Origin of the sequence: Janthinobacterium sp. HH104 (assembly GCF_001758715.1) — a bacterium.
Classification (GTDB): domain Bacteria; phylum Pseudomonadota; class Gammaproteobacteria; order Burkholderiales; family Burkholderiaceae_D; genus Janthinobacterium; species Janthinobacterium aestuarii.
In genome coordinates this window covers 114,049-169,429 of record NZ_LRIB01000047.1, presented here as the reverse complement: position 1 = coordinate 169,429, position 55,381 = coordinate 114,049, and the positions used below count along the sequence as shown (strand labels likewise).

The window sequence follows — 55,381 nt, the reverse complement described above, 5'->3', positions numbered from 1 at the left end:
TTGTCGACCAGGTTGCCCATGCGCTGTTCGTCGCGCTCGACATTGCCCACTTCCTTGCGCTGCGCCACCAGGCGCTGCGACAGGGTCGTCAGCAAGGCGGCGCGGCGCGCCTTCTCCTGCACCAGCAGGGCCTTCTGGTCGCGCTCTTCCTGCGCAATTTCTTCCAGTTCATCCTTGGCGTTCTGCACGTCCGCCTGGTTTTTCTCCACGGCCAGCAAGTTGGCGCGCAAGGCTTCCAGCAGGCGCGCCTGCGCCTGCGAGACATACGCCATCAATTGCAAGTCGCGGTTGATGCGGTTGGGGTTGTCGCCCGACAAGAGCAGCTTGATGCGGTCTTCGTTGCCGGCGACATATTGTTCACGCAGCAACTTTGACAACTGCGTCTTTTGTTTCTCGACGGTGGCCGTCAATTGCTCGTGCTCGTGCCCCAGCGCATTGAGTTTCACGCCCGTCTCGCTTTGTTCCTGCGCCAGGTCGCGCAAGGCGCGGTTGGCGTTGGAAATGGCTTCTTCCGACTCGGCCAGGGTATCGGCCGCGTCATCCTTGGCGCTTTCCGTGCGGCTGATGTCGCGCTTGAGCGCCGTCAGCTTTTGTTGCAATCCAGCACGTTGTGCTTCCGCGGCCGCCTTCTGCTTGCTGCGTTCGGTGGGCTTGGCGCCCTGCGCGGCGCCGCTGGAAAGCAGCAGCGCCAGGCACAGCATGGCACCGGCGCGCCACGCCGGCAGGGGTCGTTCAGCAGAGGGGGCGATGGCTGTGCCGCGGAAGAAAGACGACAAGTTACTTGGCCTTCCCTTGATTCGCCACGGCTGCTTGCGCTGCCGCGATCGCTGCCGGGTCGCCCAGGTAGTAGTGACGGATCGGTTTCAGGTCGGCGTCCAGTTCATACACGAGCGGCTGGCCGTTCGGAATGTTCAGGCCGACGATGTCGCTGTCGCTGATGCCATCTAACATCTTGATCAGCGCGCGCAGGCTGTTGCCATGGGCCGAAATGATGATCTTTTTGCCAGCGCGGATGGCCGGGGCGATTTCCTCATCCCAGGCCGGCATCACGCGCGCCACGGTGTCCTTCAGGCATTCGGTCAGCGGAATCGACGCTTTCGGCAAGCCGGCGTAGCGCGGATCGTTGAACGAAGCGCGGTCATCGTCTTCCGCCAGCGGCGGCGGCGGCGTGTCGTAGCTGCGGCGCCACACGAGGACTTGCTCGTCGCCATACTTGGCGGCCGTCTCGCCCTTGTCCAGGCCTTGCAGGGCGCCATAGTGGCGCTCGTTCAAGCGCCAGTCGTTCTTGATCGGCAGATACATCATGTCCATCTCGTCGAGCGCCAGCCACAGGGTGCGGATGGCGCGCTTCAGGACGGAAGTGTAGGCCACGTCGAACGTAAAACCTTCCTGCTTGAGGATCTGGCCGGCGGCCTTGGCTTCGTTGACGCCCTTTTCCGTCAGATCGACGTCGGTCCAGCCGGTGAAGCGGTTATCGAGGTTCCAGGTGGACTCGCCGTGACGCATGAAAACGATTTTGTACATAGTTCTATCTTCTCAAGGGGTTCAAATCAAAAAAGCAAAACGTAAAAAGACCTCGTCCAGCTTCTATTTTATAATGCGCGGATTGACTTAAACCATTGGACCCTACGTGAAATTCATTATCGACCACATTTTTCTGTTTGCCATCGTCATTATTTCCGGCGGCGCCCTCCTCTGGCCACTGCTGTCGATGCGCGGCAAGCGCGCGACCGTGCTGGAAGTCACGCAACTGATCAACCGTGGCAAGAGCGTCATCGTCGACGTGCGCAGTGCGGAAGAATTCGCCACGGGCCACTTGCCTGAAGCAAAAAATATTCCGCTGCCGGAACTGTCAAAACGCCTGGGCGAGCTGGAAAAATTCAAAACGCGCCCCATTGTAGTGGTTTGCCAGAAAGGTTCGCGTTCGGCAACCGCCGTCGGCCTGCTGGGCAAAGCTGGTTTCGCTGAGGCAACGAGCCTGGAAGGCGGCCTCGACGAATGGAAAAAGCAAGGTTTGCCATTGAAAACCTTGTCGCTGGCGAAGTAAGCCGGCACTTAACTGGAAGGAATCATCATGACTGTCCCCGTAATTGTGTATAGCACCGCCGTGTGCCCGTATTGCGTGCGCGCCGAGCGCCTGCTGGAATCGAAGGGCGTCGCCGTGCAAAAGATCCGCGTCGACCTCGACCCGGAAGAGCGCATCAAGATGATGGAACGCACGGGCCGCCGCACGGTGCCGCAGATCTATGTGGGCGACACGCACGTGGGCGGATTCGACGATTTGTATGCGCTCGATCAAGCTGGCAAGCTCGACCCCTTGTTAAATGGCACGGCAGCCTGATATAAAGCTGGTTCGAGAAATTGCTTGGTTTTTTGTCGTATTGTTTTGATACAATTGCCCTCGCACCTGATCTGGCCGCGCCTATCCGGCGCGGTTTACATACCGCAAGCACCATATTTGAACGGTGTGCCGTTCTTGTCCTTTACAACGAAAGCGTTCCATGTCTGACGAAAACCTGCAACCAGTCTTCCAAATCCAACGCGTCTACCTGAAAGACATGTCGCTGGAACAACCAAATTCCCCAGCTATTTTCCTGGAACAAGAAGCACCAGCGATCGAAGTCGCTCTGGACGTGGGCGCTGCGCCTCTGGCCGACGGCATCTTCGAAGCCACCGTGACCATCACCGTCACCGCCAAAGTCGGCGATAAAGTCGCTTTCCTGGTTGAAGGCAAGCAAGCTGGTATCTTCGAAGCACGCAACATTCCTGCCGATCAACTCGATCCGCTGCTGGGAATCGGCTGCCCGAACATCATCTACCCTTACCTGCGCGCCAACATCGCCGACGTGATCACCCGTGCCGGCTTCCCGCCAGTGCACCTGGCCGAGATCAACTTCGAAGTGTTCTACCAACAACGTCTGCAAGCTATTGCTGACGCCGCTGCAGCTGCCCCGGCAGCCGACGCGACGACGCACTAAGCTTCAAGCAAGACCCCGCCAGCCGTCAAGGCTGGCCTGACACGGCGGCCTGGCCGCCGTGTTTCGTTAAGGTTCAAAATATCATGTTGAAAAGTGCGCTCTTGAGCAAGTTCCGCTGGATAGCCGGCGCCGTGCTGCTGCTGGCGACCGCCGCCAGTCACGCCGTCGATTTCAAAACGGTGGGCGCAGCCCCCGTGATCCTGTACGACGCGCCATCCTCGAAGGGCGGCAAGCTGTACGTGGCGCCACGCGGCATGCCGCTGGAAGTCGTGCTCAGCTACGGCGAATGGGTCAAGGTACGCGACGCCAGCGGCGAAATGGCCTGGACGGAAGCCAAGGGCCTGTCGGCCAAGCGCAACGTCGTGGCGCGCGCCGCGAACCTCAAGGTGCGCGCCAGCCCCGACGACACGGCCTCCGCCATCCTCCTCGTCGACAAGGGCGTGCTGCTGGAAATGAGCGAGCAAGCGAGTTCCGGCTGGGTCAAGGTGCGCCACAAGGATGGCCAGAGCGGCTACGTCAAGACCAGCGAAGTGTGGGGCCTGTAAGCACCGCGTCCGTTCCCCCTGCCCCGTTGAGGTTGCATGCAAGTTTCTCCTGAAGTCATTCCCGATAGTATTCCCGCCGCCCGCAAGATCACCCTCCTGGGCGCTGGCGCCTGGGGCACGGCCGTGGCCATGGCGCTGGCCGGCCGCCACGACGTGCTGCTGTGGGGCCGCAATGGCGACGCCATGGCCGCCATGGCCGCCAGCGGCGAAAACAGTTATTTGCCCGGCTTCCCATTACCGCCGCAACTGCGCATCAGCGCCGATTTCGACGCCGCCGTCGCGCATGCCAGTGGCGAACACGGCCTCTTGATCGCCGCCTGCCCCGTGGCGGGCTTGCGGCCCATGCTGCATCAGCTGAAAGACAAAGCCATCGGCAACCTCGTGTGGCTCTGCAAAGGGTTTGAAGGCGGCACCGGCATGCTGCCGCACCAGATCGTGCAGGAAGTGCTGGGTGACACCATCCCCGGCGGCGCCCTGTCCGGCCCTTCGTTCGCGCAGGAAGTGGCACGCGGCTTGCCGTGCGCGCTGACCATCGCTTCGCACAGCGCGGCCTTGCGTGGCGCCGTCGTCTCGGCCCTGCATGGCGGCACCATCCGCGTGTATGCAAGCGACGACCTGGTAGGCGTGGAAGTGGGCGGCGCCGTCAAGAACGTGCTGGCCATTGCCACGGGCGTGGCCGACGGCCTGGGTCTGGGCCTGAATGCGCGCGCCGCGCTGATCACGCGTGGCCTGGCGGAAATCACGCGCCTGGGCACGGCCCTCGGTGGCCAGACGGAAACGTTCATGGGCTTGACGGGCATGGGCGATTTGATTTTGACCTGCACGGGCGACCTGTCGCGCAACCGCCGAGTCGGCCTGGGCTTGGCGCAAGGCAAGGCGCTGGATACCATCGTGGCTGAACTTGGTCATGTGGCCGAAGGCGTGCCGTGTGCCAAGGCCGTGCGCGAACTGGCGCGCCGCATGGGCGTCGACATGCCGATCACCAATGCGGTGGCCGGCGTACTGTTCGATGGGGATTTGCCGCACGTGATGGTGCAGCAGTTGCTGTCGCGCGATCCGCGCGCCGAGGCGGCCTAAGGCGAAACCTAGCGCCCCGCCTTGGCCATCAAGATCGTCAGCAGCAACAGACTGTCTTCGCGCGCTTCCAGGGCGTGCGCCTGGCCGCCAAGCAGGTACAGCATCTGCCCCGGTCCCAGCACTTGCACGCCGCCATGCGCTTCCACCGCCACCTGCCCTTGCAGGCACAGCAAGGTGATTTCACCGAGCACATGATGCTCGGGCATGGTCTTGCCTTTGGGCATGCACATGCGGATCAATTCCAGCTCATCCGTCTTGGCCAGCGCAATGGCGGAAAACTGCGACAGGTCGTCGCCGTCCCTGCGCAGCACGTCGATCACCTGTCCTGAACTTGCATGCTCCAATGCCATCATGTGCTCCTTCAGCAATTATTCGGCGACTTCCTCCGGCTCTTTCGCGCCACGCATCCACTCGACCAGCGGCCACGCATCCTTCAAGCCTTCCGCCAGGGTCGGCAGCAGTTGCTCGGGGGCGTTGACGGGCAGCGGCACTTCGGTCCAGACGAAAAAGCTCTTCAGCTTGATGAATTCGATATGTTCGGCGTCCGCGTCAAACCCCTTTGGCGGGCGCTGCAGCTTGCCCTCGTTCTGGATGGTGCCGAAGCGGGCCTTCAAGCGCTTATTTTTCAGCACTTTGGAAAAACCTGGCGCGTCGTTGACCATGTGCTCGCGCAGTGCCTTCAGGCGGCCTGGTGGCGGCATGTATTCGCCGGCGCCGAACAGCAGGTTGCCCTGGCCGTCGATCTGCAGATAATACGTGGGACCGCCCGCCTTGCTGGGGCGGCGCATGTCGTTCGGTGCGATGGCGGCCGAAAAACGCGTTTTATACGGACTTTTATCATGGGCAAAGCGCACGTCGCGGTTGATGCGGAACATGGCCTTCTTCGGATTGCAGTATTTCACGGCCGGGTCGAACTTGCCCAGCTCTCCGATCAGGCTGGTGACCAGCGCCAGGAATTCCTCGCGCAGGATGTCGTAGCGGGGCTTGTTCATCACAAACCAGGGACGGTTGTTGTTGTCGCTCAGTTCACGTAAAAATTGGGTCAAATCACGCACATGCATGTGTCAAATTCCGATCAGCAACTATTTGGAAAGCTCTTTCGGGATGGGGCGCTTGCCCACCATCACGTCGAGTGCCGCTTCGCGATTCTTGCGCAGCACCGTCATTTTAGCTTTTTCGCCGGGCGGCAGTTGGGCGATCAGATTCAGCATTTCCGTCGTGTCGCCGACGGGCTTGCCTTGTACCGTCAGCAGGATGTCGCCGGGCACGATGCCCGCCTTGTCGGCAGGGCCGTTGCGCACCACGCCGGCGATGATGGCGCCGCTCGTGCGCTGCAAGTTGAAGCTTTGCGCCAGTTCGGGCGTGATGTCCTGCGTTTCCACGCCGATCCATCCGCGCACCACGTGGCCATCCTTGATGATGGCTTCCATCACCGTCTTGGCCGTCGAGACGGGAATGGCGAAGCCGATGCCGACGGAGCCGCCGCTTTGCGAGTAAATCGCCGTATTGATGCCGATCAGATTGCCGCGCGTATCGACCAGGGCGCCGCCCGAGTTGCCGAAGTTAATCGCCGCATCCGTCTGGATGAAGTTTTCAAAGCTGTTGATGTGCAGGTTGTTGCGGCCCAGGGCGGAGATGATGCCCATGGTCACCGTCTGGCCCACGCCGAACGGATTGCCGATGGCCAGCACCACGTCGCCCACGCGCGCCAGTTCCGACTGGCCCAGCACGATGACGGGCAACTTGTCGAGGTCGATCTTGATGACGGCCAGGTCCGTTTCCGGATCGAGGCCCACCACCTTGGCCGGCGCCTTGCGGCCATCGGTGAGCACCACTTCGATTTCATCGGCGCCTTCGACCACGTGGTTGTTGGTCAGCACATAGCCTTCATGGCTGACGATGACGCCGGAGCCGAGGCTGTTTTTCAAGTCGTCGTCATCCCCGTCGTCCGGGTCGCGGTCGCCGAAGAAACGTTTGAAGAAGGGGTCGCGCGCCAGCGGATGGGCGCCGCGCTTGGGGACTTGCAAGGTGAGGATGTTGACGACGGCGGGCATGGCGCGCGCCGCCGCGTCGCGGTAGGAGCCGGGCGCCAGGCTGCTCGACGCCGTTTCCACCACGGGCACCGGTTTCGCGGGAGAGCCCAACTGCTGTACCCGGCTGGCCGGGCGCAGCGCGCCGTACACAAAGTACAGCGCCAACGCGATCGTCACGGTTTGCGCAAACAATAACCAGAATCGTCGCATACAGTTCTCTGCCCAGGTCAGCCGGCCCGTGCCGGAACGACTTATTTTGCCAGATCGTTGCTATTCTGTCCGTTCTTCTGCAGCGAGTCGCGGATTTCACGCAGCAGCACGATGTCTTCCGGCGTGGCCGGTGCTGGCGCCGGCGCGACCGGTTCGCTGCGGCGGGCCTTGTTCATCAGGCGTACCATCTGGAAGATGATGAAGGCGAGAATGACGAAATTGAGCAGAATGGTCAGGAAGTTACCGTAGGCCAGCACGGCGCCCGCCTTTTTCGCTTCCACCAGGGTCAGGGTCGTGGCTTGGCCATTCAGGGGCAGGTAGTAATTGGCGAAATCGAGGCCGCCGAAAATGCGGCCGATGGGCGGCATGATCACGTCTTGCACCAGCGAATCGACAATCTTGCCGAAGGCACCACCGATAATGACACCGACCGCCAGATCGACGACGTTACCCTTCATTGCAAATTCTTTAAATTCTTGCATCATTGCCATGAATTTCTCCTTCGGATAGATATAAAAACATGCCGATCATACTATTGATTCCTGGGGACACCAACTTGTGGTTGCCGGCAGGACCAATTCCGGCACAGCCATGCGCATCTAGTTCGAAAGAACTAGCCACCTCCTGCAAAAGTATATAAATTATGGTACAAGCAACGTTTTTGTTTTATTCGTTGTTTGCTTCACTTATAATTTGCGGTTGCCAGAAGTGGGTTTTTCACTTCCGGATAATCAACAAGAAACTGGCACGGGCTGCGCCATTGGCCGAAGTTCCGCAGGGATGTTGCCACGTTACCGTACAAAGATGCGGATCGCGGCAATCAGTGGGATAGAGCTTCGGCGACGGGTTTTTCGCGGCTGCCACTCATAATAAAGATTCGCATTTTGACTGATTGGGGTTTGCATGAGTAACGAAAAGCAGGTCGATTCAGGCCGTCGCGGCTTGCTCGTCGCCACGTGCGCGGCGGGCAGTGTAGTTGGATTGGCAACCGCGGGAGCCTTGGTAAGCACCTTCCAGCCGTCGGAGCGCGCGAAAGCGGCTGGCGCGCCGGTCGAAGTAGACATCACCACCTTGCAACCCGGCGAAATGCGCACCGTCGAATGGCGCGGCAAGCCGGTCTGGATCCTGAAGCGCACGCCGGAAATGATCGCGTCCCTGAAAAAGACCGACGGCAAAGTCGCTGATGCCAATTCCCAACGCAATCCCGCCGAATTCACGCCTGAATACTGCATGAACGAGGCACGCTCGATCAAGCCTGAAATTCTCGTCGCCGTCGGCATCTGCACCCACCTGGGCTGCTCCCCTTCCTCGAAATTTGCCCCCGGCCCGCAACCGTCGCTGCCCGATGACTGGGAAGGCGGCTTCCTGTGCCCTTGCCACGGCTCCACCTTCGACATGGCTGGCCGCGTGTTCAAGAACAAGCCGGCGCCGGACAACCTGCAAGTGCCGCGTCATATGTATCTGAGCGACACCAAATTGCTGATAGGTAAAGACGAGAAAGGCGAGGCTTGATCATGGCTGCTTTCAAAGAGACGAAATTCCCGGCAGACGCTCCCGTCGCCGAAAAAGCGCTGGGCTGGGTCGATGACCGCTTTCCCCTGACCAAGCTGTGGAACGACCAATGGGGCAAGTACTACGCCCCGAAAAACTTCAATTTCTGGTACATCTTCGGCTCGCTGGCCATGCTGGTGCTGGTCTTGCAGATCGTCACCGGCATCTTCCTGACCATGCACTACAAACCGGATGCGGCCCTGGCCTTCAATTCCGTCGAGTACATCATGCGCGAAGTGCCGTGGGGCTGGCTGGTGCGCTACATGCACTCGACGGGCGCCTCGGCCTTCTTCATCATCGTCTACCTGCACATGACGCGCGGCCTGCTGTACGGCTCGTACCGCAAGCCACGTGAGCTGATCTGGCTGTTCGGTTTCGCCATCTTCCTGTGCCTGATGGCCGAAGCGTTCTTCGGCTACCTGCTGCCATGGGGCCAGATGTCGTACTGGGGCGCCCAAGTGATCGTCAACCTGTTTGGCGCCATCCCGCTGATCGGCCCTGACCTGTCGCTGTGGATCCGCGGCGACTACGTCGTCTCCGACGCGACCCTGAACCGCTTCTTCGCCTTCCACGTGATCGCCATCCCGCTGGTACTGCTGGGCTTGGTTGCAGCGCACTTGATCGCCCTGCATGAAGTCGGCTCGAGCAATCCGGACGGCATCGAAGTGAAAGAAAACCTGGGCGCCGATGGCCACCCGGTCGATTCGATTCCTTCGCATCCTTACTACACCGTGCATGACCTGTTCGGCGTATCGATCTTCCTCGTCATTTTCAGCGCCGTCGTCTTTTTCGCGCCGGAAATGGGCGGTTACTTCCTGGAATACAACAACTTCCTGCCAGGCGACTCGCTGAAGACCCCGCTGCACATCGCGCCAACCTGGTACTTCACGCCGTTCTACTCGGTGCTGCGCGCCACCACGGCCGACTTCATGTACGTGCTGATGGGTGTCGTGGCTGCCTACGTGGTGTTCATCTGGCTCAAGTCGCGCCTGTCGACGATGGTCAAGTCGGTCATCGCCGGCATCGCCATCGTCGCCATCATCGGCATGCTGCCGCAGGTGCTGGATGCGAAATTCTGGGGCGTGGTGTTCTTCGGCGGCTCCGTCGTGATCCTGGCGTTCCTGCCATGGTTAGATCATTCGCCGGTGAAATCGATCCGCTACCGTCCGACCTGGCATAAATACATCTATGCCATCTTCGGCCTGTCATTCCTGATCCTCGGCTACCTCGGGACCCAGGCGCCAACGGATACCAAGACCATCGTGTCGCAAGTGTGCACCCTGATTTACTTCAGCTTCTTCCTGCTGATGCCATGGTGGAGTGCCATGGGCAAGTTCAAGACCGTGCCGTCGCGTGTGACGTTCCACCCGCACTAAGCCGCTCTCACGCCACGCTCAAAGGACATACATCATATGAAGATTGCAAAAAAACTGCTCGCCATCCTGGCACTCGTGCCCGCCATGGCTCTCGCCAGCGAAGGCGGCTTTCCGCTGGACAAGGCACCTGACCGCCAGACCAACATGGCAGCGCTGCAGCATGGCGCCAAATTGTTCGTCAACTATTGCTTGAATTGCCACTCTGCCGTGTCGATGCGCTACAACCGCCTGCGCGACCTGGGCTTGACGGAAGACCAGATCAAGCAGAACTTGTTGTTCACCAGTGATAAAGTGGGCGACCTGATGACGACAAGCCTGGCAGCGCAGGACGCCAAGGCCTTCTTTGGCGTCGTACCGCCGGATTTGTCGGTAATTTCGCGCGCGAAATCATCTTCCGCTGGCACAGGCGGCGACTACCTGTATACTTACCTGCGTACGTTCTATAAAGACGACACTCGTCCGACCGGCTGGAACAACATGGTCGTGCCGAATGTTGCCATGCCGCATGTATTATGGGAATTGCAAGGTGTCCAGACTGCCAAGTTCGTGGAAGAGAATGATCCGCACGAAGCTGGCAAGAAGATCCACAAATTTACCGGCTTCGAGCAGGTCAAGCCAGGTACGTTGAACAAGATCGAGTATGACAATGCGGTAGCCGACCTGGTCGGCTACATGGAGTGGATGGCCGAACCGGCACAGCAAACACGCAAGCGCCTGGGCGTGTGGGTGCTGCTGTTCCTGTCGGTCTTTGCTCTGCTGGCATGGCGCCTTAACGCGTCGTTCTGGAAGGAAGTCAAATAAGTGAGGCGCCGGCCATAGGCCGGTTTATGCCTGTTTCTGCGTTGTCCGCATGAGTGGACAAGCGACCTGGGGTGAGCCGTTCGCGGCTTCACCCCCTTTGTTTCTAAGGAACTATAAAAAATGATGGTTCTCTATTCGGGTACAACCTGCCCATTTTCGCAACGCTGCCGCCTGGTTCTGTTTGAAAAAGGCATGGACTTCGAAGTGCGCGACGTCGACCTGTTCAACAAACCGGAAGACATTTCGACCATGAACCCGTATGGCCAAGTGCCTATCCTGGTCGAGCGCGAACTGATCCTGTATGAATCGAACATCATCAACGAGTACATCGATGAGCGCTTCCCGCATCCGCAACTGATGCCGGCCGATCCGCTGATGCGTGCCCGCGCGCGCCTGATGCTGTTCAATTTCGAAAAAGAACTGTTTGTGCACGTGCACGTGCTGGAAAGCGAACGCGCCAAGAGCAACGACAAGGCCCACGACAAGGCACGCGCGGAAATCCGCGACCGCCTGACGACCCTGGCGCCACTGTTCCTGAAAAACAAGTACATGCTGGGCGACGAATTCTCGATGCTCGACGTGGCTGTCGCGCCGCTGCTGTGGCGCCTGGACCACTACGGCATCGAACTGTCGAAGACGGCCGCACCGCTGATGAAATATGCCGAACGCATCTTCTCGCGTCCAGCGTATATCGAAGCACTCACTCCGTCTGAGAAAGTGATGCGCCGTTAAAAGATATTCCCGGCAAGCCGCGCTTGCCGGGATCTCTTGCGTCAGCAGCCAGTCTTTTGAATTACCGGTGCGCCACCCTGTCATTGACAGGGGCGCTCCCGCCTCACAGTGCCTACCATGTCTGAAATCTCAACCAAACCTTATATGCTGCGCGCCATCTACGAGTGGTGCACCGACAGCGGCTACACGCCTTATCTCGCGGTCAAAGTCGATTCGCGCACCACGGTACCGATGGAATATGTGAAAAAGGGCGAAATCGTGCTCAACATCAGCTTCGGCGCCACCAGCGGCCTGAAGATGGACAACGACGCCATCCGCTTCCACGCCCGCTTTGGCGGCGTCTCGCGCGAAATCTACGTGCCGGTCGACAACGTGATGGCCATCTACGCCAACGAAAACGGCCAGGGCATGGCCTTCGAGCCCGTGCTCGGCAACGACGACCCCGACGCGCAACCGACGGACAGCCCGGCCTCCGCCGACGTCCCGCCGCCAGTGCTCGCCCCCACCGCCAGCGCCCCGACCCTGTCGTCCGTGCCAACCAGCTCTCCCGAACAACGCGACAACGCCACACCAGGCGACGACGAGCCACCAAAAAAAGGCGGCCGCCCGACCCTGACACGCATTAAATAGCGTATAATTCGCAACGCGCAGTTTTTGCCGACTTAGCTCATTTGGTAGAGCAGTTGATTTGTAATCATCAGGTGGCCAGTTCGAAACCGGCAGTCGGCACCAGAATTCAGTAGGAAATCAAAGGGTTACCCGCTTCGGCTGGTAGCCCTTTTTGTTTCCGGCTTAGGTGTCGTTTCCATCTAACCCTTGAATAGCTTGCTTTGTCTAATCCGTGTGCAGCGGTTTATGTACGGATCGTCCTTTCGACAAATAAGGCAGTGTCAATTGCTGAGCTCTCCTAATCGATCAGCAACATCAGAAAGACAAATCAGTAGCGATTGCCGCTCATTCTCTGGCATCGTTGCGGCGAATGCGATAACTGTATCGACAGTTTCATTCTTGTAGCGATTCGCAAACTGCATACGTTCGCCACTTGTAATTGCCAAAATTGCGCTGACTGTTAGGCTAAGGTCGGTAGCCTCAAGAATGTATCCAGGTGTCTCAGCAGCAATGATGTGCAGTGGAGATATTGCCTTTCCTTCGGCCTCTTTGGCAATCCAGAACTTGATTGGTGCAGGCAGGACAGCATTCGTATTAGGTTTTCCCTTAACGAGACTACTATTTGAAGTACTAGACTTGCCGGCTTTAATTAGTCCTCCTGCCATATCGGCACGGATTGCCAAGGTAAAGTCATGAGCATCGACAAATCCCGGTCTGGAGTCAGTGATGATGGCGCGTACGCCGCATGAGAAAAAGCCGGACTGATCCCTATCAATGTACGGCTGCAATTTAACTGCACTTGCTTGCACCACCACTTGAGCGTCAGCACATGCCAAACTTAGTGAACCTGCCAAAAATAAAATGTACTGAAGCAGTCTCTTGATTTTCATTGAACATTCTCCCAGTAGCATTGCGTTCGATTGTAAACCGACTTCTGCCAGAGAGATCATCATTGCGTCAAGTAACTCAAGCCACCACTTGCATTGACAGCAATACTGTCAGCATGACTTTGGCCTTTCCCCACTTCACGCTCGCATTGCTGCACCGCGCAATGACGTCCAGCACATTTAGGCGCAAGATGAGCACGTGCTTGCGCAATGCAGGCTCACGATGTCTGGCTTGCCTACCTGGGGAAATATCATGTCCGCACACACTTACAAGCTGATCGAACTGGTGGGAACTTCGACCGAGAGCAGCGATCAGGCGATACGCGATGCCATTGCCAAGGCGGCGCTGACGGTCAAGCATATGGACTGGTATGAAGTGACGGAATCGCGCGGGCATATCGTCGATGGCAAGGTGGCGCACTTCCAGGTCACGCTGAAGGTCGGCTTCCGGCTCGAATAAAGGGATCGAGCAAGGCAGGCGGCGCGCTCAGCGCCGCCCAGGTACTCCCCGGCTTTCCAGCCACTCCCGGCCGCCGCTGTCCAGCGCGGTCTCTATGACCTTTTCCGGCAGGCTGTAGACGGTCGCCCAGCTGGCGCGGCCGTCCTGCGTGTTGGCGGGAAAGCTGTGCGTCTCGATCGGCCAGTGGTATTTGCGTTTCAATGCCTTGACGATGGCGGCCAGCGAGACGCGGCCTTGCAGCGGTTCGGCGCCAGACTGATCGCGGTTCGACAGCAGCACGGCCAGGACCTGGCCGCGGCCCGTGCGTGCGCCGGGGAAAGTGGGGGTTTTGTTTGCCATGGCCTATTTTACCGGGCAATTATCGGCGCGAGGCGATGTGCCGCACCTTTGATCTGGCGCAAACGCCGCATCGGCTTTGCGGCCACGATAGACGTTTCGACAGGTTGCCAGTGCCCCTCTGGCAGCCTGGTCCTACCATCACGGGGCACAGGAGCCTATCATGCACAGCCTGAACATCCACGCCATGCAATGGCAGCCCGTCGCCGATATTTCCGCCGTCAATCCGCTGCTGCCCGATGACCTCGCCTGCTTTCGCGAACTGCGCGACGTGCTGCAACGTTATGGCGCGCTCGACCGCTTTGGCATTTCCCTGATCCACCGCCATTTCGACATCGCCGACGACGAGGAGCTGATGGAGTACACGGATGCGGAAACCCGCACCTTGACGGTAAAGCCTGTCAAGAAAAGCGACATCGACTGGCAGCACACGACGATTACCAACTGGAAACTGACGGAAGGCGAGGAAGTGGCGCGCATCGGTTGCGGCTGCGCGCGCAATTCCGGCGGCCACCTCGGCTATCACCGGGGCACCTGAAAGCGGCGTCGGCCTTTCTTACACTTTGCTTCCACCGGCTCAGTCCGCTTTGCGCAAGCCCTTGATTCAATATGCTTTTTTTGTGTGGCACGCAAGCTGCTTATCACTGTCTACGAGATGAATCCAGGCAGGTCATTCTGGATTCTTTCTCCCCCGGATTTTCCGAGACTGACTACGATAAGAGGCTGCGATGAACGTCGATCACACACGAAGCAAGACCCTAAGTTGGCTGGGCGCACTGGCGGCGGCAAGTCTGCTGGCCAGCGGCCAGGCGCAGGCCGGCGCGTACGGCCTGGCCGTCAACGAATTGAACTCTTTCCGCATCACCACCAGTGCCGGCGCGCTGTCGCTGGCCGGCGCCAACCGCAATGCCAGCGACAGCGCCTTCTTCGAGGGCGGCGTGGCCGTCAATCCGCGCGCCGTCAATACGGGCCCGGCCGCCAACGCGGACGTGCTGCAAGTATGTTCGGGCGGCGGCTGCAGCGGCTTGCCGCAAAATAACTACGCACCCAGCCCCAGTTCCACCCTGGAGTTCGCACGTGGCGACGCGCATGCCTTTGGCAATATGCTCACGGCCGCCGGCTCCACCGTGCGCGCCGTTGCGGAAGCACAGCGCGACACGGTCGGCGCCGCCACGGCCACGGCAGGCGATACGCTCACCGGCTCCGTCAACCTGACCCTGTCGAGCGCCGGCTTCATCACCTTCAACTTCATGGGACGGCGCGACCTGCGCACCAGCGTGACGACCATGGGTGACAAGTCGAGCGTGTCGATCATGGATATCTTCAATATCTCGTGCAATACGTCCAGTCCCGTGGGCTGCCTGTCGAACGCGAATGCCGATGGCGTGATCTTCCAGTTCGCGCCCGATGGCGACGCCAACAATGGCAGCGACGTCAATGGCAACCATACGGTCGGCAGCCTCGATCCCTTCAGCCTGAACATGACGGCCGGCACCAACGACCCGGCCACCGGGCGCGCCTTCACGAATGGCTTTGCGATGTTTTCGCTGACGTCGAATTTCGCCCTGCCTGCCGGCAGCTACACCTTGAACTTTTCCAAATCCACGCGCACGGACATCGTCGTCATCGAACCCTTGCAAGTACCGGAGCCAGGCACTTTGTTCCTGCTGGGCACGGGACTGGCAGCCCTGGCTTTTACGCGCCGCCGGCAGCCGAAATAATCCGCAGCATGAAAAGCACGCGGCGCCCGCAAAGGCGCCGCTTTTTTATGCCGGCAGAGATGTGTTAACCGAGCCGCGCCAGCGCCCGGCGCGCCAGTTGCAATTGCTGCAGATAATAGCGGTGCAGCATGGCGGGATCGCTGAGGTCGCGCCCCAGCACCAGACGCAGTTCGCTGGCGGGGCAGTCGGCGGCCTGGATCTGCACCTGGGTACGCACCTGTGCACCGAGTTGGCGGGCCAGTTGGCGCGCCGCCTGCTCCTGCGCGGGCCGGTATTCGACGCGCGTGCGCGCCACCTGGAAGCTGGTTTCATTGGCCAAGCGCACCACCTGCACGGGAGCACCGGCCAGGCTGCGCGCCAGCGCGGCGGCCAGGCCGGGCACGCCGTTGCCATTCACAATTTCCAGGCGCGGATGCGGCGCACCGGCCACAGGTGCAGCCGGTACCGACGCGCTAACGGGCAGGCTGCGCTCCGCCGCCGGCACGCGCCGCAGGCGGGCCATGCCATCGCTCTGCGTAATCTCCACGCGCGCCATGGCGGGCGCATCCGGCACCGGCGCGGGCACTGACACAACCTTCGGCGAAGTCTCACCGCGCAACAAGGCCATGTCGCGCCGCACATCGTGTTCCTGCAAGCTGGCCGCCTGGCGCCGCATGACGGTGGCGCGCTCATGCTGCCCCAGCCGTACGAGCACCTGCGCCAGGTGCCGCCAGGCCTGCGCATTGAGCGGGTCGAGCAGACAGGCCTGTTCCAGCGCAGTCAACGCTTGCGCATCGCGCCCGCTCAAATAATAGGCATGGCCGAGATTGCTGAACAGATAGGCCTGCCGCGGCTGCGGCATGCCCGCCTCCTGCGTCAAGGCCAGCCAATGGGCGATCGCCGCGTCGTGTTCACCGCGCTGCGCATGCAGCACGGCCAGGCCGTTGCGGGCGTTCACGTGGCGCGGCGCATGGCGCAGGGCTTGCTCATAGGCCGTTTGCGCAGCGGGCAAGTCGCCCCGCTCGAAATGCTGGCGCCCCGCCGCATAGGCGGCATCGGCGTCGGGCCACGCCGCCACCGGCACGTGGGCCAGCTGCGTGGTACAGGCGGCCAGGCCCAGGCAGGCGCAGGTGGCGGCCAGGCGGGAAATCGTCAAGCGCATGGTAGTTCCTTTCAGCGGCTGGCCATGGCCGGCACGAGCACGCGATAGACTTCGATCACGGCCGGCCCCATGAGCACCAGCATCAGGGTGGGAAAGACGCAAAAGATCAGCGGGAACAGCAGTTTCAGGGCGATCTTCGCTGCCGCCTCTTCTGCCAGCAGGCTGCGCTTGCCGCGCAGGTTTTCCGAATGCACGCGCAGCGAATCGCCCATGCTCGTGCCGAAGCGTTCCGATTGGATCAGCATGGCGACCAGGGTGTCGACGTCTTCCACGCCGCTGCGCAGGGCCAGGTTACGCAGCGCCTTTTCCTTGGAAAAGCCGGCGCGCATTTCCATCAGCACCAGCTGCAATTCCTGCGCCAGCACCACGCTCTTGATATGGATTTCGCCCGACACCTTCACCAGCGCGCGCTCCAGGCTCAGGCCCGCTTCCACGCAGACGGTCAGCAAGTCGAGCGCGTCGGGGATGTTTTCAAAGATGTCGCGCTGGCGCCGCTTGGCCGTGCTAGCCAGCACCAGGTTGGGCAGGTAATAGCCGATGGTGGCGCTGACGCACAGCAGCAACAGCAGCACGCTGCGCAGCTGCGCCGCCATGGCGCTGGCCGCATACAGGCCCAGCACGGTGGGAAACAGCAGGGCCAGCACGGTCTTCGCCGCAAAATACAGGGCCGGTGCGCTGGCTTGCCGCCAGCCCGCGTTCATGAAGCGCGTACGCAGCGGCGAACGTTCCCAGCCCTCTTCCGGCAGCGACAGCTTGCTGAACGGCTGCGCCACGCGCGCCACCCTCTCCACCCAGCCATTTTCCACCACCGCCTCGCTGGCGGCAGGCGCCGTGGCGCCAAACAGGCGCTGGCGCAAAGTGCCAGGAAAGAAGATCACCCACGCCAGCAGGGCCAGCGCCACCACCACGGCAAAGACGATCACGAGAAACAGCAGTTGTGCACCGCTCATAGCACCTCCTGTTTTAGATGCGGATGCGGATCACATTGCGCATCCAGACCACGCCCAGCGCCACCATGCCGGCCGCGTACCACAGCAGTTTGATGCCGCTGGGATCGGTCCACAGCAGGCGGATGTATTGCGGGTTGACCAGCGCCATGACGCCAATCATCACCACCGGCATCAGGCCCAGCACCCAGGCCGACATGCGTCCCTCGGCCGACAGCACGCGCACCTGCCCCAGCAGCTTTAGCCGGGCGCGGATGATGCGCGCGATGCTGATCAGCACCTCGGCCAAATTTCCCCCCGATTCGCGCTGCACCAGCACAGCGATGACGAGATAGCGCAAGTCCGTCAGCGGAATGCGCGCGGCCAGGTTTTGCAGCGCCTCGTTCATCGGCACGCCGTAATTGATCTCTTCATGCGCCATCTTGAATTCGCCGCTGATCGGCTCATTGAGTTCATCGCCCACCATCTGCAGCACGTTCGAAAACGAGTGCCCGGCGCGCAGCGCGCGGGCCAGGAAATCGGCCGCTTCCGGCAGTTGCGCTTCGATCTTTTTCAGCCGCGCCGCGCGCGCGCGCAGCACGCACAAGCACGGTGCGCTCACGGCGCAAGACAGCAGCAGCAAGGCGCCGGGCAAAGGCATGGACCAGGCCATCAGCAGCAGCAAGGCCGCCAGCAGCAAGGCGCCGGTGCCGCCCAGGAATTGCGCCACCGACCAGGACAAGCCCGATTGCAGCAGCAAACGATCGAGCCGCGCCGCCTGCGGCGCGCGCCGCAGCAAGCGCTCCAGGCCGGGCGAACGCGCATAGCGGCGCTGCTTGAGGATGGAGACCCGCTCGCCGCCCCCCTCGCCGCGCGCCGCCATCAGCCGCAAGCGCCGGTTGATGCGTCGTGCCGCGCTGCCATGCGTGCCCGACCACCATAGCCAAACGCCCTCCACCATCAGGATGCAGGCGGCGAACAGCAGCACGGCAAAGCCGTAGAAGACCAGGTCCATGGTTCCCTCCTTACTCGTAGATGCGGTCGGGGTCGAACACGCTGTCGGGCACGGGCGCGCCGAACATGCGCAGCCGTTCCGTAAAGCGCGGCCGCACGCCCGTGGCGCAGAAGTGGCCCTGCACCTTGCCGTCGGCATCGACACCCGTCTGCTCGAAGCGGAAAATTTCATGCATGGCGATGATGTCGCCTTCCATGCCCGTCACTTCCTGCAGGCTGACCAGCTTGCGCGCGCCGTCCGTCAGGCGCGACACTTGCATCACCACCGTCACGGCCGAACAGATCTGCTGGCGCGTGGCGCGCGGCGTCAGGTTCACGTTGGCCATGCCGACCATGTTTTCCAGCCGCGCTAGCGCGTCGCGCGCCGTGTTCGAGTGGATGGTCGCCAGCGACCCTTCATGGCCCGTGTTCATCGCCTGCAGCATGTCGAGCGCCTCGGCGCCGCGCACCTCGCCCAGGATAATGCGGTCGGGCCGCATGCGCAGCGCATTGCGCACCAGCGCGCGCTGGCTCACTTCGCCCTTGCCCTCGATATTTGGCGGGCGCGTTTCCAGGCGCACCACGTGCGGCTGGCGCAGCGCCAGTTCGGCCGCATCTTCGATGGTGACGATGCGTTCGCTGCCGGGAATGAAGCCTGACAGCACGTTGAGCAGGGTCGTCTTGCCGCTGCCCGTACCGCCCGAGATCAGGATGTTGACCTTGGCCTGGCCGAGCGCCTGCAGCACCTGCACCATGGGCGGCGTCAGGCTTTTGTAGTCGAGCAGGTTGGCGATGGTGAGCGGCTGCACCGCAAAGCGCCGGATCGACAGGATCGGTCCGTCGACGGCCAGCGGCGGAATGATGGCGTTCACGCGCGAACCGTCGGGCAGGCGCGCGTCGACCATCGGGCTCGATTCATCGACGCGCCGCCCCACGCGCGAGACGATCTTTTCGATGATCTTCATCAGGTGCGCATTGTCGTGGAAGGTCACGTCCGTCAACTGCAGCCGCCCGCCCCGTTCCACATACACCTTGTCGCAGGTATTGACGAGGATGTCGGACACGCTGGCATCGGCCAGCAAGGGCTCGAGCGGGCCAAAGCCCAGCATCTCGTGCTGGATGTCGAGCACCAGGCTGTGGCGCTCATGCTGGTTCAGCACGATGCGTTCTTCCTCGATCACGCGCTGCACCAGCAGCGCCAGCTCGTGCTTGAACTGCTCCGCCGTCAGGCGTTTCAGGCGTTCCAGGTCGATACGGTCGAGTATCGTCTGGTGCATGGTTTTTTTCAGTTCCTGGTAGGCGTGCAGCGCCAGCGCGCCTTGTCCATTCGTGGCGGGGCGCACCGTTTCATTCGCCGCCAGGCGTTCGCGTAAAGTCATCTCGGCTCCCATGATGGCCCCCGGCGGGAGCCTTGACATCGTTCATCGGCGACCGCGTCAAGCCTCGCTACGGCTGAACAAGCGGTCGAACAGGCCGCGGCTTTCCGTCACGCGGCGCGCCGTCACCAGTTCCACCAGTTCGGCCAGGCTGCGCGCCACGGCGCTGGTGCGCGACAGCTGCAGCAGCGGAATGCCCTGGTTGACGGAATCGGTGGCGGCGATGTAATCGTTGGGCACCGTATGCACCACTTCCGCGCCCAGCGCCTGCTCCAGGTCCGCCAGGCGCAGCCGCCCGCCCTTCTCATAGCGGTTGACGATCAGGCGCAGGCGCTCGCCCGGATAGCCGAGCGAACGGAAAATGTCGAGCAGGCGGCGCCCGTCGCGGATATCGGGCAAGGCCAGCTGCAGCACCGGATAGATGGCGTCGGCGTTGTCGAGCGCGCGCAGCGACAGCGCATCGATCTGGCGCCCCACGTCGAGCACGATGTAGTCGTAGTGCTGGCGCGCCACGGCCAGGATGCGGTCCATGTGCTCGGGCTGCATGTCGACCTTGTGCGACGGGTCGTCGGCCGCCGCCAGCACGCCGAAGTTCGGCGTCACGTGCACCAGGCACGAGGCGAGAAAGGCGCCGTCCATGCGCGCGATCTGCGCGCAGATGTCGGACAGGGTCATGGCCGGCTTCTGGTCCGACACGTACAAGGTGGCGTCGCCGAACTGGCCGTGCAGGTCGATCAGCAGCACCTTGCAGCCGGCCAGGCTGGCCAGCGCATAGGAAAAATTCGTCGACAGGAAGGTGGCGCCGCTGCCGCCCTTGCACGAGATGAAGGCGAGCACTTTACCGTCGCGCATCTGCGTCACGCCAGCCTGGATATCGACCCTGTCCATCGCTTCGTGAAAAGCCTTGTGCACCAGCGGCAGCTGCAGCACTTCGCGCATGCCGGCGCGCATGGCGCGTATCAAGACATCCTGCTGCTGGCCGCGCGTGAGCAGCATCAGCACGGCCAGCGGATACTGGCGCGCCAGGCGCTCGAGCAGGTCGGCTTCATCGGCATCGATGCCGCTGGCGTCGACGATCACCAGTTCCGGTGCTTCCGGCAGCATGCGCTCGACGGCGTCGCGCAGGCCGCTGCGCCGTTCCAGCAGCCGCAGCACGGGCATGCGGGCCGCCCCCTGCGCGGCAATTTCATCGTGCAAGCTGACGTCGCGGCTAATCATCAAGGCTTTCATCGCACTTCCTCGCTTCTTTCAGGTCTACACATTCGGCTGCGCCGTCAAGTGGCGCTCAGGGACAAAAACCGGGATTGTCCGGATAGCCCAGCGACTCGGCCACCGCCATGGTGGCGCCGTTGGGCAGGCGCACGGCGCCTGCGCCGGAGGGAAACATCACGTTCAGCAGCGGCAGGATGGGCCGGTATGGCACGCTCTCGCAACGCCCGCCGTCGCCAGGCACGCACAGGCGTGTGCGCACGAAACGGATGCAGCTGGCGCCATGCGGGTCGTCCAGGCAATTGATGCGGTTGCGTTGCGGGCAGCCCGGCAATACCGTCACCGGCACGGCCGCCAGCGCGGCGCCGCTGCTCGACTGCGACAGATAATCGATGCGCACATACGCATCGCTGATGCCGCCGCCCAGCGGCAGCACGCCCGGCGCGGCCCGCAGCACGGCATGCGTGCGCACGGCCTGCAGCGCGCTTGCATTGCTGAAATCGGTGACGGCCGCGCCGCGCGCGGCACGCCGGGTAATCTCGTGCACCATATTCCATAGGTACACGGCGCGCGCCAATTCCAGCATGGCGAACAGGAAGAGCAGGAACAACAGCGCCAGCATGGCGAATTCGACGGCAAATACGCCGCCCTGGCGCTGGCGGCGCAGGCGCAGGTTAATTGACATAGCGCAATGTCGCGTTGGAACGCAAGGGGATAGGCGCCAGCTGCGGCAGCCACGCGCGCGTCAGGTCGGGCAAGAAGACGATGGGCATGTCCACCGACACCTTGATATGCACCTGCTGCGGCGGCGTCGCGTAATTGCCGCAGTTGTAGGAATCGTCGGCATAGGTACAGTCCACGCTGACCCGGACGGACTCCATCGTGGGCCAGCTTTCCGCCATCGCCTCGACCACCATCTGCCGCGAAAATGCGACGCCCTGGGTCGCCGTGCCGATACTGGCCATCTGCGACAGCGGCATGGTCGCCAGGTAGCGCGCCGCATCGTGCGTACTTTTTTGCAGGGCCGTGTACACCAGCAGCGCGCGGCCGAACAGCAGCACGAAGGGCAACAGGCCCATGAAAAACAGCATGATCAGCGCCAGCTCGATGGCGGCGACACCATGCTGGCGGCGTGGCGCGCGGCAGGGCGGCCTCATTGCAGCAACTCCACGGGGCCCATCAGCGTGCCCTCGGCCGCCAGGCCGTCAAATTCGGCGCTCAGCACGCCATTGGTGGCCGGCGCCGTCATGAAGAAGCGGCCGATGCCGCGCACTTGCGCCAGCACGTCGCTGCCGGCCGGCAGCGGGCAGGCCAGCAAGGGAACATGCAGCAGACGCCGCTGTGCCACGCCCGTGTTGCCGGTCGGTGCCGTCTGGAATCCCAGCGTCTGGTATGGCGGCGTGGCAGGATAGCCGGACTTGGCGGCCGGCGCGGCGGGCAGGGCCGGATACAGCTTGCTCCAGTCGCTGGTGGCAAACGGCAGATAGCCGCCGGCCGGCTTCACGCTGCTGTACTTGACCGCCCTGCCAAACGACCACAGCGGCCCGTAACTGCCGACGGCGGGCGGCGTCGCGTTCGATTCCGGATCGGCCACGGACAGCAGCGGATTGCCGGTGCTCAGGGCGCTCGGCGCGTCAGGCGTGTTCGTCATCCACCAGTTCGCGGCCGCATTCGGATAGGCGCGGATATTCGTGTCGGGCGGCGACGTGACGGGATGGCAACCGCTGCCCGCGTGCAGGTTGAAGCGCGCGTTGAAGGCCGGCCACAAGGTGGCGGGAAACGGCCGGTGCACGTGCACTTGCGCGCTGCCGATGCGCGGGTACAGCACCGTGCCGCTGCACACAAACGGCAACACGCTGGTCTCGCCGACCTGCAGCGACGGTCCCACCATGCCCAGCTGGCCCAGGGGATTGAGCACGAAATGTTCGGCCGCCGGGCCGTTCGGATTGAGTTTCAACAGGTTATACGCCACGCCGCGGCGAAAGCCATATTCCAGCAGCTCGACGGCCGGCAGCAGCGCCGCATTCGTGCGCGCACTGGCCGCGCTGGCCGACAGCGCGCAAACGGCCAGCGGCGTCAGGTTCAGACTGGTACGTCCCGCCACGGCGCGCGCGCCCGTGTCGAGGGTGCGCAGCGCCGGCGACCAGGCGCCCAGGAACGCCGTCGCCACCCGCCCCAGCGACGGCTCATTGGCCTGCGTATCGATGCGCACGAACAGCGCCGTGGCCGCATCGGGCACGGCACCCGCCGCATGCCATTCGCTGGCGGGCGCGTCGGGCACGCTGGCGAAGCGGATGCTGGCGTCCGACAGGATAGCGCCCTGCATGCGGCGCCGCCACGCGCTCTTGTCGGCCGCGCTGCTCTTGGCCTTCGTCACGGCAGCAAGCAAGCCTTCGGGCGTGCCCACCAGTTCCGCGGCGGCCGCCAGCGCCGCGTTGTCGGCCAGGTTCTGCAATTCCGTCTTGCGGCCGATGACCTGGCCCACGTCGAGCGCCAGGCCGATAAAACCCAGCACCAGGATGAGCAGGATGGAAAAGGCGATCAGCATCGCCCCGCGCTGGCCCTGGCGTCTATTTGCCATTGCCGCCTCCCAGCATGAACTGCACCGGCTGCGGCGCCTGGCCGTTCGGTTCGACGAACGAGGCGCGGTAGCGCTGCATGACGGCGTGCGCGCTGGGCCCGTCCAGGCCGTCGGCAGGCTGGCGATTTCCCGCGCTGGCCGGATCGCGCACCTGCTGCGTCATGGCCAGGCGCACGGCGTCGCCGAAGCGCGGGTCCAGCTGCGGCGTGCTGCTGTGTGCGCAGGCGGCCAGCTGCATGGCCAGAGTCAAGGCGGCCAGGCGCCGCAGCAATATCAGGAGCGAGTTCGGCATGGCGTGTCTCCCCGTCTCATTTCAACTCGAAGCCGTTGGCCGCGCGCGGTGGCGGCACGGACGGCGGCGCCAACGGCAAGGTGCCTTCCATCTTGCCGCGCAACATCAAGTCCGTGCGCGAAGGCGGCGCCAGCTGCGCCGTCGGCAGTACGGCGTCCGCCGGCAAAGGTTTCACGAGATGCGCGGTAATGACGAACAACAATTCCGTGCGGTCATGCTGGAAGTCCGTGCTGCGAAACAGCGCGCCGAGGATCGGCAGCTCGCTGAGCCACGGCACGCCCGTGATGTTGCTCACCTGGTTGTTCTTGATCAAGCCGCCGATGGCATAGCTCTGGCCGTCGTACAGCTGCACCGTGGTCGAGGCGCGCCGCGTGGTGATCACGGGCAAAATAGAACGTCCGCTGACGCCGGCGGCGGAAATGCCCACCCCCTCGCGCGACAGTTCCGACACTTCCGGCGCCACCTTCAAATTGATGCGCCCGCCCGACAGCACGGTGGGCGTAAAACGCAGGCCGACGCCATACTCGCGCTCTTCCAAGGTGATCTTGTTGTTGTCCTGGCCGACGGGAATGAAGATCTTGCCGCCGGCCAGAAAGCTGCCTTCCTGCCCGCTGATCGCCATCACCGTTGGCTCGGCCAGGATGCGCACCAGGCCATCCTGTTTCTGCGCCTCGATGGTCAGCTGCTGGCCATTCGACTTGCGCACGTCGAGCAAGCCATTGGCCGTGCCGCTCAGGAAATTCGACAGCAAGGTGGTGGCCCAGCTGCCGGACGCGAAGCGCAAGGTGGCGCCCACTTCCAGCCGTTCCAGCAGCGACTTCGACACTTCGGCGATCTGCACGGCCAGCATCACCTGCTGCGGCGCGCTGACGTCAAGCATATTGATGATGCGGCTGTTCGCGCTGCCAGCGGACGCCGTGGCGGCCGCCGGCATGGCGGCGCCGTCGGCGGGCTTGGGCAGCGCCAGCGGTGCGGTAGCGCGGCGCACATACGCGTGCGCCAGCTCGGTGGCGCGCAGCACGGCACCAGCGTCCTGCACCGTGCCCGACAGCACCAGGGTGTCGGCCACGGCCGTGACGCGAATGGCTTTTTCTTCCGGCATCAGGGCCGCCAGGGTCGTTTGCAAGCCGGACGGATCCATGCTGACGCTGACGTTCACCACGCTGCACACGCCGCTGCGTCCCTGGATGATCATATTCGTGCTGCCCACGTCGACACCGACCACATATAAAGTGTCGGGCGCGACCAGCATGGCTTGCAGCATGGCCGGATTGCCGACACTGCGGGCCAGCACCGCCTCGGGCAGGCGCAACATGCTCGACTTGCCCACCTGCAGCTGCAAGTTGCCGGGCGTCGCCGCTTCGCCGCCGCAGCGGGGACCAGGATCGGCTGCCGCGCCGGCAAGCGGCAACAGCAGGCAGCACAGTGTCAGCAGGGCGCGGTTCATGAGCGTGTCCATGGTTGGCTAAAAACATTCGCGCGACTGGCGCGTCCCATCGATGACGGTGCTGCACTGGCGCTGTGGTTCCGGCGGCGCCTTCGCCACGCGCACCGGACGCGGCGCCACGGCCAGCACGGGGGCGGCGGCAGGCACGGGAGCAGGCTCGGCGTCGTGCGGTCCGCCCAGCAAGGTCAGCTTGGTCGCGCCCGCCGTCACGCCCGGCTGCGGATCGACCTGGTTGCGCAGCACCAGCGACAGGCTGCCCACGCTGCGCGCCAGGTCCAGGTTTTCCGCCTGTTCCGGCGTCACTTCCAGGGTCACCGCGTTGACCACGCGCGGCTTGGTCTCGTCGCGCCCCACTTCCTGCGCCACGGCCAGCACGAGGATGCGTTCGAGAACGATCTTGGAAATGTTGCGGCTTTGCGGAAACGCGCGGTCGCCGGCATCTTGCTGGGTACTGACGATGATGTCGACATAGTTGCCCGGCAAGGCGAAGCCGGCCACGCCGATCACGTCGTTGACGCGCACGGTGATGGCGCGCCGCCCTTCCGTGATCAGGGCCGACAGGCCACCCAGGGTGCCGACGGGGGCCAGCTTGGCCTCGCTCAGCGGCTCGCCGCGCAGCACGCTGGTTTTCAGCACGCGTCCCGCCAGTTTTGCCGGATCTTGCAGCGCGCCTTGCGGCAAGCTTTCCGCCGGCCACTCGGCCAGGCGCAGCATCTCGGGTGTCAGGCGCTGGCCCAGATTGACATCGCTGGAGGCGACGACGATCTTGCCCTTGCCGGCCGGCGTCTGGCGCAGCAGCCAGTGCGAGGCCAGCAGTACGGCCAGCAGACCCAGCACCACGGCCAGGGCCATCATCAGGAGGGCGCGCCGGTTTTTCATGCGATACGCTCGCACAGGCTGGCGGCCGGCATGTCGCAGCTGGCAAACAGGCTGCTCCAGGCCTGCTCCAGGGCGGCCACCGTCAGGCGCGCTTCACAGCCGGCAAAGCCGGCGAAGTCGCCCATGCGCGCCAGCAATTCCTGCGGATAGCTGGCCAGCAAAGGCCGCCCCTGCGCGCCGTGCAGCTGCAGCAAATGGTTGATAGCCATTTCGTCGATGGCCATACCGGCCAGCCGGCATTGCTGGCGGAACAGGGCACGATAGGCGTTCTCGGCCAGCGGCCCCACCTGCACCTTGTAGCCGATGCGGCGCAGCAAGGCGGCGTCAAACAGCTCGCCCGGCGGCACATTCGTGGCCAGCACGAGGGCATTGTCGAACGGTACGCTGATCTGCAAGCCGCCGGGCAGGCCCAGCTGATCGCTGCCGCGCGCCAGCGGCTGCATCAGCCGCGTCAGCAATTCTTGCGCGCCCAGGCGCTGGCGGCCCAGGTCGTCGATGATCAGCATGCCGTTATTCGCCCGCACATGGGGCGGCGCCTGGTAGCAGCCGCCGCTGGCGTCATGGCGCAGTTCCAGCATGCCGGCGTCGAGCTCGGCGCCCACGTGGATCACGGGACGCTGGCACAGCACCCAGCGGATATCCGTGCTGCGCCGTTCCAGCGCCTGGCGCGCATGGCTGACGTGCTGCGGCGCGGGCGGCAGGTGCTGGGCCGGATCGTACAACTGGATGATGTCGTGGCCGACGACGATGGCGTAGGGCACGGCGACGAGGCCGTGCAGCAATTGTCCCAACTGCAACGCCAAGGTGGACTTGCCGCTGCCGGGCGGACCGTACAGCAGCAGCGAGCGCCCCGAATGCAGGGCCGCGCCGACCACGTCGAGCATGCCCGGCCCCGCATGGGCACCACCGAGCACGGCGGCCAGGTCATCGCTGCCGACGCGCTGTTCCTGTGCCAGCCACGACTGGCGCGCCACCATGGCGCGGTACGCTTCCAGGGTGACGGGCGCGGCGCCGATATACGCGCAGCGTTCGAGGAAGGTGCTGGCGCGCTGCTTGCCGGCGCTCGTCAGCTGGTACTGCACGTCGATATCGGATTCGCCGCGCCAGGCCACTTCGGCCATCTGCTCCGTCACCATGAAATCGAGCACTTCGCGCAAGACATTGATCGACAGGCGCAAGCGCGTCGTCAGCGCGGACAGGTGCGTCTTGCCGCCCACAAACATCAGCTTGGCGATCAGTTCGACGACCAGCGGCCGCTCGAGTCCCGTTTCACGCAAGCTCTTCGGCTGCGGCGGCAAGGGCGGCATCAGGTTCGCGTCGGCAGGGCGCGGCACGCTGTCGGTGCTCATGGAATAGTCGACCTCGGTCATGCTGCGTCTCCAAGCCGGTTAGGACTGCATTGAACAGAATTCATTCTAGCGAGCGAGAACTGGCGTCCATTGATTCAGAGCAATGAATTCCAATCAGAAATAATTCCGCCCTTGCACCACCAGGCAGCCCAAGGCAACGGCCAGTCCGTACGGCATGTTGCCCACGCTGGCGCCGCTGCCCAGCGCGCTTGGCGCCAGCGGAATGCCGGCCATGCGCGCGATCATCGGCCACATCAGCTGGCGCAGATTGCCGAGGCAAACGCGCCACTTGCCCTGCCAGGTGATCATCAGCACGGCCATCACGCCGCCCAGGACAAATGTGGCAAAACAGATCTGCAGCACGGGCCAGGGACCGACAAAGGCGCCCACCATGGCGATCAGCTTGACGTCGCCGGCGGCCATTCCGCGCAGCACGTACAAGGGTAAAAAGAGGAAAAAACCCGTTGCCATGCCGCCCAGCACCAGTTGCGGCACGCGGTGTGGCCACAGCCACAAATGCAGCGCCAGCGCGGCGAGCATGCCCGCCAGCACCAGCCAATTCGGAATCTTGCGTTGGATCAAATCACTGACGGCGGCCCCCGTCACAAAGCACAGCAGCAGCAGGTCGCACAAGGCAGTTGCAGGCATGGCACACCTCCCGAAAAAAACCCGCCACTGGCCGGCCAGCGGCGGGCACCCGCTTAGGGCGTCAACACCAGGTTCGACGAAATATCGGTGAGGACGGCCAGCAAGTTGGTCTTGATCAGCAAGAAACCGGCCGTGATGGCGGTAGCCATCAACGCCGCGATCAGGCCGTATTCGATTGCCGTAATGCCATCCTCATCCTTGACAAACTGCTGTACTGCCGACAGGAAGGTATGCATGACAAGCTCCCAAAAGTGAATCACAAGTCCCTGGCGCAATCGGGTGGGAAACATTGCCCTTTCCTGCTAATATGTTTCCTGCCGTAAATTTCTGCGCCATTACATTGACTATAAAGCGTCCACGTTTTGGCAAATTGACGCGCCACAAGTTTCCACATGGAAATTATCAAACTCTGGTGAAATGGCGGCTGGCGCAAACAAATGTTGCGATCCGGATTGAAAGCCTGCGTCAGGGCAAGTTTTTTGCAATGCAGTGCATGAATCTCATGTATTTACATGAAATATTGCATACGTTAATTGCCTATTAGGCAAAAAGACATTATCCTGCTTAGCTCTTCTTTGGAAAGGCCTCTCGCCCGGCGGTACAGAGCGTCATGCCACCAAATAAATCTTGGCTTCTTGTAGACGGACGCGAACATGCTCTTGCTTGATGCAATGCTGGTATGACGACACTTGTGTGACCACTTTCCAGAGATCGACAATGGATTCCCTACTGAAACACATGGTGGACATGACCGGGCACCGCGACCACACGATGCTCGACATCTCCGTGATCTCGGCGGTCCAGGAACTCGCTGCCGCGTCGCAGACCCGTGTGTTGGCGCTGACCACCGTGCGTGGCCAGGTGTTCGTGCGGTCGCGGGCCATCATCGTGGCGGGCAGCGTGGCCCGCATGGAAGAGCATAACGACCCGACCCTGCCAGGCGAACCGCTGTCCGACTACCCGGCCCTGGCCGCCTGCATCAAGCGCCATGAAGCAAGCGCCGACACCTTGTGCGCGGACGGCCGCCACCTGCTGTGGCTGCCCATCTGGATCGGCGACCAGGTCACCACCTGCCTGGAAATCACCAATCCCACGCCGTACACGGGCGCCACCATCCAGGTGATCGGCGGCATCGTCAGCGTGTACCGCAATTTCCAGAACCTGCTCGACTACAGCGAACGCGATTCGCTCACCGGCTTGTTGAATCGCAAGACCTTCGACGACCAGCTGGCGAAAATCCTGCACAGCCGCGGCGAGCCGGAAGCGGAAAAGCCGCGTCCCGTCGATGAAGAGCGGCGCCACCATACGGACACCGAACGGCAATGGCTGGCCGTGATCGACGTCGATCATTTCAAGCTGGTCAACGATAAATTTGGCCACCTGTATGGCGATGAAGTGCTGATCCTGATCGCCAACCAGCTGCAATCGTCGTTCCGCTCGCAAGACCGCATCTTCCGCTTCGGCGGCGAGGAATTCGTCGTGCTGCTGCGCTCGATCACCCTGGAAAATGCGCAGAAAATCATCGACCGCTTCCGCACCAATGTCGAAGCGCACGACTTCCCGCAAGTGGGCAGAGTGACCGTCAGCGTCGGCTTCGTCAGCATCAACGCCTACGAAGCGCCCGTCATCATCCTCGGCCGCGCCGACCAGGCCTTGTATTACGCCAAGAGCCATGGCCGCAACCTGGCGTGCCACTACGACGAACTGGTGGCAAAAGGCTTACTGACAACCATTACCTCGAACGATACGGCAGAGTTTTTCTAAGCGTCTGCAAGGGAAAGAAAACGCATGGGATCGACTTGCCACTTGGCGGCCGACTCATGGCCGACGATCTTGTCGGCGCCGCCGAAGCCGAAGCCACGCGACAGGTCGACCGTTTCCGGCTTGATGTAGGTCTTGCTCTTCGTACTGAAAAACACATTGACCTTCGGCGCCAGCAGATTGCTTTCGTGCGCCTCGATGACGACGGCCAGGCGGCCCGACTCCAGCATCACCATGGTGCCTACCGGATAAATACCCACGCAACGCATGAAATCCTGCGCGAACACGGGATTGAAGTGGAATTTGCTCCATTCATAGATCTTGCGCAAGGCTTCGGCGGCGGGAATACCCTTGTGGTAGCTGCGGTCCGACGTCAGCGCGTCATATACGTCGACGATGGCGGCCATCTGCGCCAGTTCGCTGATGGCGTCGCCGGCCAGCTGGTCCGGGTAGCCGCTGCCGTCGCGCCGTTCGTGATGGTGCAAGGTAATGTCGAGGGGAATGGCGCCCACCTCGGGCGACTGGCGCAGGATGTCGTAGCCGTCGCGCGGATGGCGCTTGATCTGGATAAACTCTTCCGAGCTCAGGGGGCCGGGTTTGTTCAGCACGCTATCGGGCACCAGCGCCTTGCCCGTGTCGTGCAGCAAGCCGCCGAGACCGGCCTGGTGCGTGGTGGCCGCATCGATGCCGCGCGAGCGGCAAAACGCCACCAGCAGCGCGCACACGCTGACGGAATGCAGGAAGGTGTAGTCATCCTTGCTCTTGATGCGCAACAAGCCGACGAGGGCGCCGGGATTGCGCAGGATCGATTCGGTAATATCCTGCACCGTGTGCTGCACGCGGTCGAGCTCGACCGCCTTGCCCAGGCGCACATCAGCCATCACCGTGCGCACCAGGCTGGCAGCCTGCCGCCGCACCTGCGTGGCGCGCGCCAGCTCCATGCCCAGCGAAACGCGCGTGACCACTTGCGGCGGCGTGGCGATCTGCACCAGTTCGCGTTCCGTGTCAGCCTGCGCCTGCGCCACCGTGGGCGCGTCCTGCACGTCGAGGCCCTTGCCGCTGTCGATCACCACGTCGTGGATGCCGGCCTGCACGATCTTGCGGATTTCATTGTCGCTGCGCAACAGGAAACGGTTGCGCACGAATGGATGCGTCATCCAGTCGCAGCTGAGGTCATGAATGTACATGCCCACTTTTAATTGAGACGAATCAACTTTCTTGAGCATGCTGTCATCCCACAAATACGCGGCTGGAACACCGAAGGCGTTAGAATGAGTATAACAAAATTGTTATTCTGCTGGCCGCGTTCGGCGCTGCGGCGCAATATGCTGCTTTTCCGCTCAACGCACCGCTTTTGGGACCCATGGAACTGCGCCAATTACGCTACTTTGTTGCCATCGTCGACCACGGCTCGCTGTCGCGTGCGGCCCTGATCCTGCACGTGGCGCAGCCGGCCCTGACGCAGCAGCTGCGCCAGCTGGAAGAGGAACTGGGCGTGCAGCTGCTGCACCGCTCGGCGCAGGGCGTGCTCAGCACGGACGCGGGCAAGGTGTTTTACGAACATGCGCAAGCGATCCTGAAACAGGTGGCCGACGCCCGCTCGGCCGTCACGCAAAGCGCCACGCGGCCGTCCGGCAACGTCACCCTGGGTTTGCCGCACAGCATATCGGGCGCGCTGGCCCTGCCTCTGCTGCTGGCCGCGCGCGAACGCTACCCTGAAATCACCCTGCAACTGACGGAAGAAATCACGGGCAACCTCAATGAACAGCTCAAATCGGGACGCATCAACCTGGCCGTGCTGTTCGACGATGGCCAGCTGACCCCGTTTGCCTGCAGTCCCCTGGTGGAAGAAGAGATGCGTTTCATCTGCCGCAGCGATTCACCGTTCGCGCCCGCGGGCTCGGCGCTGTCGTTCCCGCAGGCGTTGAGCGCCACCCTGATCCTGCCGGGCCTGCAGCATGGCGTGCGCCCGCGCATCGACAGCCGCGCCCGCGAACTGGGCCTCGAGACGGCGAACGTGATCGAGATCAACTCGATCGCCATCCTGAAATCGGCCATCCTGGCCGGCATGGGCGCCACCATCCTGCCCGCCGCGCCCCTGCTGGCCGAACTCGACAGCGGCGCCATGCGCAGCTACGCCATCCACAGCCCCGTCCTGTCGCGCACGGTGGCCCTGTGCGCCTCGAAAAACATTCCCCTGACGAATGCGGGCAACGCCGTGAAAAACCTCGTGCTGCAAGTGGCCGCCGAGCTGTGCGGCAGCGGGCGCTGGGCGGGGGCGCATGTGCTCTCGCCCATGACATAAGTATTTCTTATACCCCCATCGTCAAACCGTATTTGCCCCGTCCCCATGGTCGTTCTACACTGACCACATTAACTATTTTAAATTTAAAATAGTTATGTGCCGCCCACACGCGGCCATCCCGTCTGCACAGCGCGCGCCTTACCGGGCGCGTCCCTTGTACAGCCGTCATCTGAAACACCCTTTTGGAGACAGCCATGTCCGTGACCACGGAAAACGGCTCCGCAGCGTTCGCTAGAAACGCCGGTGCCGCGCCATCTACACCCCCCGACACTTCCCGTTTGACCACCGTCAGCCTCGACGACAAATACACAGCCACTTCCGGCGCCATCTTCCTGTCCGGCATCCAGGCCCTCGTACGTCTGCCGATGATGCAGCGCCTGCGCGACCAGGCTGCTGGCCTGAACACGGCCGGTTTCATCTCCGGCTACCGCGGTTCGCCCTTGGGCGGCCTCGACGAGAACCTGTGGAAAGCCAAGAAACAGCTGGAAGCGCACCACGTGCAGTTCGTGCCCGGCGTCAACGAAGACCTGGCCGCCACGGCCGTCTGGGGTTCGCAGCAGGTCGACCTGATCGGCCCGGCCAAGTACGACGGCGTGTTCGCCATGTGGTATGGCAAGGGTCCTGGCGTGGACCGCTGCGGCGATGTCTTCAAGCACATGAACCATGCGGGCACGGCGAAACTGGGCGGCGTGCTGCTGGTGGCCGGCGATGACCATGGCGCCTATTCGTCGACCCTGCCGCACCAGTCCGACCATTTGTTCTCCGCCTCGATGATCCCCGTCCTGTATCCGTGCAATGTGCAGGAATACCTGGACCTCGGCATCCACGGCTGGGCCATGTCGCGCTTTTCTGGCTGCACGGTCGCTTTCAAGGCCCTGGCCGACACGGTCGAATCGTCGGCCTCCATCGATGCCGACCCGTTCCGCGTGGAAGTGAAAATTCCGCAGGATTTCCAGATGCCCGAAGGCGGCCTGAACGCGCGCCTGTCGAGCATCCCGCTGGGCCAGCAGGCGCGCAACCAGGAAGCGCTGATGCAGGATTACAAGATCTATGCGGCCCTCGCTTACGCGCGAGAAAACAAGCTCAACCACACCACCATCGACAGCCCGAACGCCAAGCTGGGCATCATCGCGTCCGGCAAATCCTACCTGGACGTGCTCGAAGCGCTGGAAGAGCTGGGCATCGACGAGCAAATGGCGGCCGACGTCGGCATGCGGCTGTTCAAGGTGGCCATGCCGTGGCCGCTGGAACCGGACAGCGTGCGCGAATTCGCGCAAGGCCTCGATGAAATCCTCGTCGTCGAAGAAAAACGGCAAATCGTCGAATACCAATTAAAAGAGCAGTTGTACAACTGGCGCGACGACGTGCGCCCACGCGTGATCGGCAAATTCGACGAAAAAGGCGAATGGGTGGCGCCGCGCGGCGAATGGCTGCTGACCTCGAAGGCGGATTTTTCCGTCTCGCAAGTGGCGCGGGTCATCGCCAGCCGCATCGCGCGCCTGATTTCCGACCCCGTCACGTGCGACCTGATCAAGGCGCGCCTGAGCTTCCTCGACGCCAAGGATGCGGTATTAAAGAAAGCCGTGAACACGCCGTTCCGCCCCGCGTTCTACTGCTCCGGCTGCCCGCACAACACCTCGACCAAAGTCCCCGACGGCAGCCTGGCGCTGGCCGGCATCGGCTGCCACGTGATGGCCACATCGATCTACCCGGAAATGAACAAGCTGACCACGCACATGGGCGGCGAAGGCGCGCCGTGGATCGGGCAAGCCGCGTTTTCCGAACTGCCGCACGTGTTCCAGAACCTGGGCGACGGCACATATTTCCATTCCGGTTATCTGGCCATCCGTGCCGCGCAGGCGGCCAAGGTGAATATCACTTACAAAATCCTCTACAACGACGCCGTCGCCATGACGGGAGGCCAGCCCGTGGACGGCCTCATCACCGTCCCGATGATGGCGCAGCAGGTGGCGGCCGAAGGCATCGCCCGCATTGCGCTGGTGACGGAAGACCTGAGCCGCTACAGCGACCGCAGCAACCTGCCCGCCCACCTGACCTTGCACGACCGCAAGGACATGGATGCCGTGCAGCGCGAATTGCGTGAAGTGCAAGGCGTATCCGTGCTGATCTACGACCAGACCTGCGCGGCCGAGAAACGCCGGCGCCGCAAGAAAGGCGAGTATCCGGACATTGCCAAGCGCATGGTCATCAACGACGCCGTCTGCGAAGGCTGCGGCGACTGCGGCGTGCAGTCGAACTGCGTGTCGATCTTGCCGAAAGAGACGGAATTTGGCCGCAAGCGCACCATCGACCAATCCTCGTGCAACAAGGATTACTCGTGCGCCAAGGGCTTTTGCCCCAGCTTCGTCACTGTCGAGGGCGGCAGCCTGAAGAAGACCAAGACGGGCGCGAGCAAGGCGGGCGAGACGGACAATTTCGGTCCGCTGCCGGAACCCCAACTGCCCGGTTGCGACGCACCGTACAACATCCTGATCAACGGCATCGGCGGCACGGGCGTCATCACTGTCGGCGCCCTGATGGGCATGGCGGCGCACCTGGAAGGCAAGGGAGCGTCCGTGCTGGACATGACGGGCATGTCGCAAAAGAACGGTTCCGTCACCTCGCACGTGAAAATCGCCAAATCCCCCGCGCACATCCGCGCCCAGCGCATCGCCACGGGCGAAGCGGATCTGATCTTGGGCTGCGACATGCTGACGGCCGGGGCGCAGGATGCCGTGTCGAAAATGCGTCCGGGCCGCAGCCTGGCAGTCGTCAATCTGCACGAGCAGCCGCCGGGCACGTTTGCGCAGAATGCGGACTGGCAATATCCGACGGCGGAAGTGCGCCAGCTGATCGAGGAATCCGTCGGCGGTGCCGATGCGGCCGACTTCATCGACGCCACCAAACTGGCCACCGCGCTGATGGGCGACTCGATTGCCGCCAACTTGTTCATGCTCGGCTACGCCTGGCAAAAGGGCCGTATCCCGTTGACGGAAGCGACCTTGCTGCGCGCCATTGAACTCAATGGCGTGGGCATCGAATCGAACAAGAAGAGTTTCCTGTGGGGCCGCCGCGCCGCCGTCGACGTGCGCAAGGTGACGCAAATCGCCACGCCAGCGCAAGCGATCATCGTGCAAATGCCGCAAAGCCTCGACAGCGTCATCAAGAAGCGCGTGGAATTCCTCACGGCCTACCAGAACGCCGCGTATGCGGATGGTTATGCGACCTTGGTGAAACAGGTGCGCGACCGCGAAAACACCCTGGGGCTGGGACAGAAACTGTCGACCGCCGTGGCGAAAAGCTATTTCAAATTGCTGGCCTACAAGGATGAATACGAAGTGGCGCGCCTGTACACGGATGGCCGTTTCGTGGAGCAATTGCAGCAGCAGTTCGAAGGGAATTTTTCCGTCAAATTCAACCTGGCGCCGCCGCTGTTCGCGAAAAAAGATGCGAAAGGGCATCTGGTGAAAGCGGAGTTCGGTTCCTGGATGTGGCGCGCCTTCAAGCTGCTGGCCAAAGCCAAGGGCTTGCGCGGCGGCACCTTCGACCTCTTCGGCTACACGGCCGAGCGCAAGATGGAACGCGCGCTGATCGTCGAATACCGCGAACTGCTGGCCGGCCTGCTGGTCAACCTGACGGCGGACAACCTGGCCACCTGCGTGGAACTGGCTTCCCTGCCCGAGAAAATCCGCGGCTTCGGCCACGTCAAGGAAGCGGCCGTCGATACTTACCGCAAGGATAAGGCGAGACTATTGGCCGTGCTGGCGGATGGAAGCAAGCACGCGGCATAAAAGACAACGCAGAGCCTCGGCTCTGCGTTTTTTTTATTCGGGGCAGCGCCCCACCGTCGCTCCCGGCAACAGCACCGGTTGCCAGATTTCCTGCAGCCGTTCCGGCGGCGTGCCGGCCAGCAGCGATTCCAGCATTTCGACCATCTTCGCGCCGGCGCGGCGCAGGTCGGGCTGGTCGATGGTGGTGACGTTGATGCCGATCAAGGTGTCTTCCACATTGCCCCAGACGATGACGGAGATTTCCTTGCCGATCTCGATGCCCGCATCCATCAGCGCGCGCACCACGCCCACGCCGGACAAATGGTTGTCGACGATGACGGCCGTGGGTCGGGGCGAGCAGGCCAGCAATTGCTGCATGGCCTGGTAGCCGCTGCGGCGGTCAAAAGTATTGTCGAGCAGATAGGCGGGATCGACCGGCAAGCCCGCTTGCGCCATGCAGCGGATAAAGCTTTCCTTGCGCTCATACGCAAAATGCAGATCCAGCGGGGCGCTCAACAGGCCGATGCGCTGGTGGCCATGCGCCGCCAGGAAAGACACGGCCAGGTCGATGCCCGTGTCGTTGTCGTAGTCGAAATAGGCGTACGGCGCGTCGATGCGCGTGCGGCCATTCGCGACAAAGGGAAAGCCCACTTTCGTCAGGTAGGCGATGCGTTCGTCGACCACCTTGGTGCGGCCCACCACCAGGCCATCGACCTGGCGCCCGCGCACCATGTTTTCATACGAGGGCTGTTCGTTCTGCGGCGACACGGGCGCGATGATCAAACTCATCTTCGACGCTTCGACGGCGTCGGACATGCCATTGACCACGGAAAGAAAGACGCTGTCGCCCAGGTCGCTGGGCAGCAAGGGATAGATCATGCCGAGCACATTCGTGCGGCCGACGGCCAGGCTGCGCGCAAGCGGATTGGGCCGGTAGCCGACTTTCTTGGCGGCGGCCAGGACGATTTCACGGGTGCGGGAATTGACTTCCGGATAGCCGTTCAACGCCCTGCTGACTGTCGTTTTCGACATGCCGAGGGCAATTGCGAGGCTCTTGAGATTCATGTTAACTACCTGTCTGTATGGCAAAAGAAACCAACTCTGACCGTCCATTATAGCCCAGAGCGCCAAACAGGCCGCGCATTAGCGGGCGCAGACATGGTATAAAAACAACAATATATTGACTATCTAAAAAGCAACGTTTTAAATGTGAGCACTTGTGCCCCTCTACGGCACGGCGTCACCGATGGCAGAGAAACAATGCTCGCAAGCGACAGCATGTACTCACTTCGACAATCATTGCCTCACCTTTGGCATGCCGTTTCGGCAACACAGGGCGCGCGCGATAGCATTATCAAGAAAACATATTGACTGGAACTGTGCGAGAATTTGTCCTACTCTTGATTCAGGTAAAGGTTACTGCCAGGCATGTTGCGTCTGATGCAACACATGGCCCGGGCCCCCTTCCTTCCCTGTACGCCTGGACATACTTTCAAAGGTGAACAATGTGGTATCGCTAACGTCCGTCAACAACTTGCAAGCCTCGCTGGCCACGGCGCAGCGCCGGGTTGAACAAGGCCAGAACCAGGTGCGGCGCGACAGCGAACAGCTGGCGCAAAGCCGCCAGTTGCTGGCGCGGGAACAGGAATCGCTGAGCCAGACGCAACGCAGCAGCCAGCAAGCGCAGGCCGATGCTCCGGCCGCCGTCAAGGCACCGCAGCTGGACCAGGCGATCAAGGTGGCCGTGCCGCAACAAGCGGCCCCGGCCGCACCGAAAAGCACGCCCCAGCTGAACGGCTATGGCCAGACCCTGGGACGCCTGATCGACGTGACGGCCTGAGCCAGCGTTACCGCGCCATCTCTTCTTCCAGCATTGCCAGCCACCATTTTTCGCCTTTTTTCGGATGCGCCAGGTCGACCGCCTCGCCCATCTGCGGCGTGGCCAGGTTCACGCCCTGCTTGGCCGCCAGCCCCGTGATGCGGTCGAACGGTTCGTGCCAGGCATGCAGCCCCAGGTCAAACGTGCCGTTGTGTACGGGCATGAGCCACTTGCCGCGCAAGTCCTGGTGCGCTTGCAAGGTCTGTTCCGGCTGCATGTGCACGTCCGGCCACAGTTTGTCGTAGGCGCCCGTCTCGATCATGGTCATGTCGAAGGGGCCGTACTTGTCGCCGATCTGCTTGAAACCGTCGAAATAGCCGGAGTCGCCGCTGAAAAACACGCGCACGTCCGGAGCGTCGATGACCCACGAGGCCCACAGGGTTTGATTGCTGTCAAACAGGCCGCGCCCCGAGAAATGCTGCGACGGCGTGGCGACGAGTTTCACTCCGGCAATCGTCGTGCCTTGCCACCAGTCGAACTGCTGCACCTTTTCCTTCGGTACGCCCCATTCGACGAGGGTATCGCCCACGCCCAGCGGCGCAACGAAGTGTTCGGTCTTGGCCGCCAGTTGCAGCACGGCGGCATAGTCGAGGTGGTCGTAATGGTTGTGCGACAGGATGATGGCCTTGATCGGCGGCAAGTCGGCGATGCTGATGGGCGGCTGGTGGAAACGTTTCGGTCCTGCCCACTGCACCGGCGAAGCGCGCTCGGAAAACACGGGGTCGGTGAGAAAGAATTCGCCGTTAAGTTTCAGCAGCAGGGTCGAATGGCCGAGGCGAAACAGGCTGTTGTCGGGCGCGGCCAGCAGCTGCGCCCGGGTCAAGGCTTGCACGGGAACGGCCGCGGCCGGCACCGTGCTATCCGGTTTATCAAAGACAAATGTCCACAGCAGCTTGAGCGTCGCTGTCGTGCCCAGCTTGTACATTTCCACGGGATTGCGGAACTTGCCTTCGTGGCGTTGTGGGGATTCAGCGGGCGCGGCAGGCGCGGCGCGCAAGGTGCAAGAACTCATGATGATCAGGACTCCCAGAAAGAAGAGACGACGTGCGGCTCGGTGCAAGTGCATATATGGCCCGGCAAGGAATTAACAAGGATTAAATTACACTACACAGTGTAGTTCCTATTTCTGGCAAAGTAAACCAGGAGGTGTAAAATATTGTTTTCAAAGGAGATTTTCAGCCATGGCCGCACCGCAACGCCTCACCGACCGCAAGCGCGTCGCCATCGTCGATGCCGCCATCGCCGAGTTCCGCGACCACGGTTTTGATGCGACCAGCATGGACAGGATCGCCGCCACGGCCGCCGTTTCCAAGCGCACCGTGTACAACCATTTCCCCAGCAAGGACGAGTTGTTCGCGGAAATCCTGCAGCGCATGTGGGAAAGCAGCGTGTCCCAGCCAGCCGTGCCCTATGTGGCCGACCAGCCGCTGCGGCCGCAGGTGCTGGCCCTGGTCGAGCAGAAAATGGAATTGCTGTGCGATCCCACCTTCATCGACCTGGCGCGTGTGATCTTTGGCGAAACCATCCACTCGCCCGAGCGGGCGCAAGCCATGGTGGCGCGCCTGAATGAGAAGGAAACGGGACTGAATATCTGGATCCGCGCGGCGCAGCAAGACGGGCGCATCAAGGCGGGCGAGACCCTGGAAGTGGCGCATCTGCTGATGTCGCCTTTAAAAACCTTTGCCTTCTGGCCGCAGATCACCATGGGTGAGCCCCTGCTGGGCCCGGCACGCCAGCGCAAATTAGCGGAACTGGCCGTCGATATCTTCCTGTGCTATTACGGCGTGGCGAAACAGACGGCATAAACGGGCGGCAAGTGGGCGGACAGCGTCTGCCAGTGTTCGCCCTCATCGCCGGAATACCAGGCGCCGCCCGTCGTCGACGCCATCAATAAACTGCGCCCGTCGTCGGCCAGCGCCAGCCCGTGGCGGTAGATGAGGTCGTAGCAATGCCGCTGCGGCAGTCCATCGCGCAACACTTCGAAAGTTTTTCCGCCATCGCGCGTGCGCGTGACGGCCAGCGCGCCGTCGATGGGAATGCGCAGCACGTCCGCCTGCGCCGGCACGAACCAGGCCGTACCGCCATCGCGCGGATGCACGGCCACGGCAAAGCCGAAATGCGACAGCGGCGCCGTCGTCACTTCCTGCCAGTGCCAGCCGGCATCGTCCGAACGCCAGATGCCGTTATGGTGCTGGCACCACAGCGCGTCCGGCGTGCCGGCACTGCGCACGATGCGGTGCGGGTCTTGCACGGCTTCGTTTTCATCGAGCTCGGGCGGCATGTAGTCGGCGCGCATGCCCGTCGCGCTCAAGGCCCAGCTGGCGCCGCCATCGAGCGTTTGCCACACGCCGCCGCAGGACACGCCGACGAGCACTTTGTTGCTGTCGCGCGGGTCGACGCAGATGCTGTGGATGCCGGGTACGTCGTAGCCGCCGCCAAACCACTGCGCCCGCTGCGGCACGTTCCACAAGGACTCCACCAACTGCCAGCTCTCACCGCGGTCGTTGGAGCGGAACAGGCCGCCAGGCAAGGTGCCCGCCCACAGCACGCCGGGCTGGTCCGGGCCGCCGGCCGCCAACGACCAGATTTGCCGCAAAGTCCAGTCCACGGTATCGGTGCTGTCCTCGGGCTTGGCGGGATAGGCGGGCACGGCGACTTCCTGCCACGCGCTGGCGCCCGCGTCGAGGCGGTGCAGCTTGGCGCCGAAGTGGCCCAGGTTCAGGGCCGCGTACACGGCGCCGTCGCGGCCATCGTGCAGCAGCATGGAGACGGGATCGCCGGCAAACTGCACCAGCGCCAGCTGCCAGGCGCCGGCCGCATCGACATCGAACTGGAACAGCCCCTTGCGAGTGCCGAGATACGCGCGTTGAACCATGCCTTGTCCCATACTTAACCTCCGGAAAGTGCCTGCAAGATATAGACCTGACTGTCGGGCAGCAAGGCATCGTCGAGCACGCGCCGCTCGCGGCAACGGGCGCCGTCGATGAAGATCACCACGTTCGGGCGCAAGGCGCCCTGCTCGTCGAGCACATAACCGCGCAGGCGCGGCTGCTGCGCAAACGCGGCATCGAGGGCGGCGCGCAGGCGTGGTGCATCGACGTCCACCGTGGGGACGTCGATGTAGCGTGCCAGTTGTTGCGTAAAATGCAGATGCGCCATGCTGCCCTTCGACGTCGTCGGCCTCGACTCATTCTAGTCCGCTTTGCGGCCAATACAATTAAAATAGCGGCAAGCACACAAGGAGGCCAGGCATGACGATTACCCCGGAAGAACTAGCGGTGCTGATGCAGGAAGTGGAGGTGGCAGATCCCATCGATTTTGCCGACCTGCCCTTCAACGAGCAGGAATTGCGCGGACTGATCGCCAACCACCTGTGCGAGATGGCCGACGCCATGGAAAGTTTCAGCCCGGAAGACCGCAACCTGGCCCTGCTGGCCGTGGCGGCCAAGCTGGTGCTGGAAAACCTCGTCTTGCACGTGCAGCTGCTGCGCCGCCACGGCTTGCCCGTCAGCGACAGCGTGGATGCGCTGCTGCAGCGGATCAAAAGCCCGGGCAAGCCCTAGCCGCCGCGCGGCAAGCCGCTACTGCAGGTTGATGGCGGTCAAGACCATGCTGCTGCCGGGCAAATCCGTGCCCTGGCGGATGTACAGCACGCCATGGCGCGACAGTGCCAGGCTGCCGCCCATGCGATAGGTCCAGACGGCCTTGCGGCTGGCCAGGTCGATCGCATAGGTATTGTTGCGCCCGCCAACAAACAACAGATTGCCGGTGACGATCAGATCGCCGCCAAAGTACTCATCGAGGGCCGTATCGAGGGGCCAGCGCCACAGGAGCGCGCCATCGCCGAGCTGGCGCGCTTCGAGCGACCGGCTGGCCTGGTTGCCCACGTACACGATGCCCTGCGCCACCACCGGCTGCGTGCTGAACTGCCCCCGCACCGTCCAGCGCACGGCGCGGCTATCCACGTCAACCAGGCTCAGACTGTTATCCGCCGCCTCGCCGGCCGGCGGTCGCTGATTGAGTACCAGCACGCTGCCCGCATCGGCCAGCACGGGCGCCTGGCGCAAGCTGCTCTTGTTCAAGCCGCCCAGCACCTGACCCGGCACCGCCACGCTGAAGCGGACCGTGCCATCGGTGATATTGAACGCCGTCAATGTCCCTGCCGCATGGCTGTACACCGTGCCCCCGCTGACGGCGGGGGTCCAGTCGTTGACGTTACCCAGCGTGGGCAAACCGAGGCTGGCAGACCAGCGCGTCTGGCCCGCCGCCGCATCGATGCCGCTGATATCGTTATTGCCGCCCACGTAGACATTGCCGCCAAAAAAGGTGGGCGCCGTCGCCAGGGAAACGCCCAGCAGTACGCCATTCGTATTCGGCGGACGCACGCCGAGCGGCGCGCCGCCAGCGAGCGCATCGAAGACATACACGGTATCGCTGCCGGCCATGGCCAGCTTGCCGCCCGCAACGGCTGGCGCGCCCAGATAGCCATCCGACGTGAGCGACTGGGTCCAGCGCGCCTGGCTATCGCTCTCGCTGAGTGCCGTCACGGTCGAGGTGGTCACATATTTGGTGCTGCTGCCGTCCACCGGCGCGGCGGACTGCTGGCTGACATACACGAGGCCGTTGGCAGCCACCACGGGACTACCGTAAGCGTCTGCCCAGTGACGTCTTGGCTAGTTGCGGGATTTGATCGATGATGGCGTCACAGCGATTGACGTTTTTATACAGCCTGGGCCAGAAGCCGACCTTGACGGCTTGAAATGCTTTCGTTTCAAATCGATAAAAAAATGCCGCATAATAAATGAAACGGTGTGCTACCTCACGTAGCAGGCCTCACATGGGGGAGACATGGCACAAGTGCTGAGAATACTGGTGGTTGATGATGTTGAAACAATGCGCAAGGTCACGGCTGGCCAACTGGCCTCGCTTGGCTACGGATCGGTGGATCTCGCAGCCGATGGCTCTGAAGCTTGGCGCATGATTGAGCGCAAGCGTTATGATTTGGTGATCTCCGACTGGAATATGCCGGCGTTGACCGGCATCGCCCTACTGCAGATGATTCGTTCCAGTCCGCGCCATGTGCACATGCCGTTCATTATGATCACCGCCGAGGCCGAGCGCAGCCGCATCGAAACGGCCATCAGCAGCGGTGTCAGCGACCTGCTAGTCAAACCCTACACGGCGGGCCGGCTGGCCACCAGCATCAAGCGGGCGATGGCGCATCAGGTTGCAGCACCGGCGCCGGATAAGGAAACGAACATCGACGCGCCGCAGGCCGCCACACCCGTGGACGATGTGATCGTCAAGCCACCGGCGGCGGTCCATTTACAATCAAGGGAACCGTTGCCTCCGACATTGCTCCTGGTCGACGACACCGCTGACAACTTGTACGTGCTGGCCAATGTGTTCAAGGGCCGCTACCGCATCAAGGCAGCGCACAACGGCGAGAAAGCACTGGCCTTGTGCTGTGGCGACACGCCGCCAGACCTAGTGCTGCTGGACGTGATGATGCCCGGCATGGACGGTTTTGAAGTGGCGCGCCGCATGCGCGAGCATCCCAGCGCAGAAAATGTACCCATCATCTTCGTCACCGCCCTTACCGACGACGCCGCGCGCCTGCAAGGCATGGAGTTGGGCGCGGTGGACTTCATTACCAAGCCAATCGACCCGGCCCAGCTGAAGCTGCGGGTCGACAACTTCATGCGCTACGTCGAGCTGCGCCGCCACCTGCAAGCCGATTACGACAACATGCTCGCCATCGCCCGCCTGCGCGATGACGTCGAGGCCATGACGCGGCACGACCTCAAGGGACCGCTGGCCGGCGCCATCGGCATAGTGCAGTCGCTGATCGACGCCGCCGACATGGACCGCCGACAGCTTGAGAATTTGCGGCTGGCCGAGCAGGCCATGCTGCAGGTGACCGACATGGTCAACCTGTCCACCGAGCTGTACAAGATCGAGACGGGAAAATACGTGCTCCATGCAGCGCCGCTGTCCATCAGCGACATGTTGCGGCGGGTGGTTGAGACGGCACGCGCCACTTACGCGGGTAAGCAGCTGGTGTTGGCGGTCGACACCGATTTCGATGTCGGCATCGACGCTCCGCTAGCGCTGGGCGATGCCATGTTGACCTATTCGCTGCTGAATAATCTGATCAAGAACGCCTGCGAGGCAGCGCCAGAGCGCACCCGTGTCATTGCCACGCTGTACACCGGAAGCCCGTTGCGCATCGAGATAGTCAACAAGGGTGTGATCCCGGAACCGATACGCGAACGCTTCTTTGACAAGTTCGTCACCGACGGTAAGTCCGGCGGCACCGGCCTGGGCACTTATTCGGCACGCCTACTGGCGCGCGCGCAATACGGCGAGGTGGCCTTCGCCGTCGATGACGAGCTCCAGACCACCACCCTGATTGTCAGCCTGCCGTCGGTGCCGCCCCCGGCCTAAGGCGAATCGCGCGGCGGCCTTGCTTGTCAGGCTGGCTGCACCACGGCATCAAGCGCTTCCAGCGCAGCGTCGAAGTCGAAGCGTTCAATTGCCTGGCTGACTTTGCGCAGCTGTCGCGCCAGCGGGTGGCCGGCGGCTTGCGATTCCAATGTCTCCAGCACATCCAGCGCGGCGGTGTCGCTGTCGGCCAGCAGCTTGCGCAGCTGGGCAAGTGTGGCGGCCGCGTCCGGCGGCAGGGCGGGAGCCGCTGCGATGGCCCCGGCCCGGGTGTTCTCTGCCGCTGCAGTATAGTTGCCCAGTGCCGCCAGGCCGAGCAGCACCGGCGCCAGTTCGTTTTCGACCGCCGTCAGCAGCACAGCCAGTTCGGCTTCGGCTACACCAGCTTTGCATGCCAGTTCCAGTGCGGTAGCTGTCGCCGCCACGCCTTTGGCACCGACGTTGCCGGCGGTGCCGCGCAAGGTGTGGGCTACCCGCGCCGCCGCTGTGGGGTCATCGCTTTGCCGCGCAGCCTCAAATTCCCCCCGCAGTCTAGCGTGGCCGTCGCGGAAGCGCACCAGCATGCGCAGGTAAAGGTCCTGCCGGCCCATGCTGGTCGCCAGGCCGGCGCGCTGGTCGATACCGGGGAGTTCGGCAGGTAGGGCCGCAACCACTTTGCCTGCGGAATCTGGCTGCCCCGCTGGGGGCGCTGCTAATGCCGACTGCGCCGGGCGGATCCACTTGCTCATGGTGGCGAACATGGCGGTGACGTTCAGCGGCTTGGAGATGTGGTCATTCATGCCGGCAGTCAACGCCATTTCGCGGTCGCCGGCCATGGCGTTGGCGGTCATGGCGATGATCGGCAGCTGAGCGTAGCGGGGTTGGGCGCGCAGGCGGCGGGTGGCTTCGTAGCCATCCATCACTGGCATCTGGCAGTCCATCAGCACGCCGTCGAAGGCGACGGTCCCGGCTTGAGCCAGTAGGTCCAGCGCCTGTTGCCCATCGCCTACGATGGTGAGCACGATGCCAGCGCTTTCAAGCAGCTCGCGCGCTAGCTCCTGGTTCATATCGTTGTCCTCGGCCAGCAGCAGGCGGGCGCCGGCCATGCGGGCCTGGTCGGCCGCGCTGCGGTCCTGTCGCTCTGCCTGGCGCGTTTCGGCCACCACGCCCTTGCCCAGTACCTCGCCGATTGCTTCGAGCAGCGTCGACGGGGTGACTGGCTTGGTCAGCACGGCTGGCAGCGCCACCTGCTGGAGCGCCGCCGCTTCCTGAGCGTCGTCCCGGCCGAAGGCAGTCACCATGATGACAGAAGGGATGTGAGTCACGGCGCCGCTCTGCATGCGCTGCAGCGTTTCGACGCCGTCCATGCCCGGCATGCGCCAGTCCAGTAGCACCAAGTCGTAGGGCAGGCTTTTGCGCTCAGCCTCGACCATGGTGCGCAGCGCGCTGTGGCCGCTGTCGGCGAGGTCCACCTCCAAGCCGAAACTGCGCGCCATGGTCGACAAGATTTCGCGCGCGCTGGCGTTGTCGTCGACCACCAGCACGCGCAGGCCGAGCAGCTCGTCGGCGTGGAACATGCGGCGCGGCTGCACCTCGGTCTGGCGTCCGAAACGGGCGTTGAAGTGGAAGGTCGAGCCCTCGCCCGGCATGCTCTCGACCCAGATACGGCCATCCATCAGCTCCACCAGCTTCTTGGAGATGGCCAGACCTAGCCCGGTGCCTCCGTATTTGCGCGTGGTCGAGCTGTCTGCCTGGCTGAACGAGTGGAACATGCGTTCGCACTGCTCGGCCGTCATGCCGATACCGCTGTCGCGCACCCAGAAGTGAAGCTCGACTTGATCCCCGGCGTCGGCAGCCATCTCGATCCCGACCACGATCTCACCGCGTTCGGTGAACTTGGCGGCGTTGTTGCCGAGGTTGACCAATACCTGACCCAGCCTCAGCGAATCGCCTACCAATGCGGTCGGCAGGTCGGCCGAAGTGGCGAACAGCAGTTCCAGGCCTTTTTCCTCGGCCTTCAGGCCGATCATGCTGGCGAAATTCTCCAGCACGTCCTCCAGCCGGAACGGGGCCTGCTCTATGTTCATCTTGCCCGCTTCGATCTTGGAGAAGTCAAGAATGTCGTTGATGATGCCCAGCAGGTTCTCGGCCGAGCGGTGCACCTTCTCGATGTAGTTGCGCTGTTTTTTGTCGAGATCGGTGCGTAGCGCCAGATGGCTCATGCCGATAATTGCGTTCATCGGCGTACGGATCTCGTGGCTCATGTTGGCCAGGAAATCGCTCTTGGCGCGCGTAGCGTCCTCGGCGATCTCCTTGGCGCGCAGAACCTCGGCCTCCGCCAGCTTGCGGTCGCTGATGTCGCGCACCGAGGCGCACACGCAAACGCCGCGCTCGGCGATAGCCGGCAGCCGCGACAGGCCGATCTCGACCGAGAAGCGGCTGCCATCCTTGCGCATACCGTGCAGGTCGGCGCCTGTCATGCCCATCTGGCGTGCCGTGCCTTGCTCGATGAAACCATTGCGCGAGCCGACGTGGCGCCCGTGCGCCTCCGGCGGCACCAGCGTTTCGATCGGCAAGCCGGCCAACTCGCCGGCCTCGTAGCCGAACAGCTGGTCGAGCTGCGGGTTGGTCATCATGATCAGGCCGTGCACATCGATTACCAGCATGCCGTCCGGCGCAGCCTCGATGATGCCGCGATACCAGGCCTCGGTGGCTTTCAGCACCACCTGCTGCGCTTCGAGTTCGATCGCCATGGCCTGCACCGCGTGGCTGCGTGCCTTGATTTCCAGCGACATCGCCAGTTTGGGCAGCAGCTCGTCCATCAGCACCCGGCCCGATTCGCTGGGAGCGTCGAAGCCGGCCAGCTCCAGCACGCCCATCAGGCGCTCGCCGTGCAGCAGTGGCAGCACCTGCAGGTGGCGTGGGCGCGACCGCCCCAGTTGCGAGTGAATCTGCACGTAGTCGTCCGGCAGGGCGTCGAGCCGGAGCGGCTGGCGGTCCTGCGCGCACTGACCCAGCAGGCCACTGCCCAACGCCAGTTGCGGCGCCGGCGGATGGTCCGGATCGGCGGCGTAGCTGGCGGCAAGGCGCAATGCGGCGGCGTTTTCGTCAAGCAAGTAGAGCGCGCCCTGGCCAGCCTGCACCAGCGGCGCGAGTAGCGTCAACAGGCGCTGCGCGGCCTGGTCAAGGCTGGCCGCTTGCTGCAGTTCGGCCTGGATCGAGGCTTCCTGCGACTTGATCCAGCGCTGCATGTCGAGCTGGCGCGATTCGACCTGCAACTTGGCGATGGCGCGGGCCAGGTCGCCCGTTTCGTTCTGGTAGTCAGTATGCGGAATCACGCTGTCGAGCTGGCCGGCGGCCAGCGCATCGACCGCCTCGCGCAGGCGGTTGACCGGGCGCCGGATCGAGATGCTGATCCACCAGGCGCATAGCAGCGCCACCGCCAGGCCACCGATCAGCAGGGCGTAGGTGAGGGTGCTGCTGGTGAGGGCGAATTGGCGAATCTGGTAGATGGTGCTGCGGGCGTTGGAATCCTTGACGGCGGCGATCTCGGCCATCTGCCGGTCGGCGGTGCGCATCGCGTGCTGGAAGCGCTCGCTGTTGAGCAGGGCGTTGGCTTCGGCGTTGCGGTGCAGCCGCGCCAGTTCGATTGCCTCGTCGGCGATGCGCTCGGCGCGCGCCAGCATGCTTTCAAAGACGTTATGGCGTTGCTGGTTGTCGATGCGCAGCAGGGTGGCGCGGGCCTCGTCGACGGCAAAGTGTAGCTGCTCGCGCGTCTTGTCTAGCTGTTCGAGCGCCTTGTCGACGGCAACAGGGTCCGGGGCGTTGGCCACCTTGTGCAGCATTAGCTCGAAGCGGTTGAGCTGGATGCGGGCCTCCTTGACCTGTACGATGCCGATCATGCCCTCGCTGAGCAGGCGCTGCATGTCGCTACTCAACTGGTCTTGGGTGCGCAGGCTTTGCAACCCCAGCGCCAGGGCCAGCAGCAGCACTGCGCAAAAGCCGGCCGCAAGCTTCTGGCGCAGGCGCAGCCGTTCAAGATAAGCCAGGGGCGAACGCATGCCGGCGCTCACTGTGCAGGCAGGGTGTGTGCGATGGCGGCAGCCTGCTTGGCCATGTCCTGGTCGCTGTCGGCGTAGCGCGCGGCGATCTGCTGGAAGGCGGGCAGGTTGGCCAGGAAGGCGTCGCAGACGTCGGGATCGAAGTGCGAGCCGCGCCCCTCGGCGATGATCTGCACTGCCTTTTCATGCGGCATGCCTTCCTTGTAGACGCGACGACTGATCAGGGCGTCGTAGACGTCGGCCACCGCCATCAGCCGCGCCGAAATCGGGATGGCGTCGCTGGCCAGGCCTTCGGGGTAGCCGCTGCCGTCCCATTTTTCCTGGTGTGAGTAGGCGATCTCCTTGGCCAGGCGCAGGAAGTCGACGTCCATGCCCAGTTGTTGTTCGGCGTGGGCGATGGCGTCGCGCCCGAGCGTGGTGTGGGTCTTCATGATCTCGAATTCCTCGGGTTCGAAGCGGCCAGGCTTGAGCAAGATGCGGTCGGGGATGCCGATCTTGCCGATGTCGTGCAACGGCGCCGACTTGAACAAGAGCTTGATGGTGTCGGGGTCGAGGAAAGCGCGGAAGCGCGGATGCTCGCTCAGATGTTCGGCCAGCACCTTGACGTAGTGCTGGGTGCGGCGGATGTGGTTGCCGGTCTCGTTGTCACGCGTCTCGGCCAGCGAGGCCATGGCGTGGATCGTGACATCCTGGATCGCGCCCAGCTCGCGCGTGCGGCGCTGGACTTCCTGTTCCAGGTACTCGTTCTTGTCGCGCAGGAAGTCGGCCGCGTCTTTGACCTTGAGTTGGGTGCGTACGCGCGCCAGCACCACGGGCGGGCTGATCGGTTTGGTGATGTAATCGGCCGCGCCCAGCTCCAGACCGTGCGTCTCGTCCTCGCTGGAGGCCATAGCGGTCAAGAAGATGATGGGTATGTCGCGCGTGGCCGGGTCGCCCTGCAGTGCCTGCGCCACTTCGTGGCCGGTCATCCCAGGCATCATGATGTCAAGCAGGATGAGGTCGGGCGGCGGTGCATCGCGCGCGATGCGCAGTGCTTTCTCGCCGTTATTCGCTGCTTTGACCGTATAACTATCCTTGAGCAAGTTGGCCATCAACAGAAGATTATCCGGCGTGTCGTCCACGACAAGGATTACAGGCCTGATGGGACGGGTATAAGATGAGTTCATGCCTAAATGCTCCAATCAGGTCCGCACTAATTTGTTGCCTAGACTATATCTGTGTCCTGTGTGCAAGTAAACCGCATATTAGTTTTGCTATGCGAATCGCTCCCGTCCTACACTACATTCTCCGATCTCTAGGTATATATGGATTGCTCATCACTCAACATTTCGAAAATGACAGTGTGGGGAGGGTGCGCTTAGGGAGACCTCTGCCGCCAAGCTGAACTTCTGCTTTGAGGCCAGGCTGTGTGGAAACGCAGAAAAATTCTGGTTCTTCAAAAATCGGCCTCTCAAAACGCGCGCTACCCCGTTTTCTCGGTGGCGGGAATGGTAACCCTACCCACAAATATTTTGAGATTTGAAGTTTTCACCCAGCCTGGGGCGGAACCAGCCGCTCCCTGCCTCTGCTGGTGGCGTTACGGAAGTTGTCAGTTCAGGGACGACGTCGTTCGCAGCCATTTCGTTATCCCTTTGGATTAGTCGCAGCTATTCAGCGAAAAATCGTCGCAGCTTTTAGCAAAATCAAGTTGGCCTAGCCCTGTGCCGCAATACCTTTCGTCGCGTTTATTTCAGAAAGTCACAACACCGCTGGGAAGCGGCGTGATCTCAAAGGGCTGCTGGCAGCTTGCAGTTCCAAGGCAAGAAGTCATCAACCCGGTTGACGGGATGATCGGTGATATGCGTCAGCACGTGACGCAACCAGGCTTCGGGTGCGACACCGTTCAGCTTGGCCGTGCCGATCAACGAGTAGATCGCGGCGGCCCGTTCGCCGCCGCTGTCGGCGCCGGCGAACAGATAGTTGCGCCGACCAATGGCGACACCACGCAAGGCGCGTTCGGCCGCCGAGTTGTCAATCTCGATGGCGCCGTCGTCGCAGTAGCGCAGCAGCGCCGGCCAGAGCTTGAGCGCGTACAGGATCGCCGCCGCCGTGTCGGACTTGCGCGACAGCGTATCGAGCGTGGAGCGCAGCCAGTGCTCCAAGTCCTCGAGCAGCGGGCGCGAGCGGGCTTGCCGAACTTGTCGTCGTTCGTCGGGCGGCTTGCCCCGGATCTCGGCCTCGATCACATAGAGCTCGGCGATCCGGCGCAGCGCCTCGGTGGTCAGCGGCGTCGCGCGCGCCGCGTGCAGGTCGTGGAATTTGCGCCGCGCGTGCGCCCAGCAAGCCGCTTCCTGGATCGTGCCGTCTTCGAACAAAGCGTTGAAGCCAGCGTAGGCATCGGCTTGCAGCACGCCCTCGAACTTGGCCAAGTGGGTTTGCGGATGGATGCCCTTGCGGTCGGGCGTGTAGCCAAACCAAACCGCCGCTGGCGTGGTGTCGCCGGCGGGCCGGTCATCGCGCACGTAAGTCCACAGACGGGCCGTCTTGGTTTTGCCATTGCCGGGCGCCAGCACCGGGATCGGCGTGTCGTCGGCATGCAGCTTCGACGCCGTCAGCACGTGGCGGCGAATGGCATCGACCAACGGACGCAGCAATGCGCTAGCGCCGCCGACCCAGTCCGCCAGCAGCGCACGATCGAGGTCGACGCCTTCGCGGGCGTAAATGACGGCCTGGCGGTACAGCGGCAGATGATCGGCGAACTTCGCAACCAGCACATGCGCCAGCAGGCCGGGGCCGGCGATGCCGCGCTCAATCGGCCGGCTTGGCGCCGGCGCCTGGACGATGGCGTCGCAGCAGGAGCACGCCAGTTTCGGACGAACATGGCGGATCACGCGGAAGCTGGCCGGCACGAACTCCAGTTGCTCGGCCACGTCCTCGCCCAGCGGCCGCAGGCCGCCGCCACAAGCCGGGCAAGCATCGGCCGGCGGCGCATACACCTTTTCGTCTCGCGGCAAATGATCGGGCAACGGCCGGCGCACAGACTTCTTTCGCGGCGCCTGGTCGGCCGCCGGCATCTCGCGCGCCGCCTCGGCCTCGTCGACTTGCAGGTCTTCCAGTTGCAGCTCCAGCTGCTCGATTTGATGATCCAGCTTTTCCGATTTGCGGCCGAATTGCATGCGCCGCAATTTGGCGATCTGCAGCTTGAGGTGCTCGATCTCGACGGCGCGCGTGTTCAGCTGTTCGCGCAGCCCTTCAACCACCTCGTTTTGAGCGAGCAGCAGTACCTTCAAGGCGGCGATGTCGTTGGGCAGGTCGGCTGGGCTGAGCATGTGCCAAGTTTACGCGAGCCTTGTGTCGTTTACAAGGCCGACGTTGGTCTCCAGGTCCGTTCCGGCCGCCGCCAGTCGATGCCTTCAAGCAGCATCGACAGTTGCGCCTGCGTCAACGCCACCGAACCGTTGGTAGCCTGCGGCCAGATGAAGCGACCACGCTCAAGCCGCTTGGCCAGCAGGCACAGGCCATCGCCGCTCCACCACAGGAGTTTGATGAGGTCGCCGCGCCGGCCCCGGAACACGAATACGTGGCCGCTGAACGGATCTTCCTCCAGCGCCGTCTGCACTTTGGCAGCCAGGCCGTTGAAGCCGGAGCGCATGTCGGTGGTGCCGGCGGCAAGCCATACCTTGGTGCCGGCGGGCAGGCCGATCATCGTAGAGCCCGATCGAGCACCTGCGCCAGCGCGGCCGCGTTGGGCTGGCCTTCGATTCGCACGCGCACTTCGCCCAGCTCCAGCATGATCGTGCCGTCGGCGTCGGCGTCGGCGGTGGAGTTGCCCGGAGCAGGCGCCGTTGGCGCCAGCACCACTGGCAATAGGCCATCGTCGCGAATCAACGCAGGCACGCCGAGGCGTCCTTGTTGATAGAGGCGGCGCCAGCTAAACACCTGGTTGGCGTTGACGCCGTGTTCGCGTGCAATGCGAGCCACCGAGACGCCCGGTTCCAGCGACAACGCCACCAATGCGCGCTTGAACTCTAAAGAATGCTGCCGATAATGGCCGCGCGCATTCGTCGAAGTGATTGGTTGAAAATTTGTGTCCATAATCAGAATTTGTGGGCACAAATGCTGTGCCAAAATTCGATCATGAATGACGGTGGTCAGGGAGTCCAGACGGCGCTGGGAAGACGCTTACGGACTACCGACGAAGCCGCGCGGGGAAGTGGGGCCCAGCCAGGTCCAGCGCCGCGTGAAGCGGCGGCTGTCGAGGGTGACCGGCACCAGGCCCGTATGCGCGGCATTGCCATTCACGCCTTCCCAGTCGCCCGCGCCGGGCAAGGCCTGCAGCGCGCCCATGCTGCCGGCGAGCGGCGCGACAGTGACCTTGTAATCCATGCTTTCCGTCTTGTAGAGGCCCACTGTGGCGGGCAGGGCCAGCTCGATCTTGCCCGTGTACACGCCCGGTGCCAGGTTCGGCAGCGCCTTGAACGTCAGCAGCCAGCTGCCATCGGCCTGCTTCTGGCGGTCAGCCATCTGCAGCACGCTAGCCGTGCCGCTGGCCGGTTGTTCATGCGGCTGGGGACGCGCATCGGTCACGCCATCGGCCAGGCGAACTGTCACGCGGATGTCATCGCAGGTGGCGCCGGGCTGGGCGGTGCAGCTGCCGCTCACTGCCGACAGGGTCATGCCGGGTTTTTCCTGCAAGCCAGGCGGCACGCCAACGCTACTGCCGGAACCGCCGCCACAGGCGGACAAGGTAGTCATGATAGCCAGCGGCAATGCGGCGGCCTGCCACAACGAAGGGAGTAATGTACGCATGCAATATCCATGTTGAGGTTTCATTTCCTCCCCAATGGAGGTGTGCTGGAAACCTGGACTGAATGTTATAGCATGAGAAACATTGTTAAAATCTAACAGATACTCACGGCGACGCCTTACTTGCGCACGGCCCGCGCCTGCACCGTGAGATCGCTTTCGGCCACGGCCACGCAGGGCAGGATGTAGCCGTCGAGCCGTTCATCGGGGCTGATGCCGGGCCAGTCCACCGTGTACCGCACTTGGCCCGCCGGCATGTGGCAGAGGCAGGTGCGGCACGTACCATTGCGGCAGGAACTGAGCAGGCGGATGCCGGCCAGCTCGGCGGCGGCCAGGATGGTCGTGCCCGCTTCGGCCGGGAATTGCCAGCCTTGCGGGACGATGGTGATGGTAAAGGTGGTCAGGGGCGCGCTCATGCGCCCAGTTTACCAGTCCGCCAGCGCGGTCCAGCTGGCGCCCGCCGCATGGCTGCGCAGCACGGCTTCCGCAAAGGCCAGGCCCGCCACGCCATCGGCCACCGTCGGCAGCCAGCTCGCTTCCCTGGGCACGGGCGCGCCCGCCTGCAGGGCGCGGATGGCCAGGGCAGCATCCAGGTACAGCTGGGCAAACGCTTCCAGATACCCTTCCGGATGGCCGGCCGGCACGCGCGTGGCGTGGCGCGCGGCGGCGCTGTCGACCCGTCCCGGACGCAACAGCTGGCGGTTGCCGCCCTGCGGCGTACACCACAATTCGTTCGGTTGTTCCTGGTCGAAGTCCAGCTGCGCCTTGCTGCCGAACAGGCGCAGACGCACCGTGTTTTCGCAACCGGTCGCCACCTGGCTGGCCCACAACGTACCCTTGGCCCCATTCGCATAGCGCAGCATCACCTGCACGTGGTCGTCCAGGGTACGGTTCGGTACAAAAGTCGACAGTTCCGCCAGCACGGCCTGCGGCGTCAATCCGCTGACGAACTGCGCCAGGTGGTAGGCATGCAGCCCCACGTCGAGCAGGGTGCCGCCGGGCCCGGCTTTCTGCGGGTCGTTATGCCAGTTGCCCTCGTTCATGCCGCCCGCCGCAATCGCATCGGCCAGCCAATCCTGCGAATACTCGACTTGTACGAGGCGCAGTTCGCCGATCTCGCCCGCCTCGACCATCGCTTTCGCATGACGCAGCAGCGGGTAGCCGCTGTAGGTATGCGTGAGCGCAAACAGCAGATTTTTCTGCTCGGCCAGCGCCGCCAGCTTTTGCCCTTCCGCCAGAGAAATGCCCAGCGGCTTGTCGCAGATCACATGGATGCCCGCTTCCATGAAGGCCGTGGCGACGGGCGCGTGCAAATGGTTGGGCGTGACGATGGCCACGGCTTCGATGCCGTCCGCCCTGGCGGCCTCCGCCTGCGCCATGGCGCGGTAATCGCTGTAGCAGCGTTCGGGCGCCAGATGCAGCGCGGCGCCGCTGTCGCGCGCGCGGTCCGGGTCTGACGACAAGGCGCCCGCCACCAGTTCGTACTGGTCGTCGATGCGCGCCGCGATACGGTGCACGGCGCCAATGAAAGCGCCCTGCCCGCCCCCTACCATGCCCAGCCGTAAGCGTCGCTGCATGTCGTTTCCTTATTTCAAGCCAAGCAAATGATTGATTTGATGTTGATCCACCGCGCTGCCCGCGAAATCGTCGAACGCGCGTTCAGCCACGTGGATGATGTGCTCGCGGATGAAACGCGCCCCTTCGGCCGCCCCGTCCTCGGGATGCTTCAGGCAGCATTCCCACTCCAGCACGGCCCAGCCCGGGAAATCGTACTGCGCCATCTTGGAAAAGATCGCCTTGAAGTCGATCTGCCCGTCGCCCAGCGAGCGGAAGCGCCCGGCCCGGTCTTGCCATTCGGCATAGCCGCCATACACGCCCTGGCGCCCGTTCGGCCTGAATTCCGCATCTTTTACATGGAAGGCCTTGATGCGCGCGTGATAGATGTCGATGAATGCCAGGTAATCGAGCTGCTGCAGCACGAAGTGGCTGGGGTCGTACAGAATCGACGCGCGCGGGTGGTCGTTGACGGCGGCCAGAAAGCGCTCGAAGGTCACGCCGTCATGCAAGTCCTCGCCCGGATGCAGCTCATAGCAAAGGTCGACGCCGGCGGCGTCGAAGGCGTCCAGGATGGGCAGCCAGCGTTTCGCCAGTTCCGCGAAAGCCGTTTCCACCAGTCCGGCCGGGCGTTGCGGCCACGGGTACAGATACGGCCAGGCCAGCGCGCCGGAAAACGTCACGTG

The 55,381-nt window shown here is 63.0% G+C and carries 57 protein-coding genes and 1 tRNA gene (2 of these 58 running past the window's edge); 21 read left to right on the top strand and 37 right to left on the bottom strand.

Annotated features, from left to right (window positions below):
• Together JAB6_RS22055 and gpmA are read right to left on the bottom strand one after the other, a co-directional pair.
• Positions 1-701, bottom strand: partial view of a murein hydrolase activator EnvC gene (locus tag JAB6_RS22055; protein WP_034753032.1) — the 5' portion only. Its footprint begins 763 nt before the window's first position; only the first 701 of its 1,464 coding nucleotides appear in the window; the start codon lies at positions 699-701; its stop codon lies beyond the left edge, outside the window.
• A 76-nt stretch (positions 702-777) separates the two neighbouring features.
• Positions 778-1,524 carry a 2,3-diphosphoglycerate-dependent phosphoglycerate mutase gene (gpmA, locus tag JAB6_RS22050; protein WP_034753030.1) on the bottom strand — a complete coding sequence of 249 codons (747 nt, stop codon included), beginning with the start codon at positions 1,522-1,524 and terminating at the stop codon, positions 778-780.
• 106 nt (positions 1,525-1,630) lie between these two features.
• Between gpmA and JAB6_RS22045 the strand changes: the two genes are divergently transcribed.
• The 5 genes from JAB6_RS22045 to JAB6_RS22025 all read left to right on the top strand — a co-directional run bounded on the left by JAB6_RS22045 (position 1,631) and on the right by JAB6_RS22025 (position 4,600).
• Complete coding sequence (locus tag JAB6_RS22045; protein ID WP_034753027.1) at positions 1,631-2,047, top strand: rhodanese-like domain-containing protein; 417 nt, start codon at positions 1,631-1,633, stop codon at positions 2,045-2,047.
• 27 nt (positions 2,048-2,074) lie between these two features.
• Positions 2,075-2,341: a glutaredoxin 3 gene (gene grxC, locus JAB6_RS22040; RefSeq protein WP_034753025.1), complete on the top strand. Its 267-nt coding sequence runs from the start codon at positions 2,075-2,077 to the stop codon at positions 2,339-2,341.
• A 160-nt stretch (positions 2,342-2,501) separates the two neighbouring features.
• The gene (secB, locus tag JAB6_RS22035; RefSeq protein ID WP_034753023.1) at positions 2,502-2,978 is read left to right on the top strand and encodes a protein-export chaperone SecB; all 477 of its coding nucleotides are present in this window, start codon (positions 2,502-2,504) and stop codon (positions 2,976-2,978) included.
• A gap of 83 nt (positions 2,979-3,061) precedes the next feature.
• On the top strand, positions 3,062-3,523 hold the full coding sequence (locus JAB6_RS22030; RefSeq protein ID WP_070304511.1) for an SH3 domain-containing protein: 462 nt from the start codon (positions 3,062-3,064) through the stop codon (positions 3,521-3,523).
• Between the two features lie 36 nt (positions 3,524-3,559).
• Positions 3,560-4,600 carry an NAD(P)H-dependent glycerol-3-phosphate dehydrogenase gene (locus tag JAB6_RS22025; protein ID WP_070304510.1) on the top strand — a complete coding sequence of 347 codons (1,041 nt, stop codon included), beginning with the start codon at positions 3,560-3,562 and terminating at the stop codon, positions 4,598-4,600.
• Positions 4,601-4,608: 8 nt separating this feature from the next.
• Here JAB6_RS22025 and JAB6_RS22020 read toward each other — a convergent pair whose 3' ends face one another.
• Genes JAB6_RS22020 through mscL form a run of 4 tightly spaced genes read right to left on the bottom strand, consistent with a single transcriptional unit; the run spans position 4,609 to position 7,334 of the window.
• Positions 4,609-4,953, bottom strand: a complete 345-nt coding sequence (locus JAB6_RS22020) for a hypothetical protein (protein ID WP_223278961.1) — start codon at positions 4,951-4,953, stop codon at positions 4,609-4,611.
• Between the two features lie 15 nt (positions 4,954-4,968).
• Complete coding sequence (locus JAB6_RS22015) at positions 4,969-5,661, bottom strand: DUF2461 domain-containing protein (protein ID WP_070304509.1); 693 nt, start codon at positions 5,659-5,661, stop codon at positions 4,969-4,971.
• Positions 5,662-5,682: 21 nt separating this feature from the next.
• Positions 5,683-6,843: a Do family serine endopeptidase gene (locus JAB6_RS22010; RefSeq protein ID WP_072455825.1), complete on the bottom strand. Its 1,161-nt coding sequence runs from the start codon at positions 6,841-6,843 to the stop codon at positions 5,683-5,685.
• Between the two features lie 41 nt (positions 6,844-6,884).
• Entirely contained in the window at positions 6,885-7,334 is a 450-nt protein-coding gene (gene mscL / locus JAB6_RS22005) for a large conductance mechanosensitive channel protein MscL (protein ID WP_046681989.1), read from the bottom strand.
• 412 nt (positions 7,335-7,746) lie between these two features.
• On the opposite strand from mscL, the gene petA reads away from it, so the two are divergent.
• The 6 genes from petA (at position 7,747) to JAB6_RS21975 (ending at position 12,035) form a co-directional block, all read left to right on the top strand.
• Entirely contained in the window at positions 7,747-8,355 is a 609-nt protein-coding gene (petA, locus tag JAB6_RS22000; protein ID WP_034753009.1) for a ubiquinol-cytochrome c reductase iron-sulfur subunit, read from the top strand.
• A 2-nt stretch (positions 8,356-8,357) separates the two neighbouring features.
• On the top strand, positions 8,358-9,770 hold the full coding sequence (locus JAB6_RS21995; protein ID WP_070304508.1) for a cytochrome bc complex cytochrome b subunit: 1,413 nt from the start codon (positions 8,358-8,360) through the stop codon (positions 9,768-9,770).
• Positions 9,771-9,806: 36 nt separating this feature from the next.
• A complete protein-coding gene (locus tag JAB6_RS21990) occupies positions 9,807-10,571 on the top strand; it encodes a cytochrome c1 (protein ID WP_034753006.1) in 765 nt (254 codons plus the stop codon).
• 120 nt (positions 10,572-10,691) lie between these two features.
• Positions 10,692-11,303 carry a glutathione S-transferase N-terminal domain-containing protein gene (locus JAB6_RS21985; RefSeq protein WP_010394154.1) on the top strand — a complete coding sequence of 204 codons (612 nt, stop codon included), beginning with the start codon at positions 10,692-10,694 and terminating at the stop codon, positions 11,301-11,303.
• A 117-nt stretch (positions 11,304-11,420) separates the two neighbouring features.
• Positions 11,421-11,933, top strand: a complete 513-nt coding sequence (locus JAB6_RS21980) for a ClpXP protease specificity-enhancing factor (RefSeq protein ID WP_046681987.1) — start codon at positions 11,421-11,423, stop codon at positions 11,931-11,933.
• A 26-nt stretch (positions 11,934-11,959) separates the two neighbouring features.
• Positions 11,960-12,035 (top strand) — tRNA-Thr (locus JAB6_RS21975).
• A 158-nt stretch (positions 12,036-12,193) separates the two neighbouring features.
• On the opposite strand, the gene JAB6_RS29110 is transcribed toward JAB6_RS21975, so the two are convergent.
• Positions 12,194-12,802, bottom strand: coding sequence for a hypothetical protein (locus JAB6_RS29110; RefSeq protein ID WP_139143477.1), 609 nt, complete (start codon positions 12,800-12,802; stop codon positions 12,194-12,196).
• A 250-nt stretch (positions 12,803-13,052) separates the two neighbouring features.
• Between JAB6_RS29110 and JAB6_RS21970 the strand changes: the two genes are divergently transcribed.
• Positions 13,053-13,259, top strand: coding sequence for a dodecin (locus JAB6_RS21970; RefSeq protein WP_034753599.1), 207 nt, complete (start codon positions 13,053-13,055; stop codon positions 13,257-13,259).
• A gap of 27 nt (positions 13,260-13,286) precedes the next feature.
• On the opposite strand, the gene JAB6_RS21965 is transcribed toward JAB6_RS21970, so the two are convergent.
• Complete coding sequence (locus tag JAB6_RS21965; RefSeq protein WP_070304507.1) at positions 13,287-13,598, bottom strand: hypothetical protein; 312 nt, start codon at positions 13,596-13,598, stop codon at positions 13,287-13,289.
• A gap of 160 nt (positions 13,599-13,758) precedes the next feature.
• On the opposite strand from JAB6_RS21965, the gene JAB6_RS21960 reads away from it, so the two are divergent.
• Both JAB6_RS21960 and JAB6_RS21955 read left to right on the top strand, forming a co-directional pair.
• Positions 13,759-14,133: a hypothetical protein gene (locus JAB6_RS21960; protein ID WP_051991346.1), complete on the top strand. Its 375-nt coding sequence runs from the start codon at positions 13,759-13,761 to the stop codon at positions 14,131-14,133.
• A gap of 190 nt (positions 14,134-14,323) precedes the next feature.
• The gene (locus JAB6_RS21955) at positions 14,324-15,316 is read left to right on the top strand and encodes an EDSAP-1 family PEP-CTERM protein (protein WP_034752995.1); all 993 of its coding nucleotides are present in this window, start codon (positions 14,324-14,326) and stop codon (positions 15,314-15,316) included.
• 64 nt (positions 15,317-15,380) lie between these two features.
• Here JAB6_RS21955 and JAB6_RS21950 read toward each other — a convergent pair whose 3' ends face one another.
• The 14 genes from JAB6_RS21950 to JAB6_RS21885 all read right to left on the bottom strand — a co-directional run bounded on the left by JAB6_RS21950 (position 15,381) and on the right by JAB6_RS21885 (position 28,393).
• Complete coding sequence (locus tag JAB6_RS21950) at positions 15,381-16,457, bottom strand: LytR C-terminal domain-containing protein (RefSeq protein ID WP_070304506.1); 1,077 nt, start codon at positions 16,455-16,457, stop codon at positions 15,381-15,383.
• Positions 16,458-16,468: 11 nt separating this feature from the next.
• Positions 16,469-17,407 (bottom strand): type II secretion system F family protein, encoded by a 939-nt coding sequence (locus JAB6_RS21945; protein ID WP_070304505.1) that lies wholly within the window; start codon positions 17,405-17,407, stop codon positions 16,469-16,471.
• A 13-nt stretch (positions 17,408-17,420) separates the two neighbouring features.
• Entirely contained in the window at positions 17,421-18,398 is a 978-nt protein-coding gene (locus JAB6_RS21940) for a type II secretion system F family protein (protein WP_070304504.1), read from the bottom strand.
• A 10-nt stretch (positions 18,399-18,408) separates the two neighbouring features.
• Complete coding sequence (locus JAB6_RS21935; RefSeq protein WP_080698639.1) at positions 18,409-19,755, bottom strand: CpaF family protein; 1,347 nt, start codon at positions 19,753-19,755, stop codon at positions 18,409-18,411.
• Positions 19,756-19,812: 57 nt separating this feature from the next.
• Positions 19,813-20,982, bottom strand: a complete 1,170-nt coding sequence (locus tag JAB6_RS21930; protein ID WP_070304503.1) for an AAA family ATPase — start codon at positions 20,980-20,982, stop codon at positions 19,813-19,815.
• A gap of 55 nt (positions 20,983-21,037) precedes the next feature.
• Positions 21,038-21,646, bottom strand: a complete 609-nt coding sequence (locus JAB6_RS21925; protein WP_070304502.1) for a TadE/TadG family type IV pilus assembly protein — start codon at positions 21,644-21,646, stop codon at positions 21,038-21,040.
• Positions 21,636-22,118, bottom strand: a complete 483-nt coding sequence (locus JAB6_RS21920; protein WP_070304501.1) for a TadE/TadG family type IV pilus assembly protein — start codon at positions 22,116-22,118, stop codon at positions 21,636-21,638. The genes JAB6_RS21925 and JAB6_RS21920 overlap by 11 nt, the downstream gene beginning before the upstream one ends.
• Positions 22,115-23,542, bottom strand: a complete 1,428-nt coding sequence (locus JAB6_RS21915) for a pilus assembly protein TadG-related protein (protein ID WP_070304500.1) — start codon at positions 23,540-23,542, stop codon at positions 22,115-22,117. Before JAB6_RS21915 ends, JAB6_RS21920 begins: the two co-directional genes overlap by 4 nt.
• The gene (locus JAB6_RS21910; RefSeq protein WP_034752980.1) at positions 23,532-23,834 is read right to left on the bottom strand and encodes a hypothetical protein; all 303 of its coding nucleotides are present in this window, start codon (positions 23,832-23,834) and stop codon (positions 23,532-23,534) included. Before JAB6_RS21910 ends, JAB6_RS21915 begins: the two co-directional genes overlap by 11 nt.
• A gap of 16 nt (positions 23,835-23,850) precedes the next feature.
• Positions 23,851-25,281: a type II and III secretion system protein family protein gene (locus JAB6_RS21905; RefSeq protein ID WP_070304499.1), complete on the bottom strand. Its 1,431-nt coding sequence runs from the start codon at positions 25,279-25,281 to the stop codon at positions 23,851-23,853.
• 18 nt (positions 25,282-25,299) lie between these two features.
• Positions 25,300-26,160, bottom strand: coding sequence for a Flp pilus assembly protein CpaB (gene cpaB / locus JAB6_RS21900; RefSeq protein ID WP_070304498.1), 861 nt, complete (start codon positions 26,158-26,160; stop codon positions 25,300-25,302).
• Positions 26,157-27,530, bottom strand: a complete 1,374-nt coding sequence (locus tag JAB6_RS21895) for an ATP-binding protein (RefSeq protein ID WP_083292901.1) — start codon at positions 27,528-27,530, stop codon at positions 26,157-26,159. Before JAB6_RS21895 ends, cpaB begins: the two co-directional genes overlap by 4 nt.
• A 93-nt stretch (positions 27,531-27,623) precedes the next feature.
• The gene (locus JAB6_RS21890) at positions 27,624-28,157 is read right to left on the bottom strand and encodes a prepilin peptidase (protein ID WP_070304497.1); all 534 of its coding nucleotides are present in this window, start codon (positions 28,155-28,157) and stop codon (positions 27,624-27,626) included.
• Positions 28,158-28,210: 53 nt separating this feature from the next.
• Positions 28,211-28,393, bottom strand: a complete 183-nt coding sequence (locus tag JAB6_RS21885) for a Flp family type IVb pilin (RefSeq protein WP_034752975.1) — start codon at positions 28,391-28,393, stop codon at positions 28,211-28,213.
• Positions 28,394-28,874: 481 nt separating this feature from the next.
• Between JAB6_RS21885 and JAB6_RS21880 the strand changes: the two genes are divergently transcribed.
• Positions 28,875-29,921: a GGDEF domain-containing protein gene (locus JAB6_RS21880; RefSeq protein ID WP_034752974.1), complete on the top strand. Its 1,047-nt coding sequence runs from the start codon at positions 28,875-28,877 to the stop codon at positions 29,919-29,921.
• Here JAB6_RS21880 and JAB6_RS21875 read toward each other — a convergent pair.
• Positions 29,918-31,105, bottom strand: coding sequence for an HD-GYP domain-containing protein (locus tag JAB6_RS21875; protein WP_254671743.1), 1,188 nt, complete (start codon positions 31,103-31,105; stop codon positions 29,918-29,920). The genes JAB6_RS21880 and JAB6_RS21875 overlap by 4 nt on opposite strands.
• A 176-nt stretch (positions 31,106-31,281) precedes the next feature.
• On the opposite strand from JAB6_RS21875, the gene JAB6_RS21870 reads away from it, so the two are divergent.
• Positions 31,282-32,223, top strand: a complete 942-nt coding sequence (locus tag JAB6_RS21870) for a LysR substrate-binding domain-containing protein (RefSeq protein ID WP_070304495.1) — start codon at positions 31,282-31,284, stop codon at positions 32,221-32,223.
• A 194-nt stretch (positions 32,224-32,417) separates the two neighbouring features.
• On the top strand, positions 32,418-36,014 hold the full coding sequence (locus tag JAB6_RS21865) for an indolepyruvate ferredoxin oxidoreductase family protein (RefSeq protein WP_070304494.1): 3,597 nt from the start codon (positions 32,418-32,420) through the stop codon (positions 36,012-36,014).
• A 33-nt stretch (positions 36,015-36,047) separates the two neighbouring features.
• On the opposite strand, the gene JAB6_RS21860 is transcribed toward JAB6_RS21865, so the two are convergent.
• Positions 36,048-37,058, bottom strand: a complete 1,011-nt coding sequence (locus JAB6_RS21860) for a substrate-binding domain-containing protein (protein WP_070304493.1) — start codon at positions 37,056-37,058, stop codon at positions 36,048-36,050.
• Positions 37,059-37,500: 442 nt separating this feature from the next.
• On the opposite strand from JAB6_RS21860, the gene JAB6_RS21855 reads away from it, so the two are divergent.
• A complete protein-coding gene (locus tag JAB6_RS21855; protein WP_070304585.1) occupies positions 37,501-37,833 on the top strand; it encodes a hypothetical protein in 333 nt (110 codons plus the stop codon).
• A 7-nt stretch (positions 37,834-37,840) separates the two neighbouring features.
• Here JAB6_RS21855 and JAB6_RS21850 read toward each other — a convergent pair whose 3' ends face one another.
• Positions 37,841-38,884: an MBL fold metallo-hydrolase gene (locus JAB6_RS21850; RefSeq protein WP_070304492.1), complete on the bottom strand. Its 1,044-nt coding sequence runs from the start codon at positions 38,882-38,884 to the stop codon at positions 37,841-37,843.
• A 169-nt stretch (positions 38,885-39,053) separates the two neighbouring features.
• Between JAB6_RS21850 and JAB6_RS21845 the strand changes: the two genes are divergently transcribed.
• Positions 39,054-39,677: a TetR/AcrR family transcriptional regulator gene (locus JAB6_RS21845; RefSeq protein ID WP_070304491.1), complete on the top strand. Its 624-nt coding sequence runs from the start codon at positions 39,054-39,056 to the stop codon at positions 39,675-39,677.
• Here JAB6_RS21845 and JAB6_RS21840 read toward each other — a convergent pair.
• Positions 39,650-40,747: a sialidase gene (locus JAB6_RS21840; protein ID WP_070304583.1), complete on the bottom strand. Its 1,098-nt coding sequence runs from the start codon at positions 40,745-40,747 to the stop codon at positions 39,650-39,652. The genes JAB6_RS21845 and JAB6_RS21840 overlap by 28 nt on opposite strands.
• A 14-nt stretch (positions 40,748-40,761) precedes the next feature.
• Positions 40,762-41,031 (bottom strand): MoaD/ThiS family protein, encoded by a 270-nt coding sequence (locus tag JAB6_RS21835; protein WP_034752960.1) that lies wholly within the window; start codon positions 41,029-41,031, stop codon positions 40,762-40,764.
• Positions 41,032-41,123: 92 nt separating this feature from the next.
• On the opposite strand from JAB6_RS21835, the gene JAB6_RS21830 reads away from it, so the two are divergent.
• Positions 41,124-41,435: a hypothetical protein gene (locus JAB6_RS21830; RefSeq protein WP_070304490.1), complete on the top strand. Its 312-nt coding sequence runs from the start codon at positions 41,124-41,126 to the stop codon at positions 41,433-41,435.
• Between the two features lie 18 nt (positions 41,436-41,453).
• Here the strand turns inward: JAB6_RS21830 and JAB6_RS21825 are convergent, their stop codons facing one another.
• Entirely contained in the window at positions 41,454-42,509 is a 1,056-nt protein-coding gene (locus JAB6_RS21825; RefSeq protein WP_070304489.1) for a PQQ-binding-like beta-propeller repeat protein, read from the bottom strand.
• A 211-nt stretch (positions 42,510-42,720) separates the two neighbouring features.
• On the opposite strand from JAB6_RS21825, the gene JAB6_RS21820 reads away from it, so the two are divergent.
• Entirely contained in the window at positions 42,721-44,319 is a 1,599-nt protein-coding gene (locus tag JAB6_RS21820) for a hybrid sensor histidine kinase/response regulator (protein WP_065306239.1), read from the top strand.
• Between the two features lie 26 nt (positions 44,320-44,345).
• On the opposite strand, the gene JAB6_RS21815 is transcribed toward JAB6_RS21820, so the two are convergent.
• The 9 genes from JAB6_RS21815 to JAB6_RS21775 form a co-directional block, all read right to left on the bottom strand.
• Complete coding sequence (locus tag JAB6_RS21815) at positions 44,346-48,356, bottom strand: response regulator (RefSeq protein ID WP_065306268.1); 4,011 nt, start codon at positions 48,354-48,356, stop codon at positions 44,346-44,348.
• Positions 48,357-48,364: 8 nt separating this feature from the next.
• Positions 48,365-49,522: a two-component system response regulator gene (locus tag JAB6_RS21810; protein WP_070304488.1), complete on the bottom strand. Its 1,158-nt coding sequence runs from the start codon at positions 49,520-49,522 to the stop codon at positions 48,365-48,367.
• Between the two features lie 600 nt (positions 49,523-50,122).
• Positions 50,123-51,664, bottom strand: coding sequence for an IS66 family transposase (locus JAB6_RS21805; protein ID WP_070304487.1), 1,542 nt, complete (start codon positions 51,662-51,664; stop codon positions 50,123-50,125).
• A gap of 29 nt (positions 51,665-51,693) precedes the next feature.
• Positions 51,694-52,041, bottom strand: a complete 348-nt coding sequence (tnpB, locus tag JAB6_RS21800; RefSeq protein WP_034754629.1) for an IS66 family insertion sequence element accessory protein TnpB — start codon at positions 52,039-52,041, stop codon at positions 51,694-51,696.
• Positions 52,038-52,463: a transposase gene (locus tag JAB6_RS21795; RefSeq protein ID WP_254671742.1), complete on the bottom strand. Its 426-nt coding sequence runs from the start codon at positions 52,461-52,463 to the stop codon at positions 52,038-52,040. The genes tnpB and JAB6_RS21795 overlap by 4 nt, the downstream gene beginning before the upstream one ends.
• Before the next feature lie 54 nt (positions 52,464-52,517).
• Positions 52,518-53,144, bottom strand: coding sequence for a hypothetical protein (locus tag JAB6_RS21790; RefSeq protein WP_139143476.1), 627 nt, complete (start codon positions 53,142-53,144; stop codon positions 52,518-52,520).
• 116 nt (positions 53,145-53,260) lie between these two features.
• The gene (locus JAB6_RS21785) at positions 53,261-53,557 is read right to left on the bottom strand and encodes a 2Fe-2S iron-sulfur cluster-binding protein (protein ID WP_070304485.1); all 297 of its coding nucleotides are present in this window, start codon (positions 53,555-53,557) and stop codon (positions 53,261-53,263) included.
• Between the two features lie 9 nt (positions 53,558-53,566).
• Positions 53,567-54,718 (bottom strand): Gfo/Idh/MocA family protein, encoded by a 1,152-nt coding sequence (locus JAB6_RS21780; protein ID WP_070304484.1) that lies wholly within the window; start codon positions 54,716-54,718, stop codon positions 53,567-53,569.
• Positions 54,719-54,727: 9 nt separating this feature from the next.
• On the bottom strand, positions 54,728-55,381 hold the 3' portion of the coding sequence (locus tag JAB6_RS21775) for a sugar phosphate isomerase/epimerase (protein WP_070304483.1). Its footprint extends 399 nt past the window's final position; only the last 654 of its 1,053 coding nucleotides appear in the window; its start codon lies off the right edge, out of view — the gene reads right to left on this strand; the stop codon is at positions 54,728-54,730.

Coding starts and splice junctions, on each gene's coding strand:
- gpmA (WP_034753030.1), bottom strand. CDS start 1,524: ATGTACAAAATCGTTTTCATGCGTCACGGCGAGTCCACCTGGAACCTC.
- grxC (WP_034753025.1), top strand. CDS start 2,075: ATGACTGTCCCCGTAATTGTGTATAGCACCGCCGTGTGCCCGTATTGC.
- secB (WP_034753023.1), top strand. CDS start 2,502: ATGTCTGACGAAAACCTGCAACCAGTCTTCCAAATCCAACGCGTCTAC.
- JAB6_RS22030 (WP_070304511.1), top strand. CDS start 3,062: ATGTTGAAAAGTGCGCTCTTGAGCAAGTTCCGCTGGATAGCCGGCGCC.
- JAB6_RS22025 (WP_070304510.1), top strand. CDS start 3,560: ATGCAAGTTTCTCCTGAAGTCATTCCCGATAGTATTCCCGCCGCCCGC.
- JAB6_RS22020 (WP_223278961.1), bottom strand. CDS start 4,953: ATGATGGCATTGGAGCATGCAAGTTCAGGACAGGTGATCGACGTGCTG.
- JAB6_RS22015 (WP_070304509.1), bottom strand. CDS start 5,661: ATGCATGTGCGTGATTTGACCCAATTTTTACGTGAACTGAGCGACAAC.
- JAB6_RS22010 (WP_072455825.1), bottom strand. CDS start 6,843: ATGCGACGATTCTGGTTATTGTTTGCGCAAACCGTGACGATCGCGTTG.
- mscL (WP_046681989.1), bottom strand. CDS start 7,334: ATGGCAATGATGCAAGAATTTAAAGAATTTGCAATGAAGGGTAACGTC.
- petA (WP_034753009.1), top strand. CDS start 7,747: ATGAGTAACGAAAAGCAGGTCGATTCAGGCCGTCGCGGCTTGCTCGTC.
- JAB6_RS21995 (WP_070304508.1), top strand. CDS start 8,358: ATGGCTGCTTTCAAAGAGACGAAATTCCCGGCAGACGCTCCCGTCGCC.
- JAB6_RS21990 (WP_034753006.1), top strand. CDS start 9,807: ATGAAGATTGCAAAAAAACTGCTCGCCATCCTGGCACTCGTGCCCGCC.
- JAB6_RS21985 (WP_010394154.1), top strand. CDS start 10,692: ATGATGGTTCTCTATTCGGGTACAACCTGCCCATTTTCGCAACGCTGC.
- JAB6_RS21980 (WP_046681987.1), top strand. CDS start 11,421: ATGTCTGAAATCTCAACCAAACCTTATATGCTGCGCGCCATCTACGAG.
- JAB6_RS29110 (WP_139143477.1), bottom strand. CDS start 12,802: ATGAAAATCAAGAGACTGCTTCAGTACATTTTATTTTTGGCAGGTTCA.
- JAB6_RS21970 (WP_034753599.1), top strand. CDS start 13,053: ATGTCCGCACACACTTACAAGCTGATCGAACTGGTGGGAACTTCGACC.
- JAB6_RS21965 (WP_070304507.1), bottom strand. CDS start 13,598: ATGGCAAACAAAACCCCCACTTTCCCCGGCGCACGCACGGGCCGCGGC.
- JAB6_RS21960 (WP_051991346.1), top strand. CDS start 13,759: ATGCACAGCCTGAACATCCACGCCATGCAATGGCAGCCCGTCGCCGAT.
- JAB6_RS21955 (WP_034752995.1), top strand. CDS start 14,324: ATGAACGTCGATCACACACGAAGCAAGACCCTAAGTTGGCTGGGCGCA.
- JAB6_RS21950 (WP_070304506.1), bottom strand. CDS start 16,457: ATGCGCTTGACGATTTCCCGCCTGGCCGCCACCTGCGCCTGCCTGGGC.
- JAB6_RS21945 (WP_070304505.1), bottom strand. CDS start 17,407: ATGAGCGGTGCACAACTGCTGTTTCTCGTGATCGTCTTTGCCGTGGTG.
- JAB6_RS21940 (WP_070304504.1), bottom strand. CDS start 18,398: ATGGACCTGGTCTTCTACGGCTTTGCCGTGCTGCTGTTCGCCGCCTGC.
- JAB6_RS21935 (WP_080698639.1), bottom strand. CDS start 19,755: ATGACTTTACGCGAACGCCTGGCGGCGAATGAAACGGTGCGCCCCGCC.
- JAB6_RS21930 (WP_070304503.1), bottom strand. CDS start 20,982: ATGAAAGCCTTGATGATTAGCCGCGACGTCAGCTTGCACGATGAAATT.
- JAB6_RS21925 (WP_070304502.1), bottom strand. CDS start 21,646: ATGTCAATTAACCTGCGCCTGCGCCGCCAGCGCCAGGGCGGCGTATTT.
- JAB6_RS21920 (WP_070304501.1), bottom strand. CDS start 22,118: ATGAGGCCGCCCTGCCGCGCGCCACGCCGCCAGCATGGTGTCGCCGCC.
- JAB6_RS21915 (WP_070304500.1), bottom strand. CDS start 23,542: ATGGCAAATAGACGCCAGGGCCAGCGCGGGGCGATGCTGATCGCCTTT.
- JAB6_RS21910 (WP_034752980.1), bottom strand. CDS start 23,834: ATGCCGAACTCGCTCCTGATATTGCTGCGGCGCCTGGCCGCCTTGACT.
- JAB6_RS21905 (WP_070304499.1), bottom strand. CDS start 25,281: ATGAACCGCGCCCTGCTGACACTGTGCTGCCTGCTGTTGCCGCTTGCC.
- cpaB (WP_070304498.1), bottom strand. CDS start 26,160: ATGAAAAACCGGCGCGCCCTCCTGATGATGGCCCTGGCCGTGGTGCTG.
- JAB6_RS21895 (WP_083292901.1), bottom strand. CDS start 27,530: ATGACCGAGGTCGACTATTCCATGAGCACCGACAGCGTGCCGCGCCCT.
- JAB6_RS21890 (WP_070304497.1), bottom strand. CDS start 28,157: ATGCCTGCAACTGCCTTGTGCGACCTGCTGCTGCTGTGCTTTGTGACG.
- JAB6_RS21885 (WP_034752975.1), bottom strand. CDS start 28,393: ATGCATACCTTCCTGTCGGCAGTACAGCAGTTTGTCAAGGATGAGGAT.
- JAB6_RS21880 (WP_034752974.1), top strand. CDS start 28,875: ATGGATTCCCTACTGAAACACATGGTGGACATGACCGGGCACCGCGAC.
- JAB6_RS21875 (WP_254671743.1), bottom strand. CDS start 31,105: ATGTACATTCATGACCTCAGCTGCGACTGGATGACGCATCCATTCGTG.
- JAB6_RS21870 (WP_070304495.1), top strand. CDS start 31,282: ATGGAACTGCGCCAATTACGCTACTTTGTTGCCATCGTCGACCACGGC.
- JAB6_RS21865 (WP_070304494.1), top strand. CDS start 32,418: ATGTCCGTGACCACGGAAAACGGCTCCGCAGCGTTCGCTAGAAACGCC.
- JAB6_RS21860 (WP_070304493.1), bottom strand. CDS start 37,058: ATGAATCTCAAGAGCCTCGCAATTGCCCTCGGCATGTCGAAAACGACA.
- JAB6_RS21850 (WP_070304492.1), bottom strand. CDS start 38,884: ATGAGTTCTTGCACCTTGCGCGCCGCGCCTGCCGCGCCCGCTGAATCC.
- JAB6_RS21845 (WP_070304491.1), top strand. CDS start 39,054: ATGGCCGCACCGCAACGCCTCACCGACCGCAAGCGCGTCGCCATCGTC.
- JAB6_RS21840 (WP_070304583.1), bottom strand. CDS start 40,747: ATGGTTCAACGCGCGTATCTCGGCACTCGCAAGGGGCTGTTCCAGTTC.
- JAB6_RS21835 (WP_034752960.1), bottom strand. CDS start 41,031: ATGGCGCATCTGCATTTTACGCAACAACTGGCACGCTACATCGACGTC.
- JAB6_RS21830 (WP_070304490.1), top strand. CDS start 41,124: ATGACGATTACCCCGGAAGAACTAGCGGTGCTGATGCAGGAAGTGGAG.
- JAB6_RS21820 (WP_065306239.1), top strand. CDS start 42,721: ATGGCACAAGTGCTGAGAATACTGGTGGTTGATGATGTTGAAACAATG.
- JAB6_RS21815 (WP_065306268.1), bottom strand. CDS start 48,356: ATGCGTTCGCCCCTGGCTTATCTTGAACGGCTGCGCCTGCGCCAGAAG.
- JAB6_RS21810 (WP_070304488.1), bottom strand. CDS start 49,522: ATGAACTCATCTTATACCCGTCCCATCAGGCCTGTAATCCTTGTCGTG.
- JAB6_RS21805 (WP_070304487.1), bottom strand. CDS start 51,664: ATGCTCAGCCCAGCCGACCTGCCCAACGACATCGCCGCCTTGAAGGTA.
- tnpB (WP_034754629.1), bottom strand. CDS start 52,041: ATGATCGGCCTGCCCGCCGGCACCAAGGTATGGCTTGCCGCCGGCACC.
- JAB6_RS21790 (WP_139143476.1), bottom strand. CDS start 53,144: ATGCGTACATTACTCCCTTCGTTGTGGCAGGCCGCCGCATTGCCGCTG.
- JAB6_RS21785 (WP_070304485.1), bottom strand. CDS start 53,557: ATGAGCGCGCCCCTGACCACCTTTACCATCACCATCGTCCCGCAAGGC.
- JAB6_RS21780 (WP_070304484.1), bottom strand. CDS start 54,718: ATGCAGCGACGCTTACGGCTGGGCATGGTAGGGGGCGGGCAGGGCGCT.